The following is a 54,039-nucleotide window of genomic DNA, read 5'->3' on the forward strand; positions in this document are numbered from 1 at the left end:
GGCACCCCACCCCCACCTCGCCGCCCACCCCACCGGCCAGCAAAAACGCCTTGGCCCGCGCCCAGCGAAGTGCTCCAATACCCCCGATGAACACCACCCACGCCCTCGCCCTCTTCGACGACCAGATGCGCCGCAACGCCCCACCCGACACCCCCACCCCCCGCCTCGACCGCACCCCCCACCTCACCCGCCAAGTCGGCCCCGCCCCCCACGACTGGACCGGCATCCTCTGGTCCGACCTCGACGAGCACACCGCCGACGAAGCCATCGCCGCCCAACTCGCCTGGCTGCGCACCCCCGAAGCCGCCGGCCGCGAGTTCGAGTGGAAGACGTACTCCCACGACCGCCCCGCCGACCTCGGCACCCGCCTCGAAGCCGCCGGCTTCACCCCCGAACCCCCCGAAACCCTCATGCTCGCCGACGTCCACGAGATCGCCGCCGCGACCCAGGACGCCCACCTCCCGGCCGGCGTCCACCTCGAACCCGTCACCGACGCCAAGGGCGTCGACCTCGCCGCCGACGTCCACGAAAAAGCCTTCGGCACCAGCGCCGCCCGCCTGCGCGCCCGCCTGCTCGACCAGGTGGAGCACCACCCCGAGACGGTGAGCATCGTCGTGGCGATGGCCGACGACGAGCCGGTATGCGCGGCGCGCATGGAGCTGACCCCGGGCACGGTGTTCGCCGGCCTGTGGGGCGGCGGCACGGTCGAGGCCTGGCGCGGCAAGGGCATCTACCGCGCCCTGGTCGCCCACCGGGCGCGTATCGCCGCGGCCCATGGGTATCGCTACCTCCAGGTCGACGCGTCCGACCAGAGCCGCCCCATCCTGGCCCGCCTCGGCTTCGCGGCAGTGAGCGTGACGAGGCCGTACGTGATCACGCCCTAAAAAAATGCGGCAGCAACCCCCCAGCCAGCCCGAGAGGAAGCCATGCAGCTGCTCAGCGTCAACGTGGGCCGCCCTCAGCCGAACCCGTGGAAGCGCCTCGCGGCGACCGGCATCGACAAGCGCTCGGTCGACGGCCCCGTCGCGGTGGCGGCCCCCGGGCCGAAGGGCACGGGCGCGGTCGGCCTGGCCGGCGACCGGGTGTACGACGTCAAGCACCACGGCGGCGACGACCAGGCGGTGTACGCCTACGCCCGCGAGGACCTGGACCGCTGGGAGAAGGAGCTGGGCCGCACCCTCCCCAACGGCTCCTTCGGCGAGAACCTCACCACCACCGGCTACGACGTGAACGCCGCGCTCATAGGCGAGCGCTGGCGCGTCGGCGGCCCGACCGGCCCGTTGCTTGAGGTCTCGTGCCCGCGCATCCCGTGCGCGACCTTCGCCGGCTGGCTGGACGAGCGCGGCTGGATGAAGCGCTTCACGCAGGCCGCGCTGCCGGGCCCGTACCTGCGGGTGATCGAGCCGGGCGAGCTCGCGGCGGGCGACGCGGTGCGGGTGGTGCACCGCCCGGAGCACGACGTGACCGTGGAGCTGTGCTTCCGGGCGTTCACCACGGACCCCGACCTGCTGCCGCGGCTACTGGTCGCGGACGCGCTGCCGCGCGAGGACGTGGCGTCGATCAACCGCCGTCTGGCGAAACCAAGGGCACAGCCCCAGCCATAGAACCAGCCACCGCCACCAGCAACCGGCACCGCCACCAGCACCAGCACCAGCACCAGCACCAGCACCAGCAACCCCCGGCCCGCCCCGGCGAGTACGACGGCGTAGCCACGTGACACCCCCACCGCCCCCGTACGCTGCCCTCCATGACGACTTCCCTCATCACGGGCGCAACAGCAGGCATCGGCGCGGCGTTCGCCCGCCGGCTGGCCGCCGACGGCCACCACCTGGTGCTGGTCGCCCGCGACTCCGTACGCCTCGCCGAGCGCGCGCAGGAGCTGCGCGGGCGCCACGGGGTGGACGTCGAGGTGCTGCAGGCCGACCTGACCACGGACGGCGGGATCTCCGCGGTGGAGGCCCGGCTGCGCGGCGGCCCGCTGCCGCCGGTGGACGTCCTGGTCAACAACGCGGGCTTCGGCCAGCGCGGCCGGTTCCTCGACGCCCCGGTCGAGGAGGAGCTGCGGATGCTCACGCTGCACTGCGAGGCCGTGCTGCGGCTGACCGCGGCTGCGGCGCGGGGGATGCGGGAGCGCGGCCAGGGCACGGTGATCAACGTCGCCTCGGTCGCGGCGTTCATGCCGCGCGGCACGTACGCGGCGAGCAAGGCGTGGGTCGTGCGCTTCACCGAGGGCGCGGCCCTCGACCTGCGCGGCACGGGCGTACGCTTCCTGGCCCTGTGCCCCGGCTTCGTCCGCACCGAGTTCCACGAACGCGCGGGCATGGACGCCGAGCGCCTGCCCCGTATCGCCTGGCTCGACGCGGACAAGGTCGTCGCGGCGGGCCTGCGCGATCTGGCCCGGGGCCGCGTCGTGAGCGTGCCGGACGCCCGCTACAAGGTGGCGGCGGGCCTGGCCCGCCACATCCCGTCCCGCCTCTTCGGCGCGCTCTCGACGACGGCGGGCCGCCGCTACGACCCCAAGACGCAGTAGCCCACCGCCAGAAGATCGCGCAACGCCGGGAATCAGCACCCCGTAGCGCAGAAACAGCGACAGAAACAGCGGCAGAACCGGCTACAGAACCGGCGACAGAACCGGCGACAGGAACAGCGACAGAACCGGCGACGCCCGCCGCCCCCGGCGAGGGGGCAGCGGGCGTACGCGTACGGTCCCGGCGTGCGGTCCCGGAGAGGATCGGGCTCAGTGCGAGTGACCGTGCCCGTGGCCGGCCGCGGCCTCCGGCTCCTCCTCCTTCTTCTCCACGACCAGCGTCTCGGTCGTGAGCAGCAGGGAGGCGATCGACGCGGCGTTCTCCAGCGCGGAGCGCGTGACCTTCACCGGGTCGATGACGCCGGCCTTGACCAGGTCCACGTACTCACCGCTCGCGGCGTTGAAGCCGTGGCCCTTGTCGAGCTCGGCGACCTTGGAGGTGATGACGTAGCCCTCCAGGCCGGCGTTCTCGGCGATCCAGCGCAGCGGCTCGACCGCGGCGCGGCGGACGACGGAGACGCCGGTGGCCTCGTCGCCGTCCTTGCCCAGGTTCTCGCCGAGGACCTTGACCGCGTGCACGAGGGCCGAGCCACCGCCGGAGACGATGCCCTCCTCGACGGCCGCGCGGGTCGCGGAGATCGCGTCCTCCAGGCGGTGCTTCTTCTCCTTGAGCTCGACCTCGGTGGCCGCGCCGACCCGGATGACGCACACGCCGCCGGCGAGCTTGGCCAGCCGCTCCTGGAGCTTCTCGCGGTCCCAGTCGGAGTCGGTCGTGGAGATCTCGGCCTTGATCTGGGCCACCCGGCCGTCGATCTCGGCCTTGTCGCCGGCGCCGTCGACGATGGTGGTCTCGTCCTTGGTGATGGTCGCGCGGCGGGCGGTGCCCAGCAGGTCCAGGCCGGCCTGGTCGAGCTTGAGGCCGACCTCCTCGGCGATGACGGTCGCGCCGGTGAGGGTCGCGATGTCGCCCAGCATGGCCTTGCGGCGGTCACCGAAGCCGGGCGCCTTGACGGCGACGGCGTTGAACGTGCCGCGGATCTTGTTGACGACCAGCGTGGACAGGGCCTCGCCCTCGACGTCCTCGGCGATGATCAGCAGCGGCTTGGAGCCACCGGCCTGGATGATCTTCTCCAGCAGCGGCAGCAGGTCCTGGATCGAGGAGATCTTGCCCTGGTGGATGAGGATGTACGGGTCGTCGAGGACGGCCTCCATCCGCTCCTGGTCGGTCACGAAGTACGGGGACAGGTAGCCCTTGTCGAAGGCCATGCCCTCGGTGAACTCCAGGTCCAGGCCGAAGGTGTTGGACTCCTCGACGGTGATGACACCGTCCTTGCCGACCTTGTCCATCGCCTCGGCGATGAGCTCGCCGACCTGCTTGTCCTGCGCGGACAGCGCGGCGACCGCGGCGATGTCGTCCTTGCCCTCGATGGCGCGGGCGGTGGCCAGCAGCTCGTCGGAGACCGCCTTGACGGCCGCGTCGATGCCCTTCTTGAGCGCCGCGGGGGACGCGCCGGCCGCCACGTTGCGCAGGCCCTCGCGGACCAGCGCCTGGGCGAGCACGGTCGCGGTGGTGGTGCCGTCGCCCGCGATGTCGTTGGTCTTGGTCGCCACCTCCTTGACGAGCTGGGCGCCCAGGTTCTCGTACGGGTCCTCCAGCTCGACCTCACGCGCGATGGTGACACCGTCGTTGGTGATGGTCGGGGCGCCGAACTTCTTGTCGATGACGACGTTGCGGCCCTTGGGGCCGATGGTCACCTTGACGGTGTCGGCGAGCTTGTTGACGCCGCGCTCCAGGGCGCGACGGGCGTCCTCGTCGAACTTCAGAATCTTGGCCATGCCTGCGAACTACCTCGTCTATTCCGTCTGTACGAAAGAAGCTGGAAGGAGCCGGAGCAAGCCGCCCCGGGGACCCGGCCGCAAGGACTCGGACACCCGGGGCGGGATCGCGGCTGTGCAGCCGGGGAGTTACTTCTCGACGATCGCGAGGACGTCGCGGGCCGAGAGGACGAGGTACTCCTCGCCGTTGTACTTCACCTCGGTGCCGCCGTACTTGCTGTAGAGCACGACATCGCCGACGGATACGTCGAGCGGCAGCCGCTGGCCGTCCTCGAAGCGGCCCGGGCCCACGGCCAGGACGACGCCCTCCTGGGGCTTCTCCTTGGCGGTGTCCGGGATGACCAGGCCCGAGGCCGTGGTCTGCTCGGCGTCGAGCGGCTGGACCACGATGCGGTCCTCGAGCGGCTTGATGGCAACCTTGGTGCTGGCGGTCGTCACGATCCGACCTCCCCCTTCAAAGGGCTCACGGGAGTGTCTGTCAGGGTCGGCGACCTGGTAGGCCCGTCGTCGCGGGTGCCGGACCTGCCTCGTCGCTGAGTTCTGGCACTCAGCGGTGCCGAGTGCCAGAAGTGAGCGTAGGCCGCTCTTAGCACTCGGTCAAGCGGAGTGCCAGCGCCGCGCGTGCCGCGCATGGCCTGCCGGGACGGATTCCGCCCCTCCGGGCGGTTCGGTGCCGCAGCGCCCGCTGTGCCGCAAGGTGGGTGTCCTCCGAGGTGGGTGTCCTCGTAAGGGCCCTCTGAATCGCCGACGGGCGGGGAAGACTGCGGGTACATGCCGCTGGATGGAGAGGGGGCGGTGGCCGTGGCTGCGGTCGGCAGCTCCGATTCGGCACTCAAGCGGGCCAGGGGGGCGCGGAACTTGACGCTGGAGGAGGCCGCCGACGCTCTGAACGCGATCACCGGCGGTGCGACGGACGCGAGCTTGATGAGCGCGTGGGAGTCCGGGCGGCGCCGGACCGGCAAGCGGAACCGGGCCGGGCTGTGCCGGCTGTACCGCGAGCGCCCGGAGGTGCTGTTCGCCCATCAGGACGGCGCGGCCACCAGCGTGCTGGAGACCTCCGGCACGGCCGTGGTGGTCAAGGTGCTCACCCGCTGGACCGACTTGGTCGAGGCGATGGTGGACGTCGCCGCCGGGGCGCGCGAGCACCTGGTCGTCACCGGCTCCCGGTCACGCGAGAAGGCGTATCTGGCGGCGATCGAGACGGCTGTGGCCCAGCACCCGGATCTGGTCCACTACCGGGTGCTGTACGGCCCGCCGCGGCACCGGGCTCTCGCCGACCACCTGGCGCGGCTGCTGGAACTACGCGACCCGTCCGCGCGCCGCAACGGGGTCAAGACGCTGCACATCGGGATGGTGGAGCCGGCCGAGGCGCTGGAACGCTTCTTCGTTGCTTCGGAGACCGCCGCGGTGGTGCCACTGCCGTCGTTCCACGGGGCGGAGGGGTTCGACTGCGGCGTCTTACTCGGTCGCGAGGCGGCGGTGGGTCTGGTCCACCATGGGCGGGAGGCATGCGCGTCCGCGCGGCCGGTGGAGACGATCGAAGCTGTCCGTGCGCTGCCGTTACGGGACAACTGACGTGGTGGGAGAAGCGTGAGCGAGAACCTTCAGCGGCCGGCCGAGGCCCGTACGGTGTCCGTGGTCGAGCTGGCCCAGGAGTTGATCCGGTGCCCGAGCCGGGCCGGGATCGACGACTACGGGCCCGTCCTTTCCGTGCTGGAGGACTGGCTCGCCGCCCGCGATCTGCCGCACCGACGCCTGACCGACGACGAGGGCGCCTTGGTGGGACTGCTCGTGGAGATTCCCGGCGGGCGCACGGGGCCCTGGTGGACGCTGGACGCGTGCGTGGACACCGCCCCGTACGGCGACGAGAGCGCCTGGTCCTTCCCACCGGCTTCCGGCGACATCGTGGACGGATGGCTGCTCGGCCGTGGCTCGTCCGACTCCAAGCTCGCCGCGGCGATGTTCTGCCACATCGCCGCCGACCTGCTGCCCCGTGCCGCTGACCTGCACGGCGGGCTCGCCGTGCTGCTGGACGTCGACGAGCACACCGGCGGCTTCGGCGGCGCCCGTGCCTACCTTGCCGATGAGGCCGCGGCCCGCCCGGCCGGGGTGATGATCGGCTACCCGGGGCTGGACGAGGTCGTGGTCGGCGGCCGGGGCCTGTGGCGGGCCTCCCTCGCCGTGCACGCCCCTTCCGGGCACTCCGGGTCCAGCAAGACCGTGGTCGGTGCCATCTCCCGCGCCGCCCACCTCGTGCGGCTGCTGGACGCCGCCGACCTGCCCGGCGTCGACGGCGCCTCGGCGTTCCCGCTGCCGCCGAAGCTGTCGATCACGTCCTTCCACGGCGGCCAGGGCTTCTCCGTCACCCCCGACCGGTGCGACCTGAACATCGACGTGCGCACCACCCCGGCCTTCGACGCCCACGACGCCGAGACGCTCGTCCGCAAGGCCGTCGCCGAACTGGATGCGGAGCTGCCCGCCCCGACGCCCACCGAGGTCACCCCCATCGCCACGTGGCCACCCTTCCGTCTGGCCGAGGACGAGCAGCCTGCTGCTGCACTGCTGAACGCCGCCGCGGATGCGGGGCTTGCGGTGCGGCCGAAGACCGCGGGGCCGTCGAACATCGGTAACCTGCTTGCCGGGGAGGGAATCCGGGCCACGGCCGGATTCGGTGTGCCGTACGAGGGGCTGCACGGCATCGACGAGCGTGCCCACCTCGCCGAGCTCCCCGCGGTGTACGCCGTCTACCAGCGAGCCGTGCTCGGCCTCCTTGGGGACTGACGTCCCAGGCCCGTCCCAGTTTTCTCCCAGCTCCACTCCCAGCAAGTCCCCATCTCCGTCTCTGGGAACGGATCTCCGGTCGCGGTGACATAGAGGCAGCACCAGCTCGCATCCACCGATGACAAGGGAGGCCGGTCATGGCCGAGCAGACCACCGTCACCACCACGCCCGCCGTCACCACCGAGAAGCCCGCCGGGGCGCCGAGCACCGGCGGCTTCGCGCCGCAGATCAGCACCCACCCGGTGGCGACCCTCACGCTGGGCCGCCAGACGTTCAACGACTCGGACAAGTCGAACTACTTCGAGGGCTGACGCAGCCCGCAGGACCTGACCGAGCACCCCGGGGGCCGGCCGTACGACGGCCGGCCCCCGGACGCGTCACAGGGGCTGATCGAAAGGGGAGGCGCACGGATGGAACGGGAGCGGATGACCGGCGGCAGCGCCGCCGGGGACGGATTGGCGATCGACGGGCTCGGCGACGTCCGGCGGGCTCCGGGCACCCGGGTACAGGCGGTCACCGAAGGGCCGGTCGTCCTCGCGGTCGTGGGCGACTGCCCGGTCACCGAGCAAGAACTGCATGCCGCGCTCGCGGCCGTACGGGCGAGGCGGTGGGGCGAACTGACCCGGTGGCCGGGATCGTACTGGGTCGTCGCGGACGATGGGCGGCAGCGGTTCGTGTGCGGCGACCTGGCCGGTGTCCGGGCCGTGCACTACACGCTGCCCGGCGGCGAAGGGGCGGCGTGGGCGACGCAGGCCCACTTCCTGGGGCGTCCGCTGGTGCCGGATCTGCCGTGGCTGGCGGCCCGGCTGACGGTGGGCGGGCACCACTGGCCGCACCGCGGCCCGTACGAGGAGATCAGGCTGGTGCCCGGCGGGTTCGGGCTGCTGCTCGCGCCCGGGGCGCCGCCGCAGCTCATCGACATCTCCGGCGTCGATGCGGTGGACGAGCTACGCGAGGGTGCCGACCGGTTCGGGCGGGTGCTCACCGAGGCTGTCCAGCACCGGGTCCGTGCCGCCGGAGGGGTGGTGGGGGCGGACCTGTCCGGCGGGCTGGACTCCTCGGCGGCCGTCGTGCTGGCCGCCGACGCCGGGGACGTGCACGCGGTGACTTACGCGGACGGGTACACCAGCGGCGAGGACATGGCGTTCGCCTCCCACGTCGCCGAGCACACCGGGATCGCGCACACCGTCGTCCTCGGCACCGACGAACAGCTGCCGTTCTCCTTCCCGGCCGGGCAGCCGACCGGGGGCGAGCCGGTGCTGGAGGCGGCGATGTACGCCATGGACGCCTCGTATCTGCACCCGGTGCGCGGGCTGCCGCTGCACCTGACCGGGCACGGCGGAGACATCGTGCTCGACTCCTCGTCAGCGTGCTGGGTGCGGCTTGTCCAGGACGGTCGACGCCGCGAGGCGCACCGCCAGGTCGTGGCGTTCGCCCGGCTCCGCAACACCGCCCCGGGCCCGTACTGGAAAGCCCTGAAAGAGGCCGCCGACCTGGGCCGGAGCGGCTCTCTGGAACGCGCGGCGCGGGCCCTGGAGCGCGGGCCCGTCACGCCTCAGGCCGCTGTGGCCGGCTGGTCGTGGTGCCGTCTGGGGGCCGGGGCTTCCTGGCTGACCGGCTACGGCCGCCACCAGGTCTCGGCGCTGCTGCGGCAGACTGCCCAAGACCAGCAGCCCGAGCTGGCGGATGAGTTCGACCAGTGGGCCGTACTGCGGTCGGCGGGCGCCTCGGCCCGCGGCTGGGCCCCGTACGGTGCCGCCCTCGGCGTCCGGCCGGTGTACCCGTACCTGGACAACCAGGTCGTCCGCGCCGCCTTCGCCGTGCCGGCCCTCGCCCGGCGCGGGCTGGTGACCTACAAGCCGCTGCTCCGTGCGGCGCTGCCCGAGCTCCCGGATTGGCTGACTTCCCGGCGCTCGAAGGGGTCGTTCACCGCCCAGCGCATCGCCGGACTCGCCCGTCACCTCGGCCGGCTCACCGAGCTGATCGCCTCCAGTCCGCTCGCGGACGCCGGACTGATCGACCCTGCGGCCGTCAGTGCCTCGCTGGCCCAGGCGGCCCGGGGGCAGAGCGCCATGGTGATCGCCGACCTGCACCAGCTGATCGTGACGTGCTGGTGGCTGAGTGGGCAGACGACCGGGAGGGAGGCGGCGGCATGCTGACCCCCGCCCCGCACGTCCATCACGCCACGGGCGCCTACGGCACGGTGGTGCTCGACGTCCGGCGCGGAGTCTGGCTGATGCTCGATCCGGACGCCTCCCGGATCTGGCATGCCGTCACCGTCTGCGGCGGCACGGCCGGGCTCGCCGACGAGATCGCCGTCCCCACCGGCCAGGACCCGCAGCAGGTCAGGGTTCAGATCGCCGCGTTCATCGAAGGGCTCGTGGCCGCCGGCGTGCTCGTCGACACCGACCGGCCCCGGCGAGCGCGGCGAAGGTGGTGGCGCCGATGACGGTCATGGTCCCCGCTGCCCGGCCCACCGCCCCGGTGCGTGACCGCTTGGTGGCCGCCGCCGCACTCGCCGTCTCCCTGGTGATGAGCCGGTTGCCGCTGCGTTGGCAGATCGCCGCCGTCCGTCTCCTGCGCGGCCTGCCGTACGCGCGCCTCGCCCGGCTGGAGGCCCTTCACGCCGCGGTGCAGGCGGTGATTCCCTCCTGGTGGCCGGGCCGGATCGCGTGCATGGAGATCAGTCTCGCCGCCGTCATCGCGACGGCCCTCACCGGCCGCCAGGCCCGCTGGGTGCTCGGCGCCCGCTTCCTGCCGGACGCCGCACATGCCTGGGCCGATGTAGCCGAAGGCGCGGTCGGCCGCGACATCGGCGACGCCGTCGACCGGCCCTGGACGCCGGTCCTCGCCGTGCCGTAGACGTCCCTTCACTGCTGTGGCCCGGGGCCGGTCCGAGCGTCCCCGCCCCGGGCCACAGCCTCACTCGAATGAGTGGAAGCCGGGCTCCGAGGCTGACGGCTGGGTGGGGCGGCCAGGGGTGTTGCGGAGGACGCGGAACAATCCCGTTGCCCGGTGGCCGGGTTCGGCTCCCTCATGGCCTCGTGAGTTCTTCCGTACTCCCGTCGTCCGTCGCCGGCGCGGGGCAGCCGCCCGTGATGCGCCTGGCCTCCGACCGGCACTTCGAAGCGAGCGTCAACCTGTCCACGTGGGCGATGGCGCGCCGTCTCCCCGGCGCTCTCGCCGAGGCGGCTCGGCTCGGTCGGCGCACCGACCGCCGCGCGGTCCGGGCCCTGCTGATCTGCCAGATCGGCGCTGCCGCCCTTACCGCGACCGCGCTGGCGGCCACCACCCGTGTGCTGGCCGCCGTGTTCGGCGGCGGTGACATCGCCGCCGGGCTGCAACAGAGCCTGACCGCTGTGGTGGTACTCGCTCTCGCCGCCTGTGGCCGCTATCTGCTCGACGCTGCTGCCCGCGGGGCAGCGGCCCGGCTCGCGCCGAAGGCCGTACGCGAAGCGGACCTTGAGGTCATCACGGCGGCGACGGCCGCCGAGCTGGTGGCGTACGAGGACCCGGACTTCGAGGACGCGCACGCCGCCGCTTGCGACGGCGCGGAGAAGACCGGCGACCTCATCCTCGACGCCCAGCTGCTGACCTCGGCCGCCGCGCAGCTGGCCGCCGCCGCCACGGTCGTCACCGTGCTGCACCCGGTGATGCTGCCGCTGCTGGTCGCCTCGGTCATCCCGTGTGCGTGGGGTGCGGTCCGTGGGGCGCGGATCGAGCATACGGCCCACCACCGCAACCTCGCCGACGCCCGGCTCCGCAGCGTCTTCCGGTCGTACACCACCGAGCGGAACACCGCTGACGAGGTCCGCGCGGGCACCATGGCCGGCTTCCTCATCCGGCAGTACCGCATCGTCTCCGGCCGCCTGGAGGCAGAACAGCTCAAGGCCACCCGCAAGGCCCTGGTGGTGCAGGGCGTCGGCGATGCCCTCACCGCCGTCGGCACCGCTGCCATCTGGGGTGTGCTCGTACTGCTCATGGCCGCCGGCCGCATGGAGCCGGCCGCCGCGGGGACCGCCGCGCTGGCGGTGCGGACCTCCGGAGCAGCGCTGGCCACCACGGTCCGGGCCGGGGCCCGGCTGTTCCGCATCTCCCTGTCGCTGGACGACTGGGCACGCTTCCTTGCTGTGGCCAAGCCGTGGACGACCTGCCGCGGTTCGGCTCAGGTTGCTGAGGACGGGCCGCAGGTGATCACCGCCACGGACGTCTCCTTCACCTACCCCGGGGCCGACCGGCCCGCGCTGGACGGCATCAACCTGGACCTCAAGCGCGGTGAGGTCATCGCGCTGGTCGGCGAGAACGGCGCCGGCAAGAGCACCCTCGCCCGGGTGCTGACCGGGCTGTTCCTCCCCACCGGGGGCTCGGTGCGGTGGGACGGGATGAACCTGGCGGATGCCGACCCGGCCGGGGTGCTGTCCAAGGTGGCGCTCGTGCCGCAGGACTACACCCGCTGGCCGCTGGCCGCCCGGGAGAACATCACCCTCGGCCAGCCCCGCCCCGACGGCGACACGGCCGTGCACGCCGCGGCCGAGGCGGCCGGCGCCGATAGCGTCATCGCCGCGCTGCCGCACGGGTTGGACACCTCACTGGCCCGCTCCTGGTGGGGCGGTCACGACCTCTCGGGCGGGCAGTGGCAGCGCGTCGCGGTCGCCCGAGCCTTCCACCGCGACGCGCCCGTACTGGTGATGGACGAGCCGACCGCCGCGCTCGACGCCCGCGCCGAGCACCGTATCTACACCAGGCTCAAGGCACTCGCCCACGGGCGGGCCACGGTCTTCATCACCCATCGCCTGGCCAACACCCGCCTCGCCGACCGCATCGTCGTCCTCGACCAGGGCCGCGTTTCCGAGACGGGTACGTATGACGAGCTGATCGACCAGGCCGGCGGCTTCTTCCAGATGTTGAAGTTGCAGGAAGACAGGGACTGATCCCTTCGCTCACCTGCGAGAACGGGGGTCGGAGAGGCTGGAGCGGCCCGGCGGTGCCCTTCTTGCCGTGGCTGCCGCTGCCGGGCATCCGGACCGATGTGGCGTGTACAGGCCATCCACGGAGCCCACTGCGAACTCGACGACCGGGTGCGGCTGCACCCGGCAGACGCGGCGGCCGGCGAACCGGGCGGCGGCAGCCCCGGCACAATGGGCGGGTGACGCCCGAGGACCTTGACATGCTGCTCAGCGACGAAGGGCAGGAACTGCTCGCGCGGCTGCGGGAGCACGACCCCGCGGACGACCTGGCGGTGGCGACGCGGCTGCGGCGGACGCACGACGCCGGGCTGGTCGCGGCGGCGCTCACGCAGGCGCGGCTGCGGCAGCGCGGGGCGGCGAAGTTCGGGGCGGACGCCGGGCGGATGTACTTCACGCCGCACGGCCTTGAGCAGTCCACGCGGGCGCCGGTCGCCGAGCACCGGGCGCGGCGGTTCGCGGCGTACGGGCCGGGGGCGGTGGCGGACCTGTGCTGCGGGGTCGGCGGGGACGCGCTGGCGCTGCTGCGCCATGGGCTGACGGTCACGGCGGTGGACCGCGATCCGCTGACGTGCGCGGTGGTGCGGGCGAACGCCGAGGCGCTGGGGCTGGCGGAGCGGCTGGAGGTCGTGTGCGGGGACGTCACGGACGTCGGGGCGGGCGGCCGGGAGGGCGTCTTCGTGGACCCGGCGCGGCGGACCGCGCGCGGCCGGGTGTTCGACCCCGAGGCGTACTCGCCGCCGCTGTCGTGGGCGCTGGGCACGGCCGCGGCGGGTTCACCCGGGGCGGTGAAGGTCGCGCCGGGCATCCCGCACGAGGCGGTGCCGCCGGCCGCGGAGGCGGAGTGGATCTCGGACGGCGGCGACGTCAAGGAGGCGGTGCTGTGGTTCGACGCGGGAGGTGACCGGGTACGCCCCGGCGCCCGCCGGGCGACCCTGCTGCCCTCCGGCGCCACCCTGACCGGCCGCGGCCTGCCCGACCCGCCCGTACGCCCCGTCGGGCGCTACCTCTACGAGCCGGACGGCGCCGTGATCCGCGCGCACCTGGTCGCCGAGGTCGCCGAGGAGCTGGCCGGCGGCCTCATCGACCCGACGATCGCCTACGTCACGGCGGACGAGCTGCGCCCGACGCCGTACGCGACCGCGTACGAGATCACCGACGTGCTCCCCTTCCACCTCAAGCGCCTCAAGGCCCTGGTGCGCGACCGCGGGATCGGCGTCCTGACGGTGAAGAAGCGCGGCTCCGCCGTCTCCCCGGAAGACCTGCGCCGCCGCGTATCCCCCCGCGGCCCCAACTCCGCCACCGTCATCCTGACCCGCACCGCCGGCACCCCAACAATGCTCCTGTCCCACCCCGTCACCCCCTGACCACCAACCCCTCCCCAAGCCTGGCCACCAGCCCCTCCCCAACGCCCGGGAACCGCGAGCCCGCCCACTCCCCGACGCCCCGCAGAAAGCCGCGCAACTCCTCCTGCACCCCCCGCAGCACCGCCGGCAGCTCGGCCACCACAACCTCCACCGCCGGCCCCTCGGGTGCCTCCGCCGCATCCCGCCCGTCCGGCCACAGCCGTACGACGTCCCCACCGTGCTCGAACCGCGGCGCCGGGTCGTGTCCGAGCCACAACGTTTCCCCGTCGATGACGTCGTACCACTCCCGCCAGTCCTCCAGCCCACAGCAGCACCCCGGCTCGACGGTGACCCCGGTCGCGGTGTCGTGGAACCGCAGCCCACCCGGCGCGAGCACCGTCTCCGCCTCCGCAAGCCGCCGCACCAACGCCTCCCCGTCCCCCGGAACGCCCTCGCCGTCATCCACCCGCGCGTTGTACCCGGCGAGCATCGCCACCGCACTCCCCACCCAAAGCCCCGACATCCCCCCCGACACCGGAACAAACCGACAGGACGCCACCCCGACCACCGGCCAGAACCCGAACTCACCCACGTCCGTCGTCTCCAGCACGGGGCTCACGATCAGCACGGCGGCACTCCCGGTCGGCGGATGGAGCAGCAGGCTCGCACGGGGGTTCGGGTGGGTGCCAGCGGGTTAGGGGGTGGGCGGCGGGCCTTGGGGGTCCGCCGCCCGGGGGGGCGTCAGAGGGAGTTGGTGGCGGTGGCGGGTTCCGGGGTGGGCTGGTCCTCGGGGTGGTCCTCCGTCGTGTGGGAGTTGGTGAGGCTCAGGGCGCCGCCGACGCCGATGATCGCGACGATCGCGGCGATGACGGCGTAGGTGATGCGTTCGCCGTGGAAGAAGGAGGCGACCAGGGCGGTGCTCCAGGTGCCGGACGGCAGGGTTGTGGTGACCAGGGCGGCGATCAGGGTGCCGACCAGGGCGGTGCCGATGCTGGAGCCGACCTCCTGGGCCGTGTCGTTGAGGGCCGCGCCGATGGAGGTGCGGTTGGCCGGCATCGCGTCGACGAGGGCGACCGCGCAGATCGTCATGACGGTCCGCAGCCCGATGGTCATCAGCACCATGCAGACGGCGATCGCCGCGTACCCGTGGTCCACGCCCCACGACAGGCCGGCCAGCGCGCCGGCCAGGAAGGCCGCGCCGACGAGGCAGGCCACGCGGTGGCCGAACCGGCGGGCGAGCCATTCGGACAGCGGGGTCGCCAGCAGCATCGTCGCGATCATCGGCAGGTTCGCCAGGCCTGCCCGCACCGGGCTCCACCCGTAGGCGTACTGGAAGTGCAGGATCAGCCCGAACATCACGCTGGCCATCGCGACGGACGTGCCGATCTGCGCGATGGCGGCGCCGCGGACGGTGCCGTTGGAGAAGAGCGCCAGGTCCAGCATGGGCGCGGCGCTGCGCCGCTCGTGCCGTACGAAGGCGAACCCGGCGGCAAGCGCGCCGGCGATCGAGGCGAGGGTGATCGCCGAGCGCCAGCCGTGGTCGACGCCGCTGGTCAGCGAGTAGCAGGCGAGCCCGATCGCGGTCACGCTCAGCGCGGCGCCGGGCAGGTCGAGCGCGTCGCGGGTCAGGTCCTCGGGCCGGTCGGCCGGGACGCCGAGCCGTACGCCGACGCACGCGAGCACCGCGATGGGCGCGTTGACGACCAGCAGCCACTCCCACCGCACATGCGCCAGCGCGGTGCCGCCGAGCAGCGGGCCGAGCACGAAGCCGGACATGCCGACGACGATCATCACCGTCATCGCCCGCATCCGCAGCGCCTTGTCGTCGAACAGCCGGAAGACCAGCGAGTTCGTGATCGGCGCCATCGCCGCCGCGGCGACACCGAGCGCGGCCCGCAGCGCGATGAGCTCGCCCGCGGTGGTGACCAGCAGCACGCACAGGCTCAGCGCGCCGAACACGCCGAGCCCGACGAGCAGCACCCGGCGCCTGCCGAGCCGGTCGGCCATCGACCCCGCGGTGAGCAGCAGCCCGCCGAAGGTGAGCGAATACGCCCCGGTGACCCATTGCAGCGCGGTCGTCCCGCTGCCGAGGTCGCGGCCGATCGTGGGCAGCGCGATCGACAGCAGCGTGTTGTCCACCATCTCGACGAAGAACGCCAGGCAGAGGGCGGCCAGGGGAATCCACGCCGCCCGCAGGGACGGGTAGGCGCGGGACGGGTGGTGCGGCGTGGCGGTCGTCATGGCAGTCCTCCTATCGAACGCGGTTCGGCTATCGAACACCGTACGATGAGCTACGATAGAACAACGTTCGATACGACGCAAGATCGCGAGGGATGTGAGCCATGGCACGCCCCCAGAGCCGCACCGCCGAGGCCCGCCGCAGCCGCCACCCCGACGGCCGCCGCCGGGCCTCGCACTCGATGGAGTCCGTGCTCACCGAGGCCGTCGCGCTGCTGGACGAGGCCGGCGCGCAGGCGCTCACCTTCCGGGCCCTCGCCCAGCGCCTCGGCGGCGGCGTGGCCAGCATCTACTGGTACGTCGCGAGCAAGGAGGAGCTGCTCGACCGCGCCACCGACCACGTCATCGGCACGGTGCTGGCCGACATCGAGCGCCTCCCGGCCCTCGACGACCCGATCGACGACCTGCGCGCGATGGCCCTGACGCTCTTCGACGCGATCGTGGACCGGCCGTGGCTGGGCGCCTACTTCATGCGCGAGACCGACGTCCAGGGCAACTCCCTGCGCCTGTACGAGAAGCTCGGCGAGCCGACCCTCCGCCTCGACCTCACCGCCCGGCAGCGCTTCCACGCGGTGTCCGCGGTCGTGGGGGTCGTCGTCGGCTCGGCCGTCGACCTGGGGCAGGAACCGCCGCAGGAGGTGCTGGACGGCGCGGTGAACCGCGAGGACTTCCTGCACCGCTACGCCCAGGCGTGGCGGGAACTGGACCCCGCGGAGTTCCCGTTCGTGCACGAGATCGTCGACGAGTTCGACGGGCACGACGACGTCGACCAGTTCCGCTCGGCGCTGGAGCTGACGCTCACCGGCCTGCGGCTGCAAGCCGGGACCGGGACCGGGGCCTGAGGCTCGGGGCCCTAAGGCTCCGCCACCTCCACGGAGGTGAAGCGCCAGCGGTGGACGTCCCGGCGGACCAGCTCCGCCGGCGGGGCGGGCAGCTCCACCGCGGCGGACCGCGCCGGCCACCAGGTCAGGACGAGGACCCGGTAGCCCGGCGCGGTGAAGAACTCCCGCCGCAGGTAGCCGGGCGGCCCGGCGGCAGCCGCCTCCCGGGCCCAGGCCAGCAGCTCGGGGCCGCGGCCCGGCGCGCCCGCGGCCTCCCACATCAAGGTGACGGTCATCCGTAGAGGTTGCCTTCGCTGACCTCGTGCGTATGGGTGTGCGTGCCCCCGTGCGTGTGCCCCGGCACGGACACCTCCGTCACCGGCAGGGACGAGTCCGCCGGCAGGTCGAAGGTCGAGGCCGCCCGGCCGCGCGCCACCATCTCCGCGCCGAGCGCCGCGACCATCGCCCCGTTGTCCGTGCACAGCCCCGGGCGCGGCACCCGCAGCCGTACCCCGGCGTTCTCGCAGCGCTCCATCGCCAGCGCGCGCAGCCGCGAGTTCGCCGCGACACCGCCGCCGATCATCAGGTGGTCCACGCCGTTGTCCCGGCACGCCCGCAGCGCCTTGCGGGTCAGCACGTCCACGACGGCCTCCTGGAAGGACGCGGCGACATCGGCCACCGGCACGTCCTGCCCGTCCCGGCGGCGCGCCTCGACCCACCGCGCCACCGCCGTCTTCAGGCCCGAGAAGGAGAAGTCGTAGAGCGGGTCGCGCCCGCCGGTCAGCCCGCGCGGGAAGGCGATCGCAGCGGGGTCGCCGTCCCGCGCGTACCGGTCGATCGCGGGCCCGCCGGGGAAGCCGAGGCCGAGGACCCGCGCGACCTTGTCGAACGCCTCGCCGGCCGCGTCGTCGATGGTCGAGCCCAGCGGCCGTACGTCCGAGGTGATGTCGGGCGCGAGCAGCAGCGAGGAGTGCCCGCCGGAGACCAGCAGCGCCATCGTCGGCTCGGGCAGCGCGCCGTGTTCGAGCTGGTCCACGCAGATGTGCGAGGCCAGGTGGTTCACGCCGTACAGCGGCTTGCCGAGCGCGTACGCGTACGCCTTCGCCGCCGCGACCCCGACGAGCAGCGCGCCGGCCAGGCCGGGACCTGCGGTGACGGCGATGCCGTCGAGGTCGCTCGCGGCGACGCCGGCCTGCTTGAGGGCGCGCTGGATGGTGGGGACCATCGCCTCCAGGTGCGCGCGGCTGGCGACCTCGGGGACGACGCCGCCGTAGCGCGCGTGCTCGTCGACGCTGGAGGCGACGGCGTCGGCGAGCAGGGTGTGCCCGCGCACGATGCCGACGCCGGTCTCGTCGCACGAGGTCTCGATGCCGAGCACGAGGGGTTCGTCTGCCATGGGTTTCTCGGGTTCCTCAGCCGTTGTCCGGGTTCGGGGTCGGGTCCGCGGGGTCGGCCGGTTCCGCCGGCGCCACCGCGTCCGCCGGGTCGGCGCGGCGCATCACGAGCGCGTCGACGTTGCCCGGCTGGTAGTAGCCCTTGCGGATGCCGATCGGCGTGAAGCCGAAGCGTGCGTAGAGCCGCTGGGCGCGCGTGTTGTCCACCCGCACCTCCAGCAGCACCTCGTGGCACTCCGCGTCGGTCGCCGCCCGCAGCAGCGCGCCGAGCAGCCGGGCGCCGAGCCCGGTGCCCCAGTGGTCGCGGGCCACCGCGATGGTCTGCACGTCGCCGGTGTCGGCGACCGCGGCCAGCCCCGCGTAACCGACGATACGACCGCCGGGCGTCTCGGCGACGAGGTACGTCCGGGTCGCCGCCGGGTGCCGGGTGTCGGCCAGCTCGGACCAGAACATGCCGCGCGACCAGGCGTCGTCCGGGAAGAGGTCGTGTTCGAGGCCGAGCACCCGGTCCATGTCCCACCACCGCATGTCCCGCAACTCGACCTCGCCGACCGCCTCCGGCGGCGTACGGGCCGTCGTACCGGCGTCCGCGGCGGCCTCGGGGGCGTCGCTCACGTCGGCAGGACCGCCTTGTAGCCGGCCGGCACCTGCGCGTCCGGCCGCCGCAGGTACAGCGGCAGCGGCGGCAGGAACGCCTGCCCGGCGGCGAGCCGGTGCGCGGCGAGCGCGGCGAGCGCCCCGGCGGACTGGTGCGCGGGGTCGGGGCGGCGGTCCGGGAAGTGCTCGGGGTAGAGCGCGGCGCCCGCGCCGACCGCGGGCAGCGCCCGTACGTCGCCGGGCAGGTCGGCCGGCCGGTCCACGGCGGGCTCGGTGACGCGCGCGCCGGGGCCGTCGTAGCGGGCCCAGTAGACCTCTTTGCGGCGCGCGTCGGTGGCGACGGTGAAGGGCCCGTGCAGCCCCGCCTCGCCGGCCGCCCACGCGAGCCCGTCGAGCGTGCACAGGCCGTGCACGGGCACGCCCAGGACGTCGCCGAAGGCGGTCGCGGTCACCAGGCCGACCCGCAGGCCGGTGTACGGGCCGGGCCCGACGCCGACGACGACGCCGGTGACGTCGGCCAGCGCACGCCCGGCGGCGCCCAGCACCCGGTCCACGGCGGGCACCAGCAACTCGCCGTGCCTGCGCGCGTCGACGACCGTGGACTCGGCGAGCACCCGCTCCCCGTCGTGCAGGGCGGCGGTGACGGCGGGTGTGGCGGTGTCGAAGGCAAGCAGCAGCACGCCCCCAGGGTACGGGCACGGTCCGCGCCCCGGCCGCGGCGGTCTCCGCTGCTGCTACCGTCAACGGGGAGCGAGCGCGCAACCCGAGGGGAGGACACCCGTGGCAGTCAAGGCCGGCACCATGGTCACCGGGTTGACCGCGGCGGCGATCGCCGTCATCGCCGTGCTGGCGGCGCAGGCGTCGGGCTCGGCCCCCAAGACACCGGCGGCGGCGCATTCGGCGACCCCGCCGAAGAAGACCGCGACGGTCAAGCCGACACCGAAGACGTTCCCGCTGCCGCTGCACTCCGGGATAGGCAAGCGCGTCGTCTACAGCCTGGCGCTGCAGCGGGTGTGGCTGGTGGACGGGACGCAGGTCGTACGGACGTATCCGGTGGTCGCGGGGAACGTGAAGCCCAGCAAGGGGCTGCACCACGTGTTCTTCCGCCGGGACGTGGGCGTGGGCGGCGACGGCAAGCAGGTCGAGCACACGGTGCTGTTCGCGATGACGAACGGCGTGAACATCGGCTTCAGCGCGGCCGTGGACGGCTCACTGGACAAGCCGGACCCGAAGAAGCAGAACGCGGCGATCCGGGCCTCGCGGGCGGACACCGCGGCGCTGTGGCAGTTCGCGACGATGGGGCTCGCGATCGAGGTCATGCCCTGAGCGCGCGGAAGCGCGCCCGAGGCCCCGGCCTCCGTGGATTCACCGACGCCCCGGCCTCCGTGAATTCACCCTGACGGGCTAGGCCGCGTCCTGGTCGGGCACGTGCGGGCGAGCCGCCGGCCGGGGTGCCGGCTGCGCGGGCGCGGGTGGCGGCGTGGAGACCCGGCGGGCCGCCTCCGCGGCGGCGAGGAGGTCCCGGAAGGTGGGCGCGGGCAGGGAGCGGGGCTGGTCGTCGGCCGGCATGGTGCCTCCCCGAACGGTGGAAGTTAGGCAGCCCTAACCAGGCGCCTGGAACCAGGACATCACGGGTGCCCGTCCGTGCGCAACATCTTCCCGACAGCCTGTCGGTTCATTCCCCTCGCGGCCCCGCCCGGCGCGCGCTCACGCCTCCAGCAGCGGCGCGAGGTCCACCAGCGCCCAGCGCGGGCCCACGCCCGTCACCGTCACCACGCGCGCGTCGTCGTCCGCGTCCGGCGTCGTACCGACCGTGCGCTCGATCACGACCTGGAGCCGCGCCTCCGACAGCTCCTCGACCTTGCCCTCGCCCCACTCCACGACCACCACCGACTCCGGCAGCGACACGTCGAGGTCCAGATCCTCCATCTGGTCCAATCCGCCGGCCAGCCGGTAGGCGTCCACATGCACGAGGGCCGGGCCGCCGGTCAGGGAGGGGTGGACACGGGCGATGACGAAGGTGGGAGAGGTGACGGCGCCGCGCACGCCCAGGCCCTCGCCGAGGCCGCGGGTCAGCGTGGTCTTGCCGGCGCCCAGCTCGCCGTTGAGCAGGACGAGATCGCCGGGCCCCAGCAGCGGGGCGAGCCGCCGCCCCAGATCGCGCATGCGCTCGGCGGTTCGTACGGTGACGCGGACGGCGGTCGTCGGCCGGTCCTGCGTGCCCGTCGGGTGCAGGTCCTCGTGCGGTGTGCCCATGTACGGGAAGCCTACGCGCCGCCTGCCGCCCGCCGGGCCCGTGTCACCCGCCGTACACCACCTGTGCATCGCCTTGCGTGCGGCTCTCGGCCAGTTCCCGCAAGGCCGCGCCGACCGGGGCGCGTACCGCGTCCGCGGCCTGCGCGATGAGCCGGGCGAGTGCCGGGTCGACGATGTCGGGCCGCTCGAAGGTCACCAGGTGGCCCGCGCCGGGGACGACGACCAGCTCGGCCGCCGGCAGCTTCTCGGCGATCTCCGTGCTGTGCGCGCTCGGCGTGAGCAGGTCCTTGTCGCCGGCGAGCACCAGCGCGGGCAGCCCGTCCAGCACGGCGAGCGCGTCGCCCTTGTCGTGCTCGGTGAAGGCCGGGTAGAACTCGGCGACCACGTCGATCGGCGTGGACTCGATCAGCCGCTCGGCGAACCGGGCGACCGAGGGCTCGACGTCCGAGCCGAACGAGTAGCGCTTGATGACCCCGGCGAAGAGCTCGGCGGTGGCCTTGCGGGCCCGCTCGACGAGGTCGGCCTGGCTGCCCATGACCTTCAGCAGCCCCGGCGCGACCGCCCGGAAGGCCCGCGCCCCGACCGCCGGCAGCCCCAGCGTCACGGCCGCGAGCTTGCCGGACGAGGTCGACACGAAGGCCACGCCCGCGACGCGCTCGCGTACGTACTGCGGGTACTGATCGGCGAAGGCCATCACCGTCATGCCGCCCATGGAGTGGCCGACCAGCACCACCGGGCCCTCGGGGCAGGCCGCGTCGAGCACCGCCTTGAGGTCGCGGCCCAGCTGGTCGATGGTCGCCGGGCCGCCCGCGGCCTGGTCACGGCCGCGCTCGCTGCGGCCGTGGCTGCGCTGGTCCCAGTAGACGGCCCGCACCGTGCCGCGCAGGGCGGCGCGCTGGAAGTGCCAGGAGTCCTGGTTGAGGCAGTAGCCGTGGCTGAAGACCACGGTGAGCCGCGGCGGGGACGCGTCCGGGGCGCCGCGGCGCTGCCGCAGCCAGCCGCGCCGGGGCGGCTCAGCGGCGGGCTCGTCCGGCTCGGCCTCGTCGACCTCGTAGTAGAGCTCCGTGCCGTCCTCCGCGACGGCCGTGCCCGCCGTGCCGCGCAGGGCGCCGTACGGGCCCGCCGCGTCGAGCGCGAGCTGCGCCTTGCGGCGTACGCCCCGGCTCACGGTCAGCCGGTCGATCGCCACGCCGGCGGCTGCTCCCGCCGCCGCCACGCCGATCACCGCGCCCACCAGACCCGCCCGTTCCCATCGCACGCCGTCTCCCACGGCTCGTCACACCCCGCCGTATACCCGCGGAACGCGGCTGCCCACGCGGGTGACGATCTCGTACGCGATCGTGCCGCACGCCCGCGCCCAGTCCTCGGCGGTGGGCTCGCCGCGGTCGCCGGGGCCGAACAGCACGGCCTCGTCGCCCGGCTCTGCGCTGTCGCCGCCGAGGTCCACCACGAACTGGTCCATCGCCACCCGTCCCGCCACCGTCCGCCACTTCCCGGCCACCAGGACCGGCCCCGCGCCGGACGCATGCCGCGGCACACCGTCTGCGTACCCAACGGGCACCAGCGCAAGCGTCGTCGGCCCGGGCGTGACGTAGTGGTGCCCGTAGCTGACGCCGTGGCCGCCGGGCACGGCCTTGACGCTCGCGAGCCGCGCGGCCAGCGTCATCACCGGCCGCAGCCCGAAGTCCGCGGGCCCGCCGACCTGCGGCACCGGCGAGATCCCGTACATCGCCACGCCCGGGCGGACGAGGTCGAAGTGCGACTCGGGGAGGGTGAGGGTGCCCGGCGAGTTGGCGATGTGCCGCACCTCGGGCTCCAGGCCGGCGTCGGCGGCCTGCTCCAGCGCGGTGCGGAAGACCTGCAGCTCGCGGGTGATCGAGGGGTGGCCGGGCTCGTCGGCGCAGCTGAAGTGCGCCCAGACGCCGGTGACCTGGATGAGCCCGGCCTGCTCCGCCGCGCGGGCCGCCGCGGTGAGGCCGGGCCATTGCGCGGGCTGGGCGCCGTTGCGGCCGAGGCCGGCGTCGACCTTGAGCTGGACGCGGGCGGGGCGGCCGGCCTCCCGTGCCGCCGCGGTGACCTCCGTCAGCGCCCAGTGCGCGCTGACGGTGACGTCGACGCCGGCCTCGACGCAGGCGCGCCAGGGCCCGCCGGGCGTCCAGAGCCAGCACAGCACCCGCCCGCCGACGCCGGCCGCGCGCAGCGCCAGCGCCTCCTCGGGGGTGGCCACGCCCAGCCATGTCGCGCCCGCCTCCAGCGCGGCCCGTGCGCAGGGCACCATGCCGTGCCCGTACGCGTCGGCCTTCACCACCGCCATGAAGGCCGCGCCGGGGGCCTTGGCCCGCAGGGCGGCGACGTTCGCCCGCAGCGCCGCGAGGTCGATGTGGGCCCGGGCGCGCCCGCTCGTCATGTCGTTCATCCAGGTCAGTCTCTCAGGCGTGGGTCATGGTTGCCCTTGACGGCAGCAATAGTATGCGCGCATATTAATTACATGATCACCCTCGGCACCGCGCAGATCACGTCCACCGCGCCCCCCGACGCCTTCTTCGAGCGCTGGGCCGACATGGCGACCTGGCCCGAATGGAACACCGACACCGAGTGGGTGCGGCTCGACGGGCCCTTCCGGGCCGGCGCGAAGGGCGAGCTGAAGCCCAAGGGCGCGCCCAAGGTGCCCTTCCGGGTGACGGCCCTGGTCCCCGGCAAGGAGTTCACCGACGTCTCCAGCCTGCTCGGCGCGCGCCTCACCTTCCACCACGAGGTCTCCACCACGCCCGACGGCGCCACCCGGGTGGACGTGACGGTGACGTTGCGCGGCCCGCTGGCCCGTATCTGGAACCTGGCCCTGGGCAAGAACATCGCGGCGGCCCTCCAGCCCGACCTCGACCGCCTGAAGGCCCGGGCGGAATCATGAGCACGCCCCCCGCGGAGCCCGGCCCAGCGGAGCCCGGCCCCGCGGACCCGGGCAAGGGCCTGGCGACGGGCTTCGCCTCCGCGGACGAGAGCCCCGGCCTGCTGCTGTGGCAGGTGACGAACCGCTGGCAGGCGGCCCAGCGCGCGGCCCTGAAGCCGTACGGCCTGACCCACGTCCAGTTCGTCCTGCTGGCGTCCCTGGCCTACCTCCAGGCCGAGGGCACCCCGGTGACCCAGCGCCGCCTCGCCGACCACGCGGCGACCGACCCGATGATGACCTCCCAGGTCCTGCGCACCCTCGAATCCCGCGCCCTCCTGACCCGCGCCCCCCACCCCCACGACGCCCGCGCCCGCACCCTCACCCTCACCCAGGAGGGCGCCACCCTGGCCAACACCGCGGTAGCGGCGGCAGAAGCCTGCGACGCGGCCTTCTTCGCCCCCCTGGCCGCCACCACCCCCACCTTCACCGCCGCCCTCCACACCCTGCGCGCCCCCTGACTCCTTACGTGGCCCCGCCGGACGGCTCAATGCGGGCGACGATCTCCTGAAGCCGATTCCCGAACACCTCAGCCGGCTCCGCCGACAGCGTCGCCAGCGCCACGAACGTCGTCACCGCCACATCCACCAGCTCCTTGCGGACGTCGTCCCATGTGTGGGAGGCCCCCTTCCTCGGGTTCGCCCCCAACGCCCCGTGCAGCGCCTCCGCGACCTCCCCCACCTCCTCGCTGATCTTGAGCACCCGCAGCAGCCGCACGTCCTCCGCCCCCGCCCCGGCCTCATCGTCCAGCCACCGGCGGATACGGCTGATCTGCTCCCAGGTCTCGGCGTCCATCGCCATGTCCTCCTATGGGCCGTACGGGCGGTTCAGAACAGCACCGGCGCGAGCTCGCCGGCCTGCTTCGGGTCGGTCGTCGGCAGCAACCCGGCCGGGGCGACGGCCAGTTGCACGGCCAGCGCCGAGTGGTCGGTGAGCCGGCCCTCCATGACGCGCGGCTCATGAACGTACGAGCAACTGCGCAGGACTGCCGCGAGCCGGCCGGAGGTGTGCGCGTGGTCGTACCGGTAACCGTCCCCGGTCCTGCCGACCCAGGAATAAGCGAGCGCCGTAGGGTGCAGGGCACGGAAGGCGTCGGTGTATCCGGCGGCGGCGAACGCATCGTAGAAGGCGTATTCGAACGGCGCGAAGAAGCGGTAGCGCGGCGTGTGGCCGGGCTCCAGGACGTTGAAGTCGCCGAGCACGATACGTGCCCCGGTCCGGCCGTCGGGCAGCGTGGCGGCGCACTCCTTGAGCCACCGACGCTTCCGCTCCGTCTTCTCGGGCGAGGCGTCCCGTGACGGCACATACAGGCCGATCACGTCGAGCGGCCCGTCCGCGGTGTCCACGCTCACCGCGACGGCACGGTGCGGCAGGTAGGTGAGCGCGAATGGGGCCGGACGGGTCGCGAGGCGGCTGACGATCATCACGCCGCGCTCACCCCGCGGTGCGGGTCGCGGGAACGTCACCGCGTACCCCGCCTCGGCGAACCGCTCGGCAAGGAAGGCGCATCCCGCGCTGTCGGCGGTCTCCGTCAGTACGAGGAGGTGTTCCGGCCGCGCCGCTAGGTAGGCCAGTTGGCGTTCGGCGCGGGCCAGGCCCGGGTTGTTGAGGTTGAACGTGGCCACGCCCAGCGTGCCGGGCCTGCTCATGGGCTGCCCCTCATTCCGATGTCCCTGACGGCCGCGAGGACGCGGCGCGCGACGTCCTGCGGGCTGTCGGTGCTCGCATCGCACTGGACGACGCGTACGCCGGCGGCCATCAGGAACCTAGCGGCCTCGCGGAACGCGGCACATTCCCGTGCCGGGCCCCCGGGCGCGCGCTCGTACCTGCTGTGCGCTCCCCTGCTGGTGAGCCGCTTGTCCAGCACCTCCGCGCGAGCGTTGAGGATCACGGCCAGGTCGGGCATGTCGGCGTGGCGGTCGGCGGCGATCAGGCATGCCATCGTCAGGCCCCGGTAGTCGTCGGTGCCGTTGCGGGCGAGCCGGCCGAGCGCGGTGTCGCTGGGCTCCCGGGTCGCAAGCACGGCAGCGCCTGCGGCACGCAGTTCCTCGGCGACGAGCGCGGTGACGGTCGACTTCCCCACCCCGCCCGGACCGTCGATCGAGACGAACAGCCCGGTCACGACAGACCCACCACGGGCAGAGGGCGGGACCGCTCGGGCACCACAGGGCATTGTTCGGTGTCGACCGCGCCTAGGCGTCCAGCCTGGCGGCGATGTCCGTGTGCTCCCAGACGTTGCCGACCAGGAAGTCGGTGGGCGGGTGCCGGGAAACCGCCGTCCGCGCGGCGAACACCAGGTAGGGGCAGATCGCCACGCCGCCGTCGGTGAAGACGTAGATGATGGTGCCGGCCTCGCATCCCGCGAGGGGTTTGCCGTCGTTCGGGAACCGGATGAGCGTGACGTCCAGGTCTTCCCCGGCGAACGGCGTCACCAGTTCCTGGATGTGCCGCATGTGGGCGTCCGGACGGCGCAGCCTCTGCGCGGCCTTGCTCGCGCCCCGCCCCATCTGCCCGAGCGGGTTCATCAGCACGTACTTCGCACCGTGTTCCTTCGCGAACTCGCAGAGCCGGGCGTACTCCTCGTCCTCGGCGAGGTTGTTCGGCGTGCACAGCAGCCCTTGCAGGATACCGGCCCCGGCGAAGGCCTCGACGGTGTCGACGGTCTCCTGGAAACCCTCGCGGCGCCCCCGGAAGACACCGTGGGAGTCCGGCGAGAATCCGTCCAGGCTCACGTTCATGTGGGCGCCCAGCTCCGCCAGGCGCTGGATCTGGTGGCGGGTCGGCATGGTCGCGTTGGTGCACACGCCCACGCCCATGCCCGCGGCGCGGAACTCGGCGACGATCTGGATGAGGTCGGCGTGCATGAACGGCTCCCCGCCGGTCACCGTCACCCGGGTGACCCGGGATTCGGCAAGCTGCGGGATCAGCCGGTCACGCACCGCCTCCAGCGGCATGTACGCGCCGCGCCCGGTCGCGCTGACGAAGCAGTGCCGGCACTTCTCGTTGCACGGCTCGCAGATCTGCACGAGCGCCTTGCGGTGCGGGGAGTCGACGGTCGTGCGGAAGTAGCAGGACGCGGCGCGTTCCCGGGTGACGATCGGGCGTGCGGTCATGTGTGCCTCCAAGGCGTGCATGTGCGCGCGGCGTCAGCGCGTCGTCTGCCTTGCACAGAGCCAACTCGCTGACGCCATGTCAGACCCGACCTTTGGGCGGACATTCCGCCGGACTTTTGGTCACCACCGGACTTTCAGCCGCTGTCGCGCCGCTACCGTCGGTGCGAGAGGAATCACCGGAGGTGCTGCCGCATGCAGGTCATGACGCCGTTTGAACAGGCATGTCTTGCCCACGGATGGTCAAAACCGGCGGCTTTCCTACCGGCCTTCCAGGCGACGGCGGCCGTACTGGGCGAGAGCGCTACGGTGACCGAGCGTCAGTTCCTGCGCTGGCGGCAGCCCGATCCGCCCACTCCGAGGCTGACCGCGTGGCGAGTGCTCCACGCGATGTTCGGTGTGAGCCCGGCGCTGCTCGGTTTCCCCCGGCTACCGCCGGGTGCCACCGTGGGAGGAGCCGGACCGATTCCCGAGCAGAAAGGTGGACCTGCGGTGAAACGACGTGGGTTTCTGGCCGATACCGCGGGTGTGGCTGCCGCAGCAGGTGTGCCCGCGCACATCCGCCCCCTGACGCCGGCCGGGGCGACCGGGGCGATCGGCACCGTCCACCTCCTGGAACTCCGTGAGGGCCTGCGCTCGCTGTTCCAGCTCGACAACGCCTACGGCGGCGACGAGGTACGCACTCTGGCGGTCAAGCACCTGCGGCGGGTACGGCGGATATTGAGCACCCGCAGCTACCCGGAATCCATCGGGCGTCAGCTCCGACTGCTGGCCGGCGAGGTTGCCGAGCACTGCGGCTGGCCCGGGCCGCCCAGGAGCGTGCCGAGCGGCTCGGTTCGGCAGCTCTCCAGTCGGTCACCGCGACCCGGGAGGCACGTGCCCTGTCACTGCTGGGCGACGGTACTGGCGCCGAACGGCGTCTCGCCGACGCCATGCGCGTGCTCGACCGGACCGGCAGAGGACGCCCGGACCCGGAGTGGACGGCTTTCCACGGCCACTCCGAACTCAACCACGCGCACGGCATCCTCTACGCCGATCTTGGGCAGCATGGCGCCGCGGTGCAATACCTCGCGGCGGCGCTCGACCACCAGGACCGTACCTACGGCCGCAACAGGGCGCTGTACCGCCTGCGGCTGGCCGACAGCCTGATCCGGGACGGCCGCGTCGACGAAGGCGCCGCCCAAGCCGTCGGCAGTCTGGAGCACCTCGACGAAGTCGAGTCCGGACGCGTGACCAAGCGCCTCAGCGAGGTGACCGCTCTGCTGCGCCGCAAGGACGCGGCCGGCGCCCGCGCGGCCGTCGAGGAGCTGACCGCGTACACGCAGACGAAGGGGGCCGCGTGACCGCCACCGAGCCGGCGTACGAGATATACGAAGGCGCCGACGCCGCCCGGCGGCTCGATGACTTCCTCGGAGTCTACGAGGAGGTCTACGCCGAGCCGCCGTACCGCGAAGGGCCCAGCGATGTCGCGCAGTTCGTGGAGCACTACCACGCGCACACCCGGCGGCCGGGGATGCGGCTGGTACTCGCCCGCGCGGGCGGGGAAGTCGTCGGGTTCAGCTACGGGTATCCGCTCCCCGCCGACACCCAGTGGTGGACCAGCGTCGTCGAAGAGCTGCCCGCCGGCTTCACGCAGGAGGACGGCGCCCGCACGCTGGCCGTCATCGAACTTGCCGTCGTGAAGCCATGGCGGCGTCGCGGGGTCGCCGCCGCGCTGCACGCGCTCCTGCGCGAGGGGCTGCATGTCGAACGGGTCACTCTCACCGTGCGCCCCGAGCCGGAGGCGATGGCGGCTCAGAAGGCCTACGCCAGCTGGGGGTACCGGGAGGTCGGGCGCTCCCACCCGTGGGAGGAGGCCCCCTACTACACCGCCATGGTGCTCGACCTCACCCGGCAGGTGTCCTGACCGCCAGGCGGCGGGGCAGGGTGGGGCGGCCTTGCGGCTGGCGGGGCGTCAGGTCACGCTGGTCGCGGGGCCTGGTATGTCCGTTCAGTGGGAGGTGAGCGCATGACCGCACCTGCTCAGGCGGGGATCGAGATCGTACGGGCGACGTCGGCGCATGTCCCGATGGTTTTCGCGTTGGCGCAGTCCAGGAATCTGGAGGGCACCGATCCGCGTGTGGCCAGCCAGGAAGGGTTCCTGGTGTCGGAATACACCGCCGAGGTGTACGAAAGGCGACTGGCCACCGCCGAGCACTTCTACGTGGCCGTCAAGGGCTCCGACGTCCTGGGATTCCTGCTGGCCTACAGCGACGCCCAGATCGAGCCGGACGAGTGGCTGAACCACCGGATCAAGACCACCCTGGGCAGCTTCCTGGTGATCAAGCAGGTGTGCGTGGCCCGCGACGCGTCGCGGCAGGGTGTTGCGTCGCGGCTGTACCACCATGTGCTGGAGCAGTGGACGGCCGCGCCGGTGATCGCCGCGGTGGTCAACGAGCCGCGGAACGAGGCGTCGAGTCACTTCCACCGGAAACTGGGCTTCGAGGAACTGACCCGGCTACGCCCGCCGGACGGCCGACTGCGCGTGGTGTGGGTCTCGCGCAAACCGCGCGAGTCGATGCTGCAGACGCAATACGAGATCGCGGTGGACTTATACAAGCACGAGGACCTCCTCAACTGGAACAAGCTCAACAATTTCCTCTACATCACCGCCGGCCTCGCCGCCACCCTGGCCTTCACCCTCGGCAAGGAGGGCGCGCAGTCACGCGAGGTGGCCCGAGGGGTCGGAGCGGTCATCGCGGTGATCGGGTTCGTCTCCGGCATGGCCTTCGCCGTCATGCTGCGTTACGGGCGCCGCTATTTGCAGACCCGCAAGAGCACCGTCGTGGAGCTGGAGGAGCACATGGCGTGGCACGGCGGGCAGCGCATCGTGGGGCGTCAACTGGCGGAGCCGGGATCGGCGTGGCTTGAGGCGTCGCCGACCGGCCTGGTGATGGTGCTGCTTCCTGTCATGGTCTCGCTGGGCTGGCTGGCGATGCTGGGCGTGGTGCTGGCGAACTGACGCGCCCTCATGCGGCCCGCGGGGTGTCACGCCACGGCGGCGAAGCGGGCGGTGAGCCAGACCGGGTCGGTGATGGCGGAGCCGACGACGACGGCGTGGGCGCCGGCGGTGAAGGCGGCGCGGGCGTCGGACGGTGTGGCGTAGCCGCGTTCGGCGACGACGGGGACGCCGGTGTTCGCGACGAGGGCGGCGACGAGGGCGAGGTCGGGCAGGGGGCCGGTGTGGGGGCGGGCGGGGTAGCCCATCGTCGAGGAGCTGACCATCGCCGCGCCCGCGGCCACCGCGGTGCGCGCGTCCTCGACGCCCGCAACGCCCGCCTTGACGGGCCTGCCCAGCGCGGCGAACGACGCGATCAGCTCGGCGAGGTCCTGGCCGTCGTGGCGGCGGGCCGCGGAGTCCGCCTCCAGCTCGACGACATCCGCGCCGGCCTCGGCGAGGGCTGCCGCGTGCCGCACGGTGGGCGTGATGCGGACGGCCCCGCCGTGCGAGCCGTCGATGCTGACGGCGAGCACGGGCAGGCCGGGGACGCTCCGCTTGACCGCGCGCACCGCGTCGGGTCCGTCCACCTTCACGGCGACGGCCCCGCCGGCCTGCGCGGCGGCGGCGAGCCGGACCACGTCCTGCGTGTGCTGCCAGGGCGACTGCGGCGACGGGGTGAGCGAGACGATCAGCCCGCGCGGGAGGAGGACGCTCATGCCGCCAACTCCGTTCCGCCGACCAGCACCCGAACGGGCGTGACGTCCTCGTCGGTGACGATCAGGTCGGCCGGGCCGCCGAGCGTCAGCTCGCCCGCGCCGGTCAGGCCGTAGAAGCGGGCCGGGGCGCGGCTGGCGAGGTTGACGGCGCGGTCGACCGGCCAGCCGAGCGCGACGAGCTTGGCCACCTGCTGGAGCAGCGTCACGGTGCTGCCGGCCAGCGTCCCGTCGGGCAGCCGCGGCACCCCGTCGGTGACGGTGACGGTGAAGCCGCCCACGGTGAAGGCGCCGTCCCCGGCGCCCGCCGGCGACGCGGCGTCCGTCACGAGCATGATCCGGTGCTCGGCGGCCTTGAGCGCGAGCATCGAGGTCTCCCGCGCCAGGTGGATGTCGTCGGCGATGAGCTGGATGGCGACCTCCTCCCGGTTCAGCGTCGCGCCCGCGATGCCGGGGGCGCGGTGGCTGAAGGCGATCATCCCGTTGAACAGGTGCGTGACCGCGCGCGCCCCGGCGTCGAAGCCCGCGTACGCGGTCGCCGTGTCGGCCCCGGAGTGGCCGGCCTGCACGATGACGCCCTGCCGGGCGGCCCAGGAGATCAGCTCCAGCGCGCCGGGCAGCTCGGGGGCGACGGTGATGGTGCGCAGCGGCCCGGCGGCCAGGAAGCGCCGTACGAGGGCGGGGTCGGGGTCGCGCAGGTACTCGGGGCGGTGCACCCCGCGGTGGTGCGGGGAAAGGAACGGCCCCTCGGCATGCACGCCGACGACCTTCGCGCCGCGCGGCGCGGCCTCCCGGAGCTTGCCGAGCACGCCGAGCTGGCGGACGACGTTGTCCTCGGAGTCGGTGATGACGGTGGGCTGGACGTGGAGGACCCCGTCGCGGGCCAGCGCCGCGAGGGCGTGCGCGAACTCCTCGGCGCCTGCGGCGTTGAAGTCCACCCCGCCGTACCCGTTGACCTGGAGGTCGACCAGCCCGGGCAGCACGTAGCCGGAGCCGGTCGAGGGCAGCCCGGCGCGTACCAGGCGGCCGTCGTCGATCTCGACGTCGCCCTTGACCCACGCGCCGGCGATGACGGCGCCTCGTGCGGAAATTCTCATGGATACAACCTCGCTACGTGAGGGACGACGCCGCGGCCGGACGGCTCCGCGGCGGACGCGGTACGGGGGGCGTGCCCGGCCTGGCCTTCCAGGGCGGCACGGAAGCGGTAGCGGTCGCCGCGGTAGACGCTGCGGCACCACTGGACCACCCGGCGGTTCTCGTCGTAGGTGGTCTGGACGATCTCCAGGACCGGGTCGCCCGGCGGCAGCCCGAGGTGCTCGGCGAGGTCGGCGGTCGCGCCGCGCGCCTCGATGACGCAGTCGGCCCGCACCGCGTGCAGCCCGTACTGCTCGGCGAGCGTGCCGTACAGCGAGGCGGTCGCGAAGTCGTGGCCGCCGAGCCCGGGCGCCAGGCCCTCGGGGATCAGGGAGAAGTCGATCAGGGTCGGGATGCCGTCGAGGTGCCGCAGCCGGACCAGCTCGACCAGCGGTGCGCCGGGGGCGACGCCCAGCAGGTCCGCCTCGTCCAGGGTGCTGGGCCGGGTGAGGCAGGTGAGCACCTTGGAGCTGGAGGTCAGCCCGTTGGCGGCGGCGAGGTCGGAGAAGCTCACCAGGCCGGTGCCGCCCTCCTCGATGGACTCCGCGTCCGGTTCGGCCGGCCGCAGCGCCACCGGGGCGGGCGCCTGCCCGCGCACCCACCGGGCACCGGCGACGACGGTGACCAGGCCGGCCACTTCGAGGTCCTTCAGGGCCTGCCGTACGGTGACCCGGCTGACGTCGAACTGCTCGGCGAGGACGCGTTCGGAGGGCATACGGGAGCCGGGCGCGATCACCCCCGACTCGATGCGTTCCCTGAGGTGCTGGGCCACCTTGCGGTGTAGTGCTGGCGATGTAGACATGAGCCTGATTGTGTCCGTTGGGTGGGAGGGCGAGGGACGTCATTCACCGGCCGGTGCCGTACGGCCCGAGGCGGTCCGTACGCCCCGGGGGCGATCGTCCGGCGGGCGCGCCGGTGCCGGCGGGGAGCCTCATTCGTCGTCGTCGAGCTTGGTGCCGGTGTCGAGGAACAGGAACTCGTCGGGGTCGATCCGCCGGTTCCGCGCCGCGCGCAGCGCGACCTGTTGCAGCAGCGCCGCGACGAAGACCGGGACCTCCAGCGGGCTGTGCGCCTCGATCGGCACGACGAGCGTGCGCCGGCCGTGCGCGACGGGTGGGCCGGTGCGCAGTTCGACGACGCGGCGGCCGAGCGAGCCGAGCGCCCGGACGATCTGCCCGTCGTCGGGTCCGTCGAGGACGATGTGCAGCGTGGAGGTGCGGGTGGACTCCATGAGGCCGTGCAGATACTGCCGGGTCTCGAAGGACGCCGCCGGCACCCGGGTGACCTCGCGCAGCAGCAGCGCCCCGCTCTCGGCGGCGCCGTACTGCTCGGCCGGCGCCACCAGGTCGATGACCTCGGTGGCCGTCAGGCCCTCGGCGATCTGCTCGGCCTGCGCGGAGGTCATGGCGCGGAAGGCGTCCAGCCGCTCGCCCAGGCTCGCCCAGGACGCGGCGGGCGCGCCGTCGGTCCAGGTCTCGGCGAGCATGGCGACGGCCATGGCGGAGGCGGTGAAGCCGATCGTGGAGGCGAGGCTGTCGGGCAGGTGGCCGAGGGTGAGCACGCAGTCCCCGGCGGCGGCCATCGGCGAGTCGGTGACGTTGACGACGGCGAGCCGGCGGCCGGGGGCGGCCCGCATGACGTCCACGGTCTCCCGGCTGCGGCCGGACTGGGACAGCGCGACCAAGGTGGTGTGCCGGTCGAGCGGGCCCGCCTCGGAGGCGTTGACCCGGGTGGCGGGGATGCCGTGTGCCGTCAGGTGGGCGGCCGGCCCGGCCAGCGCGGCCAGGCTCGCGCCGATGCCGACGAGGGTGACGTGGCCGGGCCGGCCGATGGCCTGCGCGGCGGCCAGGACCCGTTCGCGCAGCACCGGGGCGATCTCGGTGAGGCGGCCGGCCTGGTCCCGCACGCCCTCGTCGAAGGGGACGAACCCCTGGCGCAGAAACGCGTTGACGCTCATCGGCCGCTTGCCGCCCTTCCTCGTCGCGCCAGGGAGTCGATCACGACGGCGGCGACGAGTACGGCACCGGTGATCACGTACTTGACCGCGGAGGTCTGGTTGAGCAGGTCCATGCCGTTGGAGACCGCGCCGATGACGAGCATGCCGAGCAGCGCGGAGTAGGCGCTGCCGCGACCGCCGAACAGGCTGGTGCCGCCGATGACCGCCGCGGCGATCGCGTTGAGCAGGATGTCGCTGCCGCCGCTGGCCTGGTTGACGGCGAACAGCCGGGAGGCGGCGAGCACCCCGCCGAAGGCGGCCAGCGAGGAGGCGATGGTGAAGGCGATGACCTTGACGGTGCCGACCTGGATGCCGGCCCGGCGGGCCGCCTCGGCGTTGCCGCCGACGGCGAACAGCTTGCGGCCGAAGGTCGTGCCGCGCAGCAGGACGTCCACCGCGACGACGAGGCCGACGAAGATGAGCAGCGACAGCGGGATGCCGTGCCACCGGGAGAAGACGACCGTGGCCGCGAGGATCACCGCGGTCACCGCCCCGTCGCGTACCAGGTCGCCGGTGAACGGCCGTACGGCCAGGCCGCGTTCGCGGCGCCACCGGGCGGTGAGGCAGGTCCTGCCGACGGCCGCGGACGCGTACACGGCGGCGATGACGTAGCCGATCCACGACTGGAGGGTGGTGTTGGCGAGCGAGGCGATCGTGCCGTCGTAGGGGATGTTGATCGTGCCGTGGTTGCCGAGTACGAGCAGTTGGCCGCCCTGCCAGGCGAGCAGGCCGCCCAGGGTCAGGACGAACGACGGGACGCCGAGCTTGGTGAAGATCATGCCGTGGAAGAGGCCGATCGCGGCGCCGAAGACCACGGCCACGACGATCGCGAGGACCGGTGGCCAGCCGTGGTTGATGGTCAGCACGACCATCGCGGCCGATGTGATGCCGCTGACCGACCCGGCCGACAGGTCGATCTCGCCGATGACCAGGACGAAGACGATGCCGAGCGCGATGACGCCGGTGGAGGCGATCTGCAGGCTCAGGTTGGACAGGTTCTGCGGCGACAGGAAGCGGCCGTTGGCGATCTGGAAGATCACCGAGATGACGACGAGGCCGAGGATGACGGGCAGCGGCCCGAGGTCGCCGGTGCGCAGGCGCTGGACGCGCTCGCGTATCCAGTTCCCGGTGTCCGGTGGTGGTGTGCCGGCGGTCGCGCGAGCGGGTCCGACGGGGCCGGTGGCGGTGTGGGTGGTCACGGTCGTCCTTCCTCGGCCCGGTCGCGGCGCAGCTTGCGGCGCTTGTGGGCACTGCTGTCGGCGACGCCGGTGATGGCGGCGACGACCTGTTCCTCGGTGGTCCCCTCGACGGGGAACTCGGCGACGCTGCGGCCCAGCCGCAGGCAGACGATGCGGTCGGCCACGTCGAAGACGTCGGCGAGGTTGTGGCTGACCATCAGGACCGCGTGGCCCTCGGCGCGCAGCCGCTCGATGAGTTCGAGCACCTCGGCGGTCTGCTCGACGCCGAGGGCCGCGGTGGGTTCGTCGAGGATGACCAGCCGCGGGTCGCCGAGCAGCGACCGGGCGATGGCGACGGACTGGCGCTGGCCGCCCGACAGCGACGACACCGGGGCGCGCAGGTCCTTGATCCGCACCGACAGCCGCTTGAGCAGCCCGACGGCGACCTCCTCCATGTCGAGCGCGCTGAGGAAGCCCCCGTGGTGCTTCTCGCGGCCGAGGAAGAGGTTCGCGACGATGTCCAGGTTGTCGCACAGGGCGAGGTCCTGGTAGACGGTCGCGATGCCGAGGCGGGTGGAGTCGACGGGCCGGCGCGGCGAGACCTGCTCGCCGCCGAACCTCATGGTGCCGCCGTCGCGGGGGTGGGCCCCGGCGATCGTCTTGATGAGGGTGGACTTCCCGGCGCCGTTGTCGCCGACGAGCGCGACGACCTCTCCCGCGGCGACGGTCATGCTCACGCCGCCGAGTGCCTTCACGGCGCCGAAGCTCTTGGTGATGCCCTCCAGCTGGAGCACGGGGGGCGGGCCCTGTCCGGCCCGCTGCGCGGTCGACGTCATTGGCCGGTTCCTTTCGTACGGGGGTGGTCCGCGGCGGCGGCGACGGCGGCGGGCCGGGCGAGGTGCCAGGCAGCCGCGCCGGCCAGGCCCGCGTCGTCACCGCATGCGGCGGCGGACACCTCGACGTCCCAGGAGACGTGCGAGACGGGGGTGTCGCGGATCCGGCGGCCCAGTTCCCGCAGCAGCGGCTCACCCGCGGCGCGGGCGAGGCCGCCGCCCACGACCAGCACGTCGGGCGAGACGACATGGCACAGCAGGATCGCGGCGGCAGCCGCCGCGTCGGCGATGTCGGCGAGGGCGCCCGCGGCCAGGTCGCGCGTGTGCCGGACCTGGTCGTCGCTGCCGGTCGCGGCGGCCAGCTCGGTCAGGACGCGGTAGTCGGCGTCCTGGCCGAGCGCCCGCGCGGCGCGGCTCACCCGCTGCCCCGAGCCGAGGTCCTCGATCATCGGGCGTCCGGCGCCGAGCAGGTGCAGGAAGCCGATCTGGAAGCCGGTCACCCGCCCGGACAGCACCCGGCCGTCGCTGACGACCGCCGCGCCGATGCCGGTGGACAGCGTGAGGTAGGCGGTGGTGCCGGCCGGGCTTCCGGCGCCGTAGTACGTCTCGCCGACCGCGGCGAGTTCGGCGTCGCCGGCGAGCTCGACGGCCAGCCCGCCGGCCTCGGCCAGGTGGGCGGCCGACAGCCGGCCGAGGTCGGTGGCGGGCAGGTTGCGCGCGACGTGCAGCCGGCCCTCGACGTGGTCCACCCGTCCCGGCAGCCCGACGACCGCGCGGACGGCTCCGGTGCCCGCCGCGGTCCGGGCCATCAGGGCGGCGACCTGCTCGTGGACCGCGCCGTGCCGTACCGGCTCCCGCAGCCGGGCGGTCACGGTGCCGCCGGGACCGACGAGGGCGGCGCGGACGCTGGTGCCGCCCACGTCGACCGCGACGACCTGCGGTGCGTCACTGCTGGGGGAGGTGCCGGGGGAGGCGCTGGGGGAGGCCATTCAGCGCAGTCCCGCCGTGGCGCACGCCTTGGCGTAGTCGGCCGTGCAGATCTGGGCGACGGTGAGATAGCCGCTGTCGAGCAGCTTCTCCTTCATGTTGTCCATCGTCACGGCGATGGACTCCAGCAGGTAGGCGGGCACCTTGTGGGCGCCGTCGTCGATCGTGCCGTTGAGCAGCTCGCCGGAGGGCTGCTTGCCGGTGGCGAGGGCGGCGGCGGCCTTGGCGCCGATCTGCGCCTCGGTCTCGACCGGCAGGTACGTGCTCTCGTAGAGGTCGCCCGCGACCATGTTCTGGATGGCGTCGAGCTGGGTGTCCAGGCCGGTGACGGACGGCATCGGCGTGACGCCCGCGCTCTTGAGGGCCGCGATGACGCCGGTGGCCATGCCGTCGTTGCCCGCGTAGACCCCGGCGATGTTGGCGGCGCCGAGCTTGGTGATGGCCTGCTGCATCTGGTTCTGCGCGTTGGCGGCCGACCACCCCTTCGTGTCGTACTCGGCGGCGACGGTGAAGTCGGAGGAGTCGATGACGCCGTGGGCGCCGTCCTTCTCCGGCTTGGCGCCGGAGTCGACGGGGTCGCCGTTCATCATGACGACGTTGCCGGTGGTCCTGCCGTCCTTCTTGAGCTTGTCGAGCAGCGACTGCATGCCCACGGCGCCCTGCTGGACGTTGTCGAACTTCACGCCGTAGTCGACGCCGGCGTTGTAGATGACCCGGTCGTAGCTCATGACCTTCACGCCCTGGCGGCGGGCGCCGGCGACGACGGCCCCGGCGGCGTTGGAGTCCACCGGGTCGATGACCAGCACGCTCGCGCCCTCGGTGAGGGCGGACTCGGTCTGGCTGAGCTGCTTGTTGGCGTCCCCGGCGGCGTTGTAGTAGCGCAGCTCGCACTGGGGGCAGCTCTCGGCGAGCTGCTTTTCGAACGTGGGCTTGTCGCGCGCCTCGTAGCGGGCGGTCGCGTTCTCCGGGAGGAGCAGCGCGACGATCGGGTGCTGCGCGGACTTGCCGGAGCCGTTGTCGCCGGCCGAGCCAGGTGACGCGTCGTTTCCGTTCGACGCGCACGCGGACAGCAGGAGCGCTCCGGCGACCGCGACGCCGAGGGCGGCTGTGCGTCTGCGGCCGGAAAGGGAAGATATGTTCATACGAGTTCGTCCACCTCTGTGCCGTTTAGAGCGGGGTGAGGTGAACCACGCTAGAAGCGGGTGCAACCAGTGGTCAACCCTTTGGTATCACAGCTCGGTAACCGTAGTAGACCACTGGTATTATTCAGCGCCTGGCCAGCGCATCTTCCGCCACCGCAGGGGCAGTCGGGGCAACAGAAGACCCCCGGGGCCGCACGGGGAGGCGCCGGGGGTCGGCAGGGCTCGGTTATCTGGTCCGAACCAGTGGTCTCATAGCGGGGCAGGCGCCACCGGACGGTTCACCCGCCGCACACGTTGCGCCACGCCTCCGGGATCGACTCCGCCACATCCATCGCCGCCAGCGGACCCTCCGTCAGGCGGGCGGCGAGGCCGTGGAGATAGCCGGCGGCTGAGGCGGCGTCACGGGCCGGAAGGCGGGCAGCCAGCAGGGAGCCGGTCAGGCCGGACAGGACGTCGCCGCTGCCCGCGGTGGCGAGCCACGCGGTGCCCGTCGGGTTGACGCGGACCGGGACGGCCGGGTCCGGGGCCGCCACCAGCGTCGTAGAACCCTTCAGCAGCACCGTCGCGCCGAAGAGTTCCGCCAGGTCGCGCACCGCCGTCAGCCGCGACGCCTCGACCTCCTCGCGCGCGCGGCCCAGCAGCGCCGCGGCCTCGCCCGCATGCGGGGTGAGCACCGTCGCCGCCGTACGGGCCCGCACCGCGTCGCGGGACATCAGCCGCAGCCCGTCCGCGTCCACCAGCACCGGCACGTCCGCGGCCAGCACCTCCGCCACCGCGGTGCGGGCCCGCGCGTCGTCGCCCAGCCCCGGCCCGACCACCCACGCCTGCACCCGCCCCGCCTCGTGCGGCGAACCGCTCGACACCAGCGTCTCCGGATGCCGCGCCAGCACCGCGGGCCCCCCACCGCCGACATACCGTACGGCCCCGGCGCCGCCGCGCAGCGCCCCGGACACCGCGAGCACCGCCGCCCCTGGATACCGGTCCGAGCCCGCGACCACCCCGACGACCCCGCGCCGGTACTTGTCGCTCTCCCCCGACGGCCGCGGCAGCAGCCCCGCCAGGTCCGCGTGCTGCAACGCCTCGACCTCCGGCGCGCCCAGCTCCAGCCCGATGCCGACGAGCGTCACCGCACCGGCCAGCTCCGCCGCCGGGTCGATCAGCAGCCCCGGCTTGTACGTCCCGAACGTCACCGTGACGTCCGCCCGCACCGCCTCGCCGGCCACCTCACCCGTATCCGCGTCCACCCCGCTCGGCAGGTCGACGGCGACGACCGCCCCGCCGCCCGCCCGCGCCGCCCGCATCAACTCCGCGGCCTCCGCCCGCAGGCCGCCCTTGCCGCCGATCCCGACGATGCCGTCGTAGACCAGGTCCGCCCGCGCCACGACCGCGGCGCCCTCCGCCGCCCCCACGGCCCGCCCGCCGGCGTCCAGCAGCGCCCGCAGCCCCGCCGCGTGCGCCCGCTCCGGCGCCAGCAGCACCGCGGTCACCCCGGCACCCCGCCGGGCCAGCCGCGCCCCGGCGTACAGCGCGTCACCCCCGTTGCTGCCGCTCCCGGCCACCACCGCGACCCGCCGCCCGTACACCCGCCCCAGCACCCGCGCCCCGACCACCGCGAGCCCCGCCGCCGCGCGCTGCATCAGCGCACCCTCGGGCAGCCGCGCCATGAGCGCGCCCTCCGCGTCCCGCACGGCCTGCACCGTATGCGCGTACCTCATCGCGAAACCCTCCCGTCAGCCCTCCCCCGACGATACGTACGCGCTCCCCGCGCGGCACCCCGGGATCACCCCTCGGCGATCACCACGGCGGACGCGACCCCCGCGTCATGGCTCAACGACAGGTGCCAGTGCCTGACCCCCAACTCCGCCGCCCGCGCGGCGACCGTCCCCCTGACGACGAGCCTCGGCTGCCCCGACTCCTCCGCAACAACCTCGGCGTCCAGCCACTTCAACCCGGCCGGCGCACCCAGCGCCTTGGCCAGCGCCTCCTTCGCGGCGAACCGCGCGGCGAGCGACGCGACCCCCCGCTCCTCCCCCGAGGCCAACCGCCGCTCCCCCTCCCCGAACAGCCGCTCCGCCATCCCGGGGGTCCGCTCCAACGCCGCGGCGAACCGCTCGATCTCGGCGACGTCGATCCCGACCCCGATGATGCCCATGCCGCCCACCCTATGCGCCGCACCTACGCCGCGGCGTGCTCCCCACCCATGCAGGCAGGAGCCCGTGTGCGCCCCTTCCCCGCCATCGGCGGCTATCCGCCCACGCAGGCAAGGCACCTACGAACACCTGCGCGGCAGCGACGATCAAGCGGCCCCACCACCAGCCACAGCACCGAGGGTCGCCAGCCCAAGGCCGGCAACAACACCGACGGGCCCCAGCCCACGGCGGCCGGCGGCGGCATCGACACTGGCCACCACCAACCGCGGCACCCACAGGCACCCGCCCACCGACAACAACCCCAGCACAAGGCCGACACCCCGCGACCGAGAAAGTCAACCCTCGACGGAGACAGCCAGCCAGCCACCAAGACAGTCGACCCGCTACCGATGCAGACAACCGGCCACCGGGACAGTCAGCCGACCACCGGAACGGTCAACCCACCCCCGGAACGGTCACCCCACCACCAGGACAGTCACCCCACCCCCGGGCCGAAGCGGCGGCGGTAGGCGGAGGGGGTGATGCCGGTGGCGCGGCGCATCAGCGTGCGGAGGTTTGCTGCTGTGCCCAGGCCGCTGTGGCGGGCGACGACCTCGAAGCGGGGTTCGCCGCGCTCGATGAGACGGCAGGCCAGGGACAGGCGTTCCGCCGTCAGCCAGGCCAGGGGGGTCGTGCCCAGTTGCGCTTGGAAGCGGCGGTGCAGAGTAGCCGGGCTGACCGAGGCGCGTGCGGCGAGGTCGGCGACGGTCAGCGGGGAGCCCAGCCGCTCCTGGGCCCAGGCCAGGACCGGGGCCAGGGACTCGTCCGGCACCTCGGGCATCGGGCGCTCGACGAACTGCCGCTGCCCTCCGTCACGGTGCGCGGCGAAGACCAGCCGCCGGCTCACCGCGTTGGCGATCTCCGCCCCGAAATCCCGCCGGACGACATGCAGCCCCAGGTCGAGCGCGGCGGCGCTCCCCGCCGCCGTGAGGATGTCGCCGTCGTCCACGAACAGCACGTCCTCCTCCAGCCGCACCGCCGGGAAACGGGCCCGGAACGTATCCGCCCACTGCCAGTGCGCGGTGGCCCGGCGCCCGTCGAGCACCCCGGCCTCGGCCAGCGTGAAGGCCCCGCTGCAGAAGCCGACCAGCCGCGCCCCCCGCGCATGCGCCCGGCGCACCGCGTCCAGCACCTCGGCACGGCGCGGCACCTCCACGTCCGGCCGGTTCGGCACGATCACGGTGTCCGCCTCCTCGGCGGCCTCCAGCCCGGCGACCCCGGTCAGCGTGAAGAACCCGTCCCGCATCAGGGTGCGCGGCTCCGGCGAGCAGAGCGCGAAATCGTACAGATCCCGCCCCACCTCCGGCCGCCGCAGCCCGAACACCTCCGTCGCGCAGCCCAGCTCGAAGGGGTTCGAGTTCTCGTCCACGATCACCACCACCCGGTGCACCGCACCACCACCGCCGCCACCACCGGCACCGGCACCGGCGCCACCACCCTGCGAGGATTCTTTCGCCATATGCGATTCCTAGCACTCACCCCGCCCCCACCGCACGTCCCAGGATGATCCGCATGAGCAGCGAACCCATCCCCCTCACCAAGGCCCTGGCCTCCTTCGACGCCTTGTGGAGCCCGCGCATCGTCACCCGCGTCAACGACTACGACGTCCGGGTCGCCAAGGTCGAGGGCGAGCACGTCTGGCACGTCCACGACGACACCGACGAGTTCTTCCTGGTCCTCGACGGCGAACTCCACATCCACCTCCGCGAGCCCGCCGGCGAGCGTACGGTCGTCCTCCCCCGGGGCGCGGTCTTCACCGTCCCCCGCGGCACCGAGCACAAGCCGTACGCCCCCTCCCCCACCGCGATCCTGCTCTTCGAGCCCACCGGCACCCCCACGGTCGGCGACCGCCACGACCCCGTCCCCGCCCACGTCGACGCCACGACGGGCCATCCCCTCACCGCCTGAAACGAGGCCACCCAGCAACGGAAAGCCGCCGCCGGACGTACGGCAGGGGGCGCTCACCCACCCACCCCCACCCCCGCCAACGGAGAGCCGCCCGGCGGACGGACGGAAGGGCGCGATCCCCCCACCGGCGGAGAGCCGCCCGACGACGGGCGGGAGGGGGTGATCCGGGGGGTGCCCCCGCAGGACTGCGCACGACAAGAGGTCACCGAATGCGGACGCAGGTCAATGTGCGCAGTCCGAGGAGGTACCCCCCGGAGCGCCCCCGACCACCCCACCCCCCGAACGGACCGCGCCCCGCGAAAAGCCCAGCGCAGCGCCCTGCGAGGATGGGCAGCGTGACCACCTCCGTGAGCTCAGCATCCGCCGGCACCCCGGCCGGCCCGGCGACCCCGGCCAGCCCCTTCGTCGAGCTGACCAGAGCCCAGTGGAGCGCCCTGCGCGACCGCACCCCGCTGCCGCTCACCGCCGCGGAAGTCGACAAGCTGCGCGGCCTCGGCGACGTCACCGACCTCGCCGAGGTCATCGACGTCTACCTCCCGCTCTCCCGCCTGCTCAACCTCTACGTCGCCGCCCACAGCGGCCTCCGCGGCGCCCTCAACACCTTCCTCGCCGGCACCTCCGAGGGAAACCGCGCCCCCCACCCCGGCACCCCCTTCGTGATAGGCGTCGCCGGCAGCGTCGCGGTCGGCAAGTCCACCACCGCCCGCCTCCTCCAGGCCCTGCTCGCCCTCCCCCAGGCCCCGCAGCCCGGCCCGCACGGCCAGCCCGGCCAGCACGGCCACGGCCCCCGCAACGTCGCCCTCGTCACCACCGACGGCTTCCTCCACCCGAACGCCGAGCTGGAGCGCCGCGGCCTGATGTCCCGCAAGGGCTTCCCGGAGTCCTACGACCGCCGCGCCCTCACCCGCTTCGTCGCGGACGTGAAGTCCGGCCGCCCCGAGGTCACCGCCCCCGTCTACTCGCACCTGTCGTACGACATCGTCCCCGGCGAGAAGCTCACCGTGCGCCGCCCGGACATCCTCATCATCGAGGGCCTGAACGTCCTGCAGCCCGCGCTCCCCGGCCAGGACGGCCGCAGCCGGATCGGCCTCGCGGACTACTTCGACTTCAGCGTGTACGTCGACGCCCGCACCGAGGACATCGAGCAGTGGTATCTCGGCCGGTTCCGCAAGCTGCGCGAGACCGCGTTCCAGGACCCGGACTCGTACTTCACGAAGTACACCCGGGTGGCGGAGGACGAGGCGATGGACTACGCGCGGATGATCTGGCGCACGATCAACCGCCCGAACCTCGTGGAGAACGTCCTGCCCACCCGTGGCCGCGCGACCCTGGTCCTGCGCAAGGACCAGGACCACAAGGTGCAGCGCCTGTCGCTGCGCAAGCTCTGAGGCGGGGACGAAAGGCGCACCTTCCACCCAACAGAAGGCACCCCCACCCCCGCAACCGCAACCGCAACCGCAACCGCAACCGCAACCGCAACCGCAACCGCAACCGCAACCGCAACCGCAACCGGCGGAAAACTAACCCAGCGCCGACTTCACCGCGTCCGCGAGCCGCCCGGCGACCGTCCGGGCGTGGTCGATGTCGGCCGCCTCCACCATGACCCGCACCAGCGGCTCCGTCCCCGAGGGCCGCAGCAGCACCCGCCCGGTGTCGCCGAGCTCCAGCTCCGCCTCGGCCACCGCCGCGCTGAGCTCGGCGGACGTGTGCACCCGGCTCTTGTCGACGTCCGGCACATTCACCAGCACCTGCGGCAGCCGCCGCATCACCCCGGCCAGCTCCGCCAGCGACCGCCCGGTCGCGACGACCCGCGCGGCCAGCAGCAGGCCGGTCAGCGTGCCGTCCCCGGTCGTCGCGTGGTCCAGCACGATGACGTGCCCGGACTGCTCGCCCCCGAGGGCGTACCCGTGCTCCTTCATGGCCTCCAGCACGTACCGGTCCCCCACCCCCGTCTGCACGACGGTGATGCCCTCGCCCTGCATGGCCAGCGTGAAGCCCAGGTTCGACATCACCGTGCCGACGACCGTGTCCCCGCGCAGCTCACCGCGCTCGCGCAGCGCCAGCGCCAGGATGGACAGGATCTGGTCGCCGTCGACCTCGTTGCCCTCCGCGTCGACGGCCAGGCACCGGTCGGCGTCCCCGTCGTGCGCGATGCCGAAGTGCGCCCCGTGCTCGACGACCGCGGCTTTCAGCGGCTCCAGGTGGGTGGAGCCGCAGCCGTCGTTGATGTTGAGGCCGTCCGGGCGGGCGTGGATCGTCACGACGTCCGCGCCGGCCCGCGAGAACGCCTCGGGCGAGACCCGGGAGGCCGCGCCGTTCGCCTCGTCCAGGACGATCTTCAGACCGTCGAGCCGGTTGGGCAGCACCCCGACGAGATGGGCCACGTACTGGTCAAAGCCCTCGTCGTAGTCCCGGACCCGGCCGACGCCGGAGCCGGTCGGGCGCACCCAGGGCGCGCCGGTGCGGTGCTCGTCGTAGAGCGTCTCGATGCGCTCTTCGAGCTCGTCGTCGAGTTTGTGGCCGCCGCGCGCGAGGAACTTGACGCCGTTGTCGGGCATCGCGTTGTGGCTCGCGGAGAGCATGACGCCGAGGTCGGCGCCCAGCGCGCCGGTGAGATACGCCACCGCCGGGGTGGGCAGCACACCGACCCGCAGGACGTCCACGCCCGCGCTGGCGAGGCCGGCGACGACCGCGGCCTCCAGGAACTCGCCCGACGCGCGCGGATCGCGCCCGACGACCGCCACCGGGCGGTGTCCGGCGAAGCTGCCCGCCTCGGCGAGTACGTGTGCGGCGGCGACCGACAGGCCGAGCGCCATTTCCGCGGTGAGGTCCGCGTTGGCGATGCCTCGCACGCCGTCGGTCCCGAAGAGTCGTCCCACAGTCAAGTCCTCCGATGTGATCCGGCGGCGCTGCCGTCTCAGCGATGTGCCCGGCGCGGATGGCGCGCTATGTACGTGACGCCCGACGCCCTACGTTTGGTTGTAACAGTCTTACAACCCGATATATACGAGTGCGACGCGTCATGCGAACGCCCCGGAGGCAATGGTGTGCCTCCGGGGCGTTGCTGGACGGCTGTGGCGTGCCGAAAAGCGACAGAAAGGCGAGACGGCAGCCCGCGCCGGCCGGCGCTTTAGCGCTTGCTGAACTGCGGCGCCTTGCGGGCCTTCTTCAGACCGGCCTTCTTCCGCTCGACCGCGCGGTCGTCACGGGTCAGGAAGCCGGCCTTCTTCAGCGGACCGCGGTTGTTGTCGACGTCCGCCTCGTTGAGCGCGCGCGCCACACCGAGCCGCAGCGCACCGGCCTGGCCGGAGATGCCGCCGCCGCTGATGCGGGCGATCACGTCGTAGCGGTTGTCGAGCTCGAGCACCTTGAAGGGCTCGTTCACTTCCTGCTGGTGCACCTTGTTCGGGAAGTAGCCCTCAAGGGTGCGACCGTTGATCTTCCACTTGCCCGAGCCCGGGACGATCCGGACCCGCGCGATGGAGCGCTTGCGGCGGCCGGTACCGGCGGCCGGCTGCGGGTCGCCGAAGCGGGACGCGAGGGACTCGGAGGTGTACTCCCCCTCGACCGCGTCGGACTCGAAGGTGGTGATCTCCTCGTAGGACTCTTCGCCCTCGAGAACGTTCTCGGCAGTGGTCTCAGCCACGACTCTCCTCGGATTCTTTCTGGCTAGCTGGTGGCCGGAACTACTGCGCGACCTGGGTGATCTCGAACGGCACGGGCTGCTGGGCGCTGTGCGGGTGCTGGTCGCCCGAGTAGACCTTGAGCTTCGAGAGCATCTGACGGCCCAGGGAGTTCTTGGGGAGCATGCCCTTCACGGCCTTCTCGACGGCCTTCTCCGGGCTCTTGGCCAGCAGCTCGTCGTAGCGCACCGACCGCAGACCACCCGGGTAGCCGGAGTGGCGGTAGGCCATCTTCTGGGTGCGCTTGTTACCCGAGAGGTGCACCTTGTCGGCGTTGATGACGATGACGAAGTCGCCGGTGTCGACGTGGGGCGCGTAAATGGGCTTGTGCTTGCCCCGCAGGAGGGTGGCTGCCTGGGTCGCCAGGCGGCCCAGGACGACGTCCTGCGCGTCGATGACGTGCCACTGGCGCTGAATGTCGCCGGGCTTGGGGCTGTACGTACGCACGGTCGTAGCCTTCGCTTCTTCTCAGTAGTGGTTTCCCCGGACCGCCCGCGGGGAGCGACCGGAGAAGGGGTCCTGACAAGGCCACCCGGACGATCACGACAGCCGTGGCGGCACATGGGCGACGCAACCCTGTACCTGCCGCTGGTCATCGGCCCGGTGGACCGGCGTAAGGGCCCCTCACGTGAGATAGAGCAAGCCAATACGCATAAATTTCGAACCCTCACAATAGCTGGGGCACCCACCAGGGTCAAAACGCGCCCCCGTCCCCCGTACGGCGGCAGCTCAGCGCTCCCGCACCACCCGCGGCTCGTCCCACACCGGCCCCGGCGTCTCGCGGACCGTGCCGTCCGCCGAGAAGAGCAGGAAGCGGTCGAAGCTGCGGGCGAACCAGCGGTCGTGCGTCACGGCGAGCACCGTGCCGTCGTACGCCTCCAGGCCCTCCTGCAGCGCCTCCGCCGACTCCAGGTCCAGGTTGTCGGTCGGCTCGTCCAGCAGCAGCGCGGTCGTGCCGGCCAGCTCCATGAGCAGGATCTGGAAGCGGGCCTGCTGCCCGCCGGAGAGCTTGTCGAAGGGCTGGTCGCCCTGCCGCTCCAGCTCGTAGCGGCGCAGCACCGACATCGCCCGGCCGCGGTCGCGGGCGTGCTCGCTCCACAGGATGTCCACCAGGGTGCGGCCCAGCAGCTCGGGATGCGCGTGCGTCTGCGCGAAGTGGCCGGGCACGACCCGGGCGCCCAGCCGGAAGCCGCCGGTGTGCGCGACGCCGGTGTCGCCCGCGAGCAGCCGCAGGAAGTGCGACTTGCCCGAGCCGTTGGAGCCCAGCACGGCGACCCGCTCGCCGTAGAAGACCTCCAGGTCGAAGGGTTTCATCAGGCCGGTCAGGCCCAGCTTCTCGCAGGTCACCGCCCGTACGCCGGTACGGCCGCCCTTGAGCCGCATGCTGATCTCCTGCTCGCGCGGCGGCTCCTGCGGGGCGCCGGCGTCCTCGAAGCGCTTCAGCCGGGTCTGGGCGGCGTGGTAGCGCGAGGCCATGTCGGGGCTGTTCGCCGCCTGCTGCCGCAGCCGCTGCACCAGCGCCTTGAGCTTGGCGTGCTCCTCGTCCCAGCGGCGGCGCAGCTCCTCGAAGCGGGCGAAGCGCTCGCGGCGGGCGGCGTGGAAGGTGCCGAAGCCGCCGCCGTGCACCCACGCGGTGGCCCCGGTGGGGCCGGTCTCGACGCTGACGATCTTCTCCGCGGTACGGGACAGCAGCTCGCGGTCGTGGCTGACGAACAGCACGGTCTTGCGGGTCGCCGCGATCTGCTCCTCCAGCCAGCGCTTGCCGGGGACGTCCAGGTAGTTGTCCGGCTCGTCCAGCAGCAGCACCTCGTCGGGGCCGCGCAGCAGCGCCTCCAGCACCAGCCGCTTCTGCTCACCGCCGGACAGCGTCCTGACCTCGCGCCACTGCGCCCGCTCGTAGGGCACGCCCAGCGCGGCCGTCGTGCACATGTCCCACAGCGTCTCCGCCTCGTACCCGCGCGCCTCGGCCCAGTCGCCGAGCGCCTGCGCGTACGCCATCTGCGCCGGCTCGTCGTCCTGCGCCATGATCGCCAGCTCCGCCGCGTCCACGGCCTGCGCCGCGGCCCGGATCCGCGGGTGCGCGACCGAGACCAGCAGATCCCTTACGGTCGAGTCGTCGCGCACGCTGCCGACGAACTGGCGCATCACGCCGAGGCCGCCGCTGACGGTCACCGCGCCGCCGTGCGGGGTGAGCTCGCCGGCGATGAGCCGCAGCAGCGTCGTCTTGCCGGCGCCGTTCGCGCCGACGAGCGCGACGGCCGCGCCGTCCCCGACGCGGAACGAGACGTCGCCGAGCAGCGCCCGCCCGTCCGGCAGGTAGAACTCCAGGTGCGCTGCCTCCACATGTCCCATGCCCCGGATTCTCCCGCCCCGCCGGACGGGGCCCAACCTCTTTTCGCTCCCGGGGGGCCGGCGGGGGCCGGCGTGGGCCTGGCCGCGGCCTGGCAGGGGCCTTGCGGGAGCCGGCGTGGGCCCGGCCGGACCTTGCGGGAGCCCTACGGGACCCCGGTAGGCCGGGGGACGGGGCGGCAATATGATGCGCGACATGACTGATGGCCCCGGGCAGCAGCCGCAGGAACCGCAGGAACCGCGCACCGGCCCCGCCGGCGGGGAGCGCGAGGTGCTGGAGGGGCGCGTCATCCCCTCCCGCCGGCACGAGGCGGACCCGCGGCAGCAGTTCCGCCAGGCGACCCCGCCGCCCCAGGCCCCCGAGCCCGGCCCGGCGTGGTCCCCCCAGGCCGACGCAGCCGCCCAGCCCGCGCCCCCGGCCACGCCGGCCCCGCAGCCGGCCGAGCCCTGGTCCGCGCCCCCGCAGCAGCCCGCCCTGGCCCCCTCGCCCCAGGCGACCGCGCCCCAGCTCCCCCAGCAGGCCGGCTACGCCTCCCCGCCGGCCCAGCCGGAGGCCCAGGCGCCCCAGACCCCGCAACCGGGTGCGTACGGCTACCCGCAGGCCGCCCCGCCGGAGTCCCAGGGCCAGCCCCAGGCCCCGCAGCAGCCGGGCTACGGCTACCCGCAGGGCCAGGCACCGGGCCCGCAGCCCGAGGCCCAGGCGCCGCAGCCGGGTGCGTACGGCTACCCGCAGCCGCAGGGCCAGGTGCCGCCGCAGGCCGGGTACGGCTACCCCCAGGCGCAGGCCCCGCAGCAGGGCGGTTACGGCTACCCGCAGGCGCAGCCGCAAGCCCCGGCGCCGCAGGCCCAGGCGCCGGCACCCGTACCGCAGCAGCAGGCCCCCGCGCAGGGGACCCCCCACGTACCCTTCGCCAGCGGTGCGACGCCGCCGCGCCCCGCGCCCCGCGCCCGGCAGGCGGAGCCGGCCACCTCCACCACGAGCGGCACCAGCGGCAGCGGCAACAACAGCGACGCGTCCACCCCCGACTGGAACGCCCTCGCCGAGCAGCAGGAGTCCGGCGCCCGCCGCAAGCGGGTCCTCATGCTCACCGGCGGGATCGTGGCCGTCGCCGTGATCGCCGGCGGTGTCGCCACCGCGGTCGTGATGTCCGGTAAGGACGATGGCAAGTCCGTCGCCTCACCCTCCTCCTCGGCGACCGGCACGGCGAGCCAGCAGCCCCTCCCGCCGGCCCCGTCCTTCTCCTCCGTGGCCCCGCCGCCCCCGGCGAACCCGCTGGACTACCTCAACTCCCCCGCGAAGGACAAGGCACCGCTCACGCCGGACAGCCTCTTCCCCGGCAAGCAGTTCGTGTGGGAGGGCCGCACGTACACCAAGACGGTCTCGGACGTCACCACCTCCTGCGCGAAGAACGCCCGCCAGGCGCTGGCGACCGCCCTCACCACCAGCGGCTGCCAGAAGCTGGTCCGGGCGACCTACACGGACGGCGCGCTCGCCGTCACCGTCGGCGTCGCCGTCTTCCCGGACGACGCGCACTCCAAGAAGGTCCAGAAGGTCTCGCAGTACCTGGCCCCCCTCAACGGCGGCGGCATCGCGAGCTTCTGCCGCGCGGTGCGCTGCCAGATGACGTCCAACGCGGTGGGCCGCTACGCGTACTTCGCGATCGCCGGCTACAAGAACGGCACGACGCTCGCGGCGACCGACACCGAGGGCAAGCAAGCGGCGGACGACGCCTCCGACTTCGCCTTCAGCCGCATCGTCCAACGCGGCAAGGACGCCGCGGCGGCGGACCCGGCCCGCCAGTAACGCGCAGCCTCAGACGCACCCGGCCGGCAGGGTGCGCAGGTTGCGGGCCTCAAGGTTGCGCGCGGCGAGCAGGTGGTCCGGCGGGTAGCCGACCTCCTCCAGGGTGAGGCCGTGGGGCCGCACGACGTTGACGGCGGAGTGCCGGACCCGCCCGGCAAGGACCTCCGCCGGGAAGCCCACCGGCTTGTGCCCGTCGCCGACCAGGATCATCGCCCCGACCAGCGCCCGCACCATGTTGTGGCAGAAGGCGTCCGCCCGCACCGTGGCGACGGCCACCCCGTCGTCCCGCCGCTCCCACCGCACGTCCAGCAGCGTACGGATCGTCGTCGCCCCCTCCCGCTTCTTGCAGTACGCGGCGAAGTCATGCTCCCCGAGCAGCAGCCGCCCGGCCTCGTTCATCGCCTCGACGTCGACGGGCCGGTCGTGCCACAGCACATGCCCGCGCAGCAGCGGGTCCACCCCGCCGGGGTGGTCACCGACCCGGTAGGCGTACCGCCGCCACACCGCCGAGAAGCGCGCGTTGAAGCCCGCCGGCGCCTCGCCCACCCCGAAGACCCGCACGTCCCACGGCAGCCGCCCGGCCAGCCGCCGCCGCAGCTTGTCCCGCTCGGCCTCCCACACCTCCCCCGGCAGATCCACATGCGCCACCTGCCCCCGCGCATGCACCCCCGCGTCCGTCCGCCCCGCGACCGTCAACTCCACCGGCCCCCCCAGCCGCAACACCGTCGCGATCGCGTCCTCCACCTCCCCCTGCACAGTCCGCCGCGCCCGCTGCCTGGCCCACCCGGAAAACCCGGCCCCGTCATACGCCAGATCCAACCGCACCCGCACAAAACCGTCCTGGGGCTGATCACCATGCTCGCTCACAGGGTGCAGCTTCTCAGAGCGGGGCCGTCGCCAGGACACAGGCCCGGCCGCGCAGGGCGCCGATAGGATCCCCGCATGTCGACGGAGCAGGAACAGCAGCCTCCCCAGGTGGTCGAGGACGTCTTCGACGGCCAGGTCACGGGCGTCGAGGTCGAGCAGGACGAGGACACCCAGAGCGAGATCCCGATCACCAAGCCGTGGGATCCGTCGCAGATCCGGGTGACCACCGGCCAGTTCTCGCTGCGGAACATCCTCGACCAGATCGACGAGGGGTCGATCGAGCTGGCCCCGGACTTCCAGCGCGGCAAGGTCTGGAAGGACGGGCAGAAGTCCCGGCTCGTGGAGTCCCTGCTCTTGCAGATCCCCCTCCCGGCCTTCTACTTCGCCGAGGACAACAGCGGCGGCTTCCGCGTCGTGGACGGCCTGCAACGTCTGTCGACGCTGCACGACTACGTCCGGGGCGACCGCTTCCTCCTCAAGGAGCTGGAGTACCTCACGAGCGAGAACGGCAAGCGGTTCGGCGACCTGCCGGTCCAGTGGCAACGGCGCATCAACAACGCCCAGTTGACGGTCAACGTCATCGACCCGACCACGCCCTCCGGGGTGATGTACGACATCTTCAAGCGGATCAACACCGGCGGCACCCCGCTCAACGCCCAGGAGATCCGGCACTGCATGAGCAAGAACCGCAGCCGCCGGATCCTCAAGGAGATGACGTCGATGCCGGAGTTCGACCAGGCGACCCATCTGAGCGGCCACATCAGGATGAACGACCGCGAGGTGGCGCTGCGCTTCGCCGCCTTCTGGCTGCGCGGTGTCGAGGGATACGACGAGCAGCCGGCCATGGACGCCTTCCTGGAGACCACCACCGAGTGGTTGGACGACGACAGGCGCGTTCCGGACATCGACGTGCAGCGGATGTACGACGCGTTCCGCAGCGCCATGAGCAACGCGCGACTGGTCTTCGGCGAGCACGCCTTCCGCAAATGGCCGCTGGGAACGGCCTACCGCAGCCCCGTCAACCGTGCCCTGGTCGAGACCTGGGCGATCGCCCTCGCCACCAAGGACCCGGAGGACCTGAAGCGGCGCAAGCACGCGATCGTCAGCGCGGCGAGACGACGCATGACCAGCGACTACCGCTACCTCGAAGCCATCACCTCCTCGACCGGCGACCGCCGGCGGGTGGCCTACCGGTTCGACGCGGCCCGTGAGGACGCGGACGCCTCATGAGCCTGACCGGCCTCCATGTCGAACGGCTGAAGTGCTTCACCGAGGCCGACCTTCCGCTGCGGCCGATGACCGTACTGACCGGGTTCAACGGAGCGGGCAAGAGCACGGTGGTCCAGGCGCTGCTCCTCGCCCGCCAGGCGGCGCAGGCCCCGGCGGCCACCACCGTACGGCTCAACGGGCCGTACGGGCTCGCGCTCGGTGAGGCGCAGGAGCTGCTGCACCCCGGCGCCGAGGTCCCCGAGATCGGGATCTCGCTGCGGTCCGGCGACGCCGACTGGGCGTACCACTTCGGTGTGCCGGACGAGCGGGCGCTGCATCTGGACGTGCTGGCCGCCCCGGGCGAACCGCCGCCCGGGCTGAGCCGCGGCGGCTTCGGCTTCACGTACCTGGGGGCCGAGCGGCTGGGCCCCCGTGACGTCCTTGCGGTCTCCGGTGAGCCGCCCGAGGACCTCGGGGTCGGCGTGCGGGGCGAGCACACCGCCCAGGTGCTGGCCCTCCGCGAACTCCGCGTCACCCGCAAGGCCCTCAACGTACGCGAGCAGCTGCTGTTCCCGGACTCGTCGGTGAGCCTGCTGCGGACCCAGACCGAGGAGTGGGCCTCGCACATCATCCGGCCACTGCGGCTGGAGGCACTGTGGACACCGGGCATGGCGGCCAGCGCGCTGCGCGTCCAGGGGCCCACCGGCGATGTCATCCGCCCCGCGAACACCGGGTTCGGTGTCTCGTACGCGCTCCCCGTCGTCGTGGCCGGGCTCATGACGTCGCCCGGGGACGTGCTGATCGTGGAGAACCCGGAGGCGCATCTCCATCCGGCCGGCCAGTCGCGGATCGGCGCGTTCCTCGCGCGGGTCGCCGGCAGCGGCGTCCAGGTCGTCGTCGAGACCCACAGCGACCATGTGCTCAACGGAATCCGCCTCGCGTCGGCCGCCGACGGACTTCTGCCGCCCTCGGACGTGGTGATCCACTTCTTCGGCTACGACGGCATCGTCCCCATCGAGCTGGGCGAACACGGCGATCTCTCCCGGTGGCCGGACGGATTCTTCGACCAGATCGAGGACGACCTGGGGAGGCTCGCCCGTGCCCGGCGCCGCAGGTGAGCCGTACCGGCTGGTCGTCGAGCACGGGAGCTTCGACTTCCGGGGCCACTCCGGTGCCGCCCTGACCGACCTCCTCGACGAGTTCAGCGACGCGCTGGACGACCTCCAGGACGTCCAGCCGGTCGCCGCGTGGAGGTCCTGGTCGGAGCTGCCGTGCCGGGAGAACGAGCTGCTCTGCGACTTTCTGTACCAGCGGGCCTCGGGGCGGGAGACCGCCTCGCCGGACGCCAAGCGCCGGATGATCCAGCTCATGGACCGGTGCCGCCTGTGGGACGACGACGAGGCGGAGCGGACGCCGGACGGCGTACGTGTGGCCGGTGCGGCGCACGAGTGGCCCTCCGCCGCGGGGCATGCGCTGCGCCGGACGCTCCAGGGCACCACCACGGCCTGCCTGCTCTTCCCGGCGGCGGCGACGGCGTCCGGCTGGCAGCCGGTGGAGTCGGACGACGGGACGGCGGCCGTCTTCTTCGTCAGGGCCGCCGGTGAGATCCCCGGCTTCTGGCGGGCGGTCTTCGACCTGGAGGATGTCGACGAGGCCGGCTTCGGCGACCTTGCCCGCGCGGCCTTTCCCGGGCTCGTGCTCGCGGACTCGCTCTCCTTCGGGAAGTTCCAGGGTCACTACCGGGACGTGCGCTCCTGGGTGGTGCGCGTGCTGTCGGTGACGAACGACCACTTCGCCGAGGCGGTCACCGCCGGCAACGGCATCCCGAGGCAGGTGCAGGCGGCGCTCGGCGGGCACGGCGTCACGTTGTCGCCGGAGAGCCCGAAGACCCATGCGAACGACGCGGCGATGCGGGAGCGGGACGTCGAGCACGAAGGGGAGACGTACCGCTGCGAATGGCACGCCAAGCAGCACCCCACCTACAACCGGGTGCATTTCTCGCTGCCCGATCAGCGGCTCGGCGGCCGGATACTGATCGGCATCTTCACCGACCATCTGTCGGTCTGAAACGCAGGCGGACCCGCACCCCCAGGGGGTGCGGGTCCGCCGGTCGGGCCTGGGGTGCCTCAGGCGTCCTTGGCCTCGTCGGCCGCGTCCTCGGACGGCTTCGCGTCCTCGACGGCCTCGGCCTCGGGCGCGGCGTCCTCGGGGGTCGCGTCCTTGACCTCGGCGAGGGCGGCGTCGCCGGCCTTG

The 54,039-nt window shown here is 73.1% G+C and carries 57 protein-coding genes (1 of these 57 only partly in view); 24 read left to right on the forward strand and 33 right to left on the reverse strand.

From position 1 onward, the window contains the following. Positions 1 to 86 precede the first annotated feature (86 nt). The 3 genes from HCN08_RS29860 (at position 87) to HCN08_RS29870 (ending at position 2,530) form a co-directional block, all read left to right on the forward strand. Complete coding sequence (locus HCN08_RS29860; RefSeq protein WP_167986425.1) at positions 87 to 884, forward strand: GNAT family N-acetyltransferase; 798 nt, start codon at positions 87 to 89, stop codon at positions 882 to 884. A gap of 42 nt (positions 885 to 926) precedes the next feature. Continuing rightward, positions 927 to 1,604 carry an MOSC domain-containing protein gene (locus HCN08_RS29865; RefSeq protein WP_167986426.1) on the forward strand — a complete coding sequence of 226 codons (678 nt, stop codon included), beginning with the start codon at positions 927 to 929 and terminating at the stop codon, positions 1,602 to 1,604. A 143-nt stretch (positions 1,605 to 1,747) separates the two neighbouring features. Then, positions 1,748 to 2,530, forward strand: a complete 783-nt coding sequence (locus tag HCN08_RS29870) for an SDR family NAD(P)-dependent oxidoreductase (RefSeq protein ID WP_167986427.1) — start codon at positions 1,748 to 1,750, stop codon at positions 2,528 to 2,530. Positions 2,531 to 2,737: 207 nt separating this feature from the next. On the opposite strand, the gene groL is transcribed toward HCN08_RS29870, so the two are convergent. Then, the gene (groL, locus tag HCN08_RS29875; RefSeq protein ID WP_167986428.1) at positions 2,738 to 4,363 is read right to left on the reverse strand and encodes a chaperonin GroEL; all 1,626 of its coding nucleotides are present in this window, start codon (positions 4,361 to 4,363) and stop codon (positions 2,738 to 2,740) included. Positions 4,364 to 4,492: 129 nt separating this feature from the next. Continuing rightward, a complete protein-coding gene (groES, locus tag HCN08_RS29880; protein ID WP_167986429.1) occupies positions 4,493 to 4,801 on the reverse strand; it encodes a co-chaperone GroES in 309 nt (102 codons plus the stop codon). Positions 4,802 to 5,221: 420 nt separating this feature from the next. Here groES and HCN08_RS29885 point away from each other — a divergent pair, with 420 nt between their 5' ends. The 8 genes from HCN08_RS29885 to HCN08_RS29920 all read left to right on the forward strand — a co-directional run bounded on the left by HCN08_RS29885 (position 5,222) and on the right by HCN08_RS29920 (position 13,475). After that, entirely contained in the window at positions 5,222 to 5,938 is a 717-nt protein-coding gene (locus tag HCN08_RS29885) for an XRE family transcriptional regulator (protein WP_240970562.1), read from the forward strand. A 15-nt stretch (positions 5,939 to 5,953) separates the two neighbouring features. Then, the gene (locus HCN08_RS29890) at positions 5,954 to 7,144 is read left to right on the forward strand and encodes a M20 family metallopeptidase (RefSeq protein ID WP_167986431.1); all 1,191 of its coding nucleotides are present in this window, start codon (positions 5,954 to 5,956) and stop codon (positions 7,142 to 7,144) included. 137 nt (positions 7,145 to 7,281) lie between these two features. Then, positions 7,282 to 7,455 carry a hypothetical protein gene (locus tag HCN08_RS29895; RefSeq protein WP_167986432.1) on the forward strand — a complete coding sequence of 58 codons (174 nt, stop codon included), beginning with the start codon at positions 7,282 to 7,284 and terminating at the stop codon, positions 7,453 to 7,455. 99 nt (positions 7,456 to 7,554) lie between these two features. Further along, on the forward strand, positions 7,555 to 9,303 hold the full coding sequence (locus HCN08_RS29900; protein WP_167986433.1) for an asparagine synthase-related protein: 1,749 nt from the start codon (positions 7,555 to 7,557) through the stop codon (positions 9,301 to 9,303). Then, positions 9,297 to 9,593 carry a PqqD family protein gene (locus HCN08_RS29905; protein ID WP_167986434.1) on the forward strand — a complete coding sequence of 99 codons (297 nt, stop codon included), beginning with the start codon at positions 9,297 to 9,299 and terminating at the stop codon, positions 9,591 to 9,593. The genes HCN08_RS29900 and HCN08_RS29905 overlap by 7 nt, the downstream gene beginning before the upstream one ends. Then, positions 9,590 to 10,006 carry a lasso peptide biosynthesis B2 protein gene (locus HCN08_RS29910; protein WP_167986435.1) on the forward strand — a complete coding sequence of 139 codons (417 nt, stop codon included), beginning with the start codon at positions 9,590 to 9,592 and terminating at the stop codon, positions 10,004 to 10,006. The genes HCN08_RS29905 and HCN08_RS29910 overlap by 4 nt, the downstream gene beginning before the upstream one ends. 182 nt (positions 10,007 to 10,188) lie before the next feature. Further along, complete coding sequence (locus tag HCN08_RS29915) at positions 10,189 to 12,075, forward strand: ATP-binding cassette domain-containing protein (protein WP_322974777.1); 1,887 nt, start codon at positions 10,189 to 10,191, stop codon at positions 12,073 to 12,075. A gap of 236 nt (positions 12,076 to 12,311) precedes the next feature. After that, entirely contained in the window at positions 12,312 to 13,475 is a 1,164-nt protein-coding gene (locus tag HCN08_RS29920) for a class I SAM-dependent methyltransferase (RefSeq protein ID WP_167986511.1), read from the forward strand. On the opposite strand, the gene HCN08_RS29925 is transcribed toward HCN08_RS29920, so the two are convergent. Beyond that, entirely contained in the window at positions 13,465 to 14,082 is a 618-nt protein-coding gene (locus tag HCN08_RS29925; protein WP_167986436.1) for a hypothetical protein, read from the reverse strand. The two genes, HCN08_RS29920 and HCN08_RS29925, sit on opposite strands and share 11 nt — an antisense overlap. Positions 14,083 to 14,195: 113 nt before the next feature. Next, positions 14,196 to 15,695 carry an MFS transporter gene (locus HCN08_RS29930; protein WP_167986437.1) on the reverse strand — a complete coding sequence of 500 codons (1,500 nt, stop codon included), beginning with the start codon at positions 15,693 to 15,695 and terminating at the stop codon, positions 14,196 to 14,198. 179 nt (positions 15,696 to 15,874) lie between these two features. Between HCN08_RS29930 and HCN08_RS29935 the strand changes: the two genes are divergently transcribed. Continuing rightward, positions 15,875 to 16,534 (forward strand): TetR/AcrR family transcriptional regulator, encoded by a 660-nt coding sequence (locus HCN08_RS29935; RefSeq protein ID WP_167986512.1) that lies wholly within the window; start codon positions 15,875 to 15,877, stop codon positions 16,532 to 16,534. An 11-nt stretch (positions 16,535 to 16,545) separates the two neighbouring features. On the opposite strand, the gene HCN08_RS29940 is transcribed toward HCN08_RS29935, so the two are convergent. From HCN08_RS29940 to tsaB, 4 genes are all read right to left on the reverse strand, one after another. Beyond that, complete coding sequence (locus tag HCN08_RS29940; protein WP_167986438.1) at positions 16,546 to 16,809, reverse strand: hypothetical protein; 264 nt, start codon at positions 16,807 to 16,809, stop codon at positions 16,546 to 16,548. Beyond that, a complete protein-coding gene (gene tsaD / locus HCN08_RS29945) occupies positions 16,806 to 17,909 on the reverse strand; it encodes a tRNA (adenosine(37)-N6)-threonylcarbamoyltransferase complex transferase subunit TsaD (RefSeq protein WP_167986439.1) in 1,104 nt (367 codons plus the stop codon). The genes HCN08_RS29940 and tsaD overlap by 4 nt, the downstream gene beginning before the upstream one ends. Positions 17,910 to 17,925: 16 nt before the next feature. Then, positions 17,926 to 18,435 (reverse strand): ribosomal protein S18-alanine N-acetyltransferase, encoded by a 510-nt coding sequence (gene rimI, locus HCN08_RS29950; protein WP_167986513.1) that lies wholly within the window; start codon positions 18,433 to 18,435, stop codon positions 17,926 to 17,928. A gap of 83 nt (positions 18,436 to 18,518) precedes the next feature. Then, a complete protein-coding gene (gene tsaB, locus HCN08_RS29955) occupies positions 18,519 to 19,184 on the reverse strand; it encodes a tRNA (adenosine(37)-N6)-threonylcarbamoyltransferase complex dimerization subunit type 1 TsaB (protein ID WP_167986440.1) in 666 nt (221 codons plus the stop codon). A gap of 100 nt (positions 19,185 to 19,284) precedes the next feature. Here tsaB and HCN08_RS29960 point away from each other — a divergent pair, with 100 nt between their 5' ends. After that, a complete protein-coding gene (locus HCN08_RS29960; RefSeq protein ID WP_322974779.1) occupies positions 19,285 to 19,830 on the forward strand; it encodes a hypothetical protein in 546 nt (181 codons plus the stop codon). A gap of 78 nt (positions 19,831 to 19,908) precedes the next feature. On the opposite strand, the gene HCN08_RS29965 is transcribed toward HCN08_RS29960, so the two are convergent. The 4 genes from HCN08_RS29965 to alr all read right to left on the reverse strand — a co-directional run bounded on the left by HCN08_RS29965 (position 19,909) and on the right by alr (position 23,176). Further along, complete coding sequence (locus tag HCN08_RS29965) at positions 19,909 to 20,073, reverse strand: hypothetical protein (protein ID WP_167986441.1); 165 nt, start codon at positions 20,071 to 20,073, stop codon at positions 19,909 to 19,911. Between the two features lie 138 nt (positions 20,074 to 20,211). Further along, the gene (tsaE, locus tag HCN08_RS29970; RefSeq protein WP_167986442.1) at positions 20,212 to 20,760 is read right to left on the reverse strand and encodes a tRNA (adenosine(37)-N6)-threonylcarbamoyltransferase complex ATPase subunit type 1 TsaE; all 549 of its coding nucleotides are present in this window, start codon (positions 20,758 to 20,760) and stop codon (positions 20,212 to 20,214) included. 43 nt (positions 20,761 to 20,803) lie between these two features. Then, positions 20,804 to 22,018 (reverse strand): alpha/beta fold hydrolase, encoded by a 1,215-nt coding sequence (locus HCN08_RS29975; protein WP_322974780.1) that lies wholly within the window; start codon positions 22,016 to 22,018, stop codon positions 20,804 to 20,806. 18 nt (positions 22,019 to 22,036) lie between these two features. Then, complete coding sequence (alr, locus tag HCN08_RS29980; protein WP_167986444.1) at positions 22,037 to 23,176, reverse strand: alanine racemase; 1,140 nt, start codon at positions 23,174 to 23,176, stop codon at positions 22,037 to 22,039. A gap of 72 nt (positions 23,177 to 23,248) precedes the next feature. Here alr and HCN08_RS29985 point away from each other — a divergent pair, with 72 nt between their 5' ends. Beyond that, positions 23,249 to 23,668 (forward strand): SRPBCC family protein, encoded by a 420-nt coding sequence (locus HCN08_RS29985; protein WP_167986445.1) that lies wholly within the window; start codon positions 23,249 to 23,251, stop codon positions 23,666 to 23,668. Next, a complete protein-coding gene (locus HCN08_RS29990) occupies positions 23,665 to 24,165 on the forward strand; it encodes a MarR family winged helix-turn-helix transcriptional regulator (protein WP_167986446.1) in 501 nt (166 codons plus the stop codon). The genes HCN08_RS29985 and HCN08_RS29990 overlap by 4 nt, the downstream gene beginning before the upstream one ends. Before the next feature lie 4 nt (positions 24,166 to 24,169). Here the strand turns inward: HCN08_RS29990 and HCN08_RS29995 are convergent, their stop codons facing one another. The 4 genes from HCN08_RS29995 to HCN08_RS30010 form a co-directional block, all read right to left on the reverse strand. After that, entirely contained in the window at positions 24,170 to 24,499 is a 330-nt protein-coding gene (locus HCN08_RS29995) for a MazG-like family protein (protein WP_167986447.1), read from the reverse strand. A gap of 32 nt (positions 24,500 to 24,531) precedes the next feature. After that, positions 24,532 to 25,353, reverse strand: a complete 822-nt coding sequence (locus HCN08_RS30000) for an endonuclease/exonuclease/phosphatase family protein (RefSeq protein WP_240970563.1) — start codon at positions 25,351 to 25,353, stop codon at positions 24,532 to 24,534. Continuing rightward, a complete protein-coding gene (locus HCN08_RS30005; protein WP_322974781.1) occupies positions 25,350 to 25,826 on the reverse strand; it encodes a dTMP kinase in 477 nt (158 codons plus the stop codon). Before HCN08_RS30005 ends, HCN08_RS30000 begins: the two co-directional genes overlap by 4 nt. Positions 25,827 to 25,896: 70 nt before the next feature. Continuing rightward, positions 25,897 to 26,817, reverse strand: a complete 921-nt coding sequence (locus HCN08_RS30010) for a radical SAM protein (protein ID WP_240970564.1) — start codon at positions 26,815 to 26,817, stop codon at positions 25,897 to 25,899. A 929-nt stretch (positions 26,818 to 27,746) separates the two neighbouring features. On the opposite strand from HCN08_RS30010, the gene HCN08_RS35840 reads away from it, so the two are divergent. The 3 genes from HCN08_RS35840 (at position 27,747) to HCN08_RS30025 (ending at position 29,815) form a co-directional block, all read left to right on the forward strand. Beyond that, positions 27,747 to 28,157: a hypothetical protein gene (locus HCN08_RS35840; protein ID WP_240970565.1), complete on the forward strand. Its 411-nt coding sequence runs from the start codon at positions 27,747 to 27,749 to the stop codon at positions 28,155 to 28,157. Then, positions 28,154 to 28,720 (forward strand): GNAT family N-acetyltransferase, encoded by a 567-nt coding sequence (locus tag HCN08_RS30020; RefSeq protein WP_167986449.1) that lies wholly within the window; start codon positions 28,154 to 28,156, stop codon positions 28,718 to 28,720. The genes HCN08_RS35840 and HCN08_RS30020 overlap by 4 nt, the downstream gene beginning before the upstream one ends. A 102-nt stretch (positions 28,721 to 28,822) precedes the next feature. Next, positions 28,823 to 29,815 carry a GNAT family N-acetyltransferase gene (locus HCN08_RS30025; protein WP_167986450.1) on the forward strand — a complete coding sequence of 331 codons (993 nt, stop codon included), beginning with the start codon at positions 28,823 to 28,825 and terminating at the stop codon, positions 29,813 to 29,815. 26 nt (positions 29,816 to 29,841) lie between these two features. Here the strand turns inward: HCN08_RS30025 and HCN08_RS30030 are convergent, their stop codons facing one another. The 11 genes from HCN08_RS30030 to HCN08_RS30080 all read right to left on the reverse strand — a co-directional run bounded on the left by HCN08_RS30030 (position 29,842) and on the right by HCN08_RS30080 (position 41,425). After that, positions 29,842 to 30,510, reverse strand: coding sequence for a beta/alpha barrel domain-containing protein (locus tag HCN08_RS30030; protein ID WP_167986451.1), 669 nt, complete (start codon positions 30,508 to 30,510; stop codon positions 29,842 to 29,844). Beyond that, entirely contained in the window at positions 30,507 to 31,604 is a 1,098-nt protein-coding gene (gene nagA / locus HCN08_RS30035) for an N-acetylglucosamine-6-phosphate deacetylase (RefSeq protein WP_167986452.1), read from the reverse strand. The genes HCN08_RS30030 and nagA overlap by 4 nt, the downstream gene beginning before the upstream one ends. Beyond that, positions 31,601 to 32,443 (reverse strand): GntR family transcriptional regulator, encoded by an 843-nt coding sequence (locus HCN08_RS30040; RefSeq protein ID WP_167986453.1) that lies wholly within the window; start codon positions 32,441 to 32,443, stop codon positions 31,601 to 31,603. The genes nagA and HCN08_RS30040 overlap by 4 nt, the downstream gene beginning before the upstream one ends. 129 nt (positions 32,444 to 32,572) lie before the next feature. Then, positions 32,573 to 33,598: an SIS domain-containing protein gene (locus HCN08_RS30045; protein ID WP_167986454.1), complete on the reverse strand. Its 1,026-nt coding sequence runs from the start codon at positions 33,596 to 33,598 to the stop codon at positions 32,573 to 32,575. Continuing rightward, positions 33,595 to 34,836 carry a sugar ABC transporter permease gene (locus HCN08_RS30050; RefSeq protein ID WP_206319415.1) on the reverse strand — a complete coding sequence of 414 codons (1,242 nt, stop codon included), beginning with the start codon at positions 34,834 to 34,836 and terminating at the stop codon, positions 33,595 to 33,597. The genes HCN08_RS30045 and HCN08_RS30050 overlap by 4 nt, the downstream gene beginning before the upstream one ends. Then, on the reverse strand, positions 34,833 to 35,651 hold the full coding sequence (locus HCN08_RS30055; protein WP_167986455.1) for an ATP-binding cassette domain-containing protein: 819 nt from the start codon (positions 35,649 to 35,651) through the stop codon (positions 34,833 to 34,835). The genes HCN08_RS30050 and HCN08_RS30055 overlap by 4 nt, the downstream gene beginning before the upstream one ends. Next, a complete protein-coding gene (locus tag HCN08_RS30060) occupies positions 35,648 to 36,637 on the reverse strand; it encodes an ROK family protein (RefSeq protein ID WP_167986456.1) in 990 nt (329 codons plus the stop codon). Before HCN08_RS30060 ends, HCN08_RS30055 begins: the two co-directional genes overlap by 4 nt. Further along, positions 36,638 to 37,777 (reverse strand): substrate-binding domain-containing protein, encoded by a 1,140-nt coding sequence (locus tag HCN08_RS30065; protein ID WP_167986457.1) that lies wholly within the window; start codon positions 37,775 to 37,777, stop codon positions 36,638 to 36,640. A gap of 278 nt (positions 37,778 to 38,055) precedes the next feature. Further along, complete coding sequence (locus HCN08_RS30070; RefSeq protein WP_167986458.1) at positions 38,056 to 39,492, reverse strand: NAD(P)H-hydrate dehydratase; 1,437 nt, start codon at positions 39,490 to 39,492, stop codon at positions 38,056 to 38,058. Positions 39,493 to 39,557: 65 nt separating this feature from the next. Further along, entirely contained in the window at positions 39,558 to 39,929 is a 372-nt protein-coding gene (locus HCN08_RS30075; protein WP_167986459.1) for a holo-ACP synthase, read from the reverse strand. 473 nt (positions 39,930 to 40,402) lie between these two features. Then, complete coding sequence (locus HCN08_RS30080) at positions 40,403 to 41,425, reverse strand: helix-turn-helix domain-containing protein (RefSeq protein ID WP_240970566.1); 1,023 nt, start codon at positions 41,423 to 41,425, stop codon at positions 40,403 to 40,405. A 53-nt stretch (positions 41,426 to 41,478) separates the two neighbouring features. Here HCN08_RS30080 and HCN08_RS30085 point away from each other — a divergent pair, with 53 nt between their 5' ends. Beyond that, positions 41,479 to 41,874, forward strand: coding sequence for a cupin domain-containing protein (locus HCN08_RS30085; protein WP_167986460.1), 396 nt, complete (start codon positions 41,479 to 41,481; stop codon positions 41,872 to 41,874). 326 nt (positions 41,875 to 42,200) lie between these two features. After that, complete coding sequence (coaA, locus tag HCN08_RS30090; RefSeq protein ID WP_167986461.1) at positions 42,201 to 43,262, forward strand: type I pantothenate kinase; 1,062 nt, start codon at positions 42,201 to 42,203, stop codon at positions 43,260 to 43,262. Positions 43,263 to 43,394: 132 nt separating this feature from the next. Here coaA and glmM read toward each other — a convergent pair whose 3' ends face one another. The 4 genes from glmM to HCN08_RS30110 all read right to left on the reverse strand — a co-directional run bounded on the left by glmM (position 43,395) and on the right by HCN08_RS30110 (position 47,909). Then, positions 43,395 to 44,753: a phosphoglucosamine mutase gene (gene glmM, locus HCN08_RS30095; protein WP_167986462.1), complete on the reverse strand. Its 1,359-nt coding sequence runs from the start codon at positions 44,751 to 44,753 to the stop codon at positions 43,395 to 43,397. Between the two features lie 251 nt (positions 44,754 to 45,004). Continuing rightward, positions 45,005 to 45,520: a 30S ribosomal protein S9 gene (gene rpsI, locus HCN08_RS30100; protein ID WP_167986463.1), complete on the reverse strand. Its 516-nt coding sequence runs from the start codon at positions 45,518 to 45,520 to the stop codon at positions 45,005 to 45,007. Positions 45,521 to 45,560: 40 nt separating this feature from the next. Continuing rightward, positions 45,561 to 46,004, reverse strand: coding sequence for a 50S ribosomal protein L13 (gene rplM, locus HCN08_RS30105; protein ID WP_167986464.1), 444 nt, complete (start codon positions 46,002 to 46,004; stop codon positions 45,561 to 45,563). A 282-nt stretch (positions 46,005 to 46,286) separates the two neighbouring features. Then, on the reverse strand, positions 46,287 to 47,909 hold the full coding sequence (locus HCN08_RS30110) for an ABC-F family ATP-binding cassette domain-containing protein (RefSeq protein WP_167986465.1): 1,623 nt from the start codon (positions 47,907 to 47,909) through the stop codon (positions 46,287 to 46,289). A gap of 193 nt (positions 47,910 to 48,102) precedes the next feature. Between HCN08_RS30110 and HCN08_RS36305 the strand changes: the two genes are divergently transcribed. Beyond that, positions 48,103 to 49,710 carry a hypothetical protein gene (locus tag HCN08_RS36305; RefSeq protein ID WP_167986466.1) on the forward strand — a complete coding sequence of 536 codons (1,608 nt, stop codon included), beginning with the start codon at positions 48,103 to 48,105 and terminating at the stop codon, positions 49,708 to 49,710. A 9-nt stretch (positions 49,711 to 49,719) separates the two neighbouring features. Here the strand turns inward: HCN08_RS36305 and truA are convergent, their stop codons facing one another. Continuing rightward, the gene (gene truA, locus HCN08_RS30120) at positions 49,720 to 50,577 is read right to left on the reverse strand and encodes a tRNA pseudouridine(38-40) synthase TruA (RefSeq protein ID WP_167986467.1); all 858 of its coding nucleotides are present in this window, start codon (positions 50,575 to 50,577) and stop codon (positions 49,720 to 49,722) included. Between the two features lie 75 nt (positions 50,578 to 50,652). Here truA and HCN08_RS30125 point away from each other — a divergent pair, with 75 nt between their 5' ends. Genes HCN08_RS30125 through HCN08_RS30135 form a run of 3 tightly spaced genes read left to right on the forward strand, consistent with a single transcriptional unit; the run spans position 50,653 to position 53,853 of the window. Continuing rightward, the gene (locus HCN08_RS30125; RefSeq protein ID WP_167986468.1) at positions 50,653 to 51,807 is read left to right on the forward strand and encodes a DUF262 domain-containing protein; all 1,155 of its coding nucleotides are present in this window, start codon (positions 50,653 to 50,655) and stop codon (positions 51,805 to 51,807) included. After that, positions 51,804 to 52,904: an AAA family ATPase gene (locus HCN08_RS30130; RefSeq protein WP_167986469.1), complete on the forward strand. Its 1,101-nt coding sequence runs from the start codon at positions 51,804 to 51,806 to the stop codon at positions 52,902 to 52,904. The genes HCN08_RS30125 and HCN08_RS30130 overlap by 4 nt, the downstream gene beginning before the upstream one ends. Beyond that, a complete protein-coding gene (locus tag HCN08_RS30135; RefSeq protein WP_167986470.1) occupies positions 52,885 to 53,853 on the forward strand; it encodes a hypothetical protein in 969 nt (322 codons plus the stop codon). The genes HCN08_RS30130 and HCN08_RS30135 overlap by 20 nt, the downstream gene beginning before the upstream one ends. Positions 53,854 to 53,912: 59 nt before the next feature. Here HCN08_RS30135 and rplQ read toward each other — a convergent pair whose 3' ends face one another. Then, positions 53,913 to 54,039, reverse strand: the 3' end of a protein-coding gene (gene rplQ / locus HCN08_RS30140; protein ID WP_167986471.1) for a 50S ribosomal protein L17. Its footprint extends 416 nt past the window's final position; 127 of the gene's 543 nt are visible here — the last part of the coding sequence; its start codon lies off the right edge, out of view — the gene reads right to left on this strand; it ends in the stop codon at positions 53,913 to 53,915.

The organism is Actinacidiphila epipremni, from assembly GCF_012034175.1.
GTDB classification, from domain to species: domain Bacteria; phylum Actinomycetota; class Actinomycetes; order Streptomycetales; family Streptomycetaceae; genus Actinacidiphila; species Actinacidiphila epipremni.

Excerpts from the sequence above, each read along its gene's own strand:
- HCN08_RS29860 (WP_167986425.1), top strand. The coding sequence starts at position 87 with ATGAACACCACCCACGCCCTCGCCCTCTTCGACGACCAGATGCGCCGC.
- HCN08_RS29865 (WP_167986426.1), top strand. The coding sequence starts at position 927 with ATGCAGCTGCTCAGCGTCAACGTGGGCCGCCCTCAGCCGAACCCGTGG.
- HCN08_RS29870 (WP_167986427.1), top strand. The coding sequence starts at position 1,748 with ATGACGACTTCCCTCATCACGGGCGCAACAGCAGGCATCGGCGCGGCG.
- groL (WP_167986428.1), bottom strand. The coding sequence starts at position 4,363 with ATGGCCAAGATTCTGAAGTTCGACGAGGACGCCCGTCGCGCCCTGGAG.
- HCN08_RS29895 (WP_167986432.1), top strand. The coding sequence starts at position 7,282 with ATGGCCGAGCAGACCACCGTCACCACCACGCCCGCCGTCACCACCGAG.
- HCN08_RS29900 (WP_167986433.1), top strand. The coding sequence starts at position 7,555 with ATGGAACGGGAGCGGATGACCGGCGGCAGCGCCGCCGGGGACGGATTG.
- HCN08_RS29905 (WP_167986434.1), top strand. The coding sequence starts at position 9,297 with ATGCTGACCCCCGCCCCGCACGTCCATCACGCCACGGGCGCCTACGGC.
- HCN08_RS29910 (WP_167986435.1), top strand. The coding sequence starts at position 9,590 with ATGACGGTCATGGTCCCCGCTGCCCGGCCCACCGCCCCGGTGCGTGAC.
- HCN08_RS29920 (WP_167986511.1), top strand. The coding sequence starts at position 12,312 with ATGCTGCTCAGCGACGAAGGGCAGGAACTGCTCGCGCGGCTGCGGGAG.
- HCN08_RS29930 (WP_167986437.1), bottom strand. The coding sequence starts at position 15,695 with ATGACGACCGCCACGCCGCACCACCCGTCCCGCGCCTACCCGTCCCTG.
- HCN08_RS29935 (WP_167986512.1), top strand. The coding sequence starts at position 15,875 with ATGGAGTCCGTGCTCACCGAGGCCGTCGCGCTGCTGGACGAGGCCGGC.
- HCN08_RS29940 (WP_167986438.1), bottom strand. The coding sequence starts at position 16,809 with ATGACCGTCACCTTGATGTGGGAGGCCGCGGGCGCGCCGGGCCGCGGC.
- tsaD (WP_167986439.1), bottom strand. The coding sequence starts at position 17,909 with ATGGCAGACGAACCCCTCGTGCTCGGCATCGAGACCTCGTGCGACGAG.
- rimI (WP_167986513.1), bottom strand. The coding sequence starts at position 18,435 with ATGCGGTGGTGGGACATGGACCGGGTGCTCGGCCTCGAACACGACCTC.
- HCN08_RS29965 (WP_167986441.1), bottom strand. The coding sequence starts at position 20,073 with ATGCCGGCCGACGACCAGCCCCGCTCCCTGCCCGCGCCCACCTTCCGG.
- tsaE (WP_167986442.1), bottom strand. The coding sequence starts at position 20,760 with ATGGGCACACCGCACGAGGACCTGCACCCGACGGGCACGCAGGACCGG.
- alr (WP_167986444.1), bottom strand. The coding sequence starts at position 23,176 with ATGAACGACATGACGAGCGGGCGCGCCCGGGCCCACATCGACCTCGCG.
- HCN08_RS29985 (WP_167986445.1), top strand. The coding sequence starts at position 23,249 with ATGATCACCCTCGGCACCGCGCAGATCACGTCCACCGCGCCCCCCGAC.
- HCN08_RS29990 (WP_167986446.1), top strand. The coding sequence starts at position 23,665 with ATGAGCACGCCCCCCGCGGAGCCCGGCCCAGCGGAGCCCGGCCCCGCG.
- HCN08_RS29995 (WP_167986447.1), bottom strand. The coding sequence starts at position 24,499 with ATGGACGCCGAGACCTGGGAGCAGATCAGCCGTATCCGCCGGTGGCTG.
- HCN08_RS30000 (WP_240970563.1), bottom strand. The coding sequence starts at position 25,353 with ATGAGCAGGCCCGGCACGCTGGGCGTGGCCACGTTCAACCTCAACAAC.
- HCN08_RS30010 (WP_240970564.1), bottom strand. The coding sequence starts at position 26,817 with ATGACCGCACGCCCGATCGTCACCCGGGAACGCGCCGCGTCCTGCTAC.
- HCN08_RS35840 (WP_240970565.1), top strand. The coding sequence starts at position 27,747 with ATGCGCGTGCTCGACCGGACCGGCAGAGGACGCCCGGACCCGGAGTGG.
- HCN08_RS30025 (WP_167986450.1), top strand. The coding sequence starts at position 28,823 with ATGACCGCACCTGCTCAGGCGGGGATCGAGATCGTACGGGCGACGTCG.
- HCN08_RS30030 (WP_167986451.1), bottom strand. The coding sequence starts at position 30,510 with ATGAGCGTCCTCCTCCCGCGCGGGCTGATCGTCTCGCTCACCCCGTCG.
- nagA (WP_167986452.1), bottom strand. The coding sequence starts at position 31,604 with ATGAGAATTTCCGCACGAGGCGCCGTCATCGCCGGCGCGTGGGTCAAG.
- HCN08_RS30040 (WP_167986453.1), bottom strand. The coding sequence starts at position 32,443 with ATGTCTACATCGCCAGCACTACACCGCAAGGTGGCCCAGCACCTCAGG.
- HCN08_RS30045 (WP_167986454.1), bottom strand. The coding sequence starts at position 33,598 with ATGAGCGTCAACGCGTTTCTGCGCCAGGGGTTCGTCCCCTTCGACGAG.
- HCN08_RS30055 (WP_167986455.1), bottom strand. The coding sequence starts at position 35,651 with ATGACGTCGACCGCGCAGCGGGCCGGACAGGGCCCGCCCCCCGTGCTC.
- HCN08_RS30060 (WP_167986456.1), bottom strand. The coding sequence starts at position 36,637 with ATGGCCTCCCCCAGCGCCTCCCCCGGCACCTCCCCCAGCAGTGACGCA.
- HCN08_RS30065 (WP_167986457.1), bottom strand. The coding sequence starts at position 37,777 with ATGAACATATCTTCCCTTTCCGGCCGCAGACGCACAGCCGCCCTCGGC.
- HCN08_RS30070 (WP_167986458.1), bottom strand. The coding sequence starts at position 39,492 with ATGAGGTACGCGCATACGGTGCAGGCCGTGCGGGACGCGGAGGGCGCG.
- HCN08_RS30075 (WP_167986459.1), bottom strand. The coding sequence starts at position 39,929 with ATGGGCATCATCGGGGTCGGGATCGACGTCGCCGAGATCGAGCGGTTC.
- HCN08_RS30080 (WP_240970566.1), bottom strand. The coding sequence starts at position 41,425 with ATGGCGAAAGAATCCTCGCAGGGTGGTGGCGCCGGTGCCGGTGCCGGT.
- HCN08_RS30085 (WP_167986460.1), top strand. The coding sequence starts at position 41,479 with ATGAGCAGCGAACCCATCCCCCTCACCAAGGCCCTGGCCTCCTTCGAC.
- coaA (WP_167986461.1), top strand. The coding sequence starts at position 42,201 with ATGGGCAGCGTGACCACCTCCGTGAGCTCAGCATCCGCCGGCACCCCG.
- HCN08_RS30110 (WP_167986465.1), bottom strand. The coding sequence starts at position 47,909 with ATGGGACATGTGGAGGCAGCGCACCTGGAGTTCTACCTGCCGGACGGG.
- HCN08_RS36305 (WP_167986466.1), top strand. The coding sequence starts at position 48,103 with ATGACTGATGGCCCCGGGCAGCAGCCGCAGGAACCGCAGGAACCGCGC.
- HCN08_RS30125 (WP_167986468.1), top strand. The coding sequence starts at position 50,653 with ATGTCGACGGAGCAGGAACAGCAGCCTCCCCAGGTGGTCGAGGACGTC.
- HCN08_RS30130 (WP_167986469.1), top strand. The coding sequence starts at position 51,804 with ATGAGCCTGACCGGCCTCCATGTCGAACGGCTGAAGTGCTTCACCGAG.